This window comes from Maribacter sp., from assembly GCF_039974175.1.
GTDB lineage: Bacteria > Bacteroidota > Bacteroidia > Flavobacteriales > Flavobacteriaceae > Maribacter_C.
In genome coordinates this window covers 57,672-115,342 of record NZ_JBDWJN010000001.1, presented here as the reverse complement: position 1 = coordinate 115,342, position 57,671 = coordinate 57,672, and the positions used below count along the sequence as shown (strand labels likewise).

Sequence of the window (57,671 nt, the reverse complement as noted above, 5' to 3'; positions counted from 1 at the left end):
TTTAGATAAAGCTGCGAACCGGGCAAATCTCTAAATTCCTCGCGTAAAGATTCATACTCAGGATTTATTGCATGATCACCCCATATACCTAACATGAGTTTTAAGCCTTCCTTATTTTCAGGGTATTGCCCCTGGTCATCAGTTGCAATAGTCCATTCTTGTAAAATGGATGCATATTTAGTTCGCGTTTCAACATAGTTAGGATCTTCCGCTAAATTGTTGATTTCAAAAGGGTCTTTTTTTAGGTAATACAATTCTTCAGCCGGTCGTTCTTTCGAAAAAAACTGACTTTGTACCGGATTTAATTTTCCATCAACATATAATTGTTTCATTGTCGTTACAAATTCCACCTCATCGACATCCATATAAGTAGGTTGCATATAAGGCCTATCGGTCATAAAATTGCGGATATATTTGAATTCTTTAGAACGCACCGAACGAATTCTATCAATAGTAAAATCACAACGGTCTCGTGTTGAAATGACAAAGGTTCTTGAAGCGATGGAATCATCAAAAATATTTCTCCCTTCCATGTAATCCGGAATAGGAATATTGGCCAAGGCCAGAGCACTGGTGCCGAGGTCTAATCCGCTAACCAAATCATCATTGACGAACCCTTGCAAAATCGCTTTTTCCTTTCTAAAATCTGCTATAATAAGGGGCACATGCAAACCACCGTCGTACAAAAATTGCTTATGACGGATCAGTCGCATACCGTGATCTGAGAAAAAGAAAACAATGGTATTATCGAGTAACTCATGACTCGAGAGTTCTTTCATAAGTGCTCCTACCTTTTCATCAGTAATTTGAATAGCATCTAAGTGATTGGCATATTCCTCTATAATTTTGGGATGGTTTGGGAGATACGGTGGTAATTCAATTTTTGACCTATCAATTGGGGTTTTAACTTTCGACTTAAAATTGGGAGAAAAAATTTCCTTCCCCCCAGCCAATTGTATTTGTCCAAAGAAAGGTTGACTACCGGCGATTACACTAAATTCTAGCTGCTCACCCTTTTTACCGTACAAAGGATGTTGCGAATACTCCTGATTATAGAGGTCTTTTCGATTGTATTCAAAGTTATAATCGTCTTTACCATTGTTAAAAGTGAAATAGCCTGCCATTCTAAATACTTCAGGAATTGTTTTGATATGTTGGGGCAAAAGAATCGCAGATTCGGGGGTACGCGAACTGTGATGATTGTGCGTTCCCGTAGTAGTCGACATGAGACCGGTAATAATACTCGAACGACTTGCCGAACAAACCGGAGCTGGCATAAAGGCATTGCTATAAACTGTACCCTGGTCCGCTAACTTGTCAATATTTGGAGTTTGAACAAGCGTGTTGCCATAGCTGTTCAAGAGTGGTGACGTGTCCTCGAGATAAATCCATAGAATATTAGGTGGTGCATTTTCGAGATTTGGTGATTCCTTACAGCCTACTAAAATGCAAGCCATTATAAGTAATCCCAATACCATTCTTTTAAAACAATACATACCCCTTGTTTAATCTATCATTGCAACTTCAAAAAATCCGTGGCATTCTGGTAATAGATTTTTTTTAAGACCCCCTCTGGAAGTGCCAAACCCTTATTTCTTTGCCCTCGTATTGCTACTGAGTCTGAAGTGCTTAAATACGTCCATAAGCGCTGATAGCTTGCATCAAGGTTTTGTTCCTCAGATTTAAGCGCGTCTAGTGACTTATCAATTTGCGAATTTGAAGTACCGTAGTCCGTTCCGAATAGAATTCGGTCTTGGTACTTTTCAAAGAAGGCCTTCACCTTATCCGAATCTTGACCTACCAAATCTCCGAAACGTGCTGCTGGTTCTACATAGATATTCGGAAATTTTTCTAGTCGTTCCGCCACCAAGTCTACATCATGCGACATACTCCCTAGGTGAGCGCATAATATCTTTAATTTCGGATTTTTCGCTATCCAATTATCCCTAGCCTCCAAAATGGTTTCATAAGTAGGTATTTCAGGGTGTTGGTAAGCATGATATTCTGGGTGTTCCATGTAATAACCATAATGTGGATTATTTGGATCATCAAGAGGTCGCCAAGCTTGAACAGGTTCTCCAATATGCGCCATAACCGGAATATTTCTTTCTTTAAGAAAATCCCAAATGGGCTGCAAACGGGCATCATCTATTTGTATAAATTTCCCTGAAGCATCTTGAGTGACCATGCCAAAGTTCTTCCATACCTTGACCATTCGTGCACCCGAAAAGATCTCATGTTTTAATCTAGTGATAGCGTTTTCAGCAAAATCAGGTTTATCGATATCAACACCTATCAGCGAAGAACATAAAAAGAATAAATCTGGTTGGGCTTTGGTGTGCCCCAGATATTCATTCCAACTACGCTTAACGCCAACAGAATCTGCTATTGCAACATCGACCAACACCCCTTGCATATTCCATTTTTTAAAGAGGTCTGATAAGTAGTCACGTTCATATTTGTAATGAACATGGACATCTATTTTTTTTATAGAATGCTGTTCCAGAACAATCCTTGGGGAATCTCCATCGGTTTTACTTTTTGTCTCTGACTTACAAGCAACCAAACCAACAATAGCGGTTAACAAATATATTTTACCTCTCATAAATTCTAAAGCATTGATGACAAACCACTTAAAGATACTTAATCCTTAGAAAACTATATCACGATCCGCCGACTTAAACCAAGGATTCTTGAGTTGATTCGGAAATCAATGCATCAACCACCTTATCTAATACGTCTTGTACATTAGGATTAGTACTATTGATTAGAATAGCAAAAACCATCCGCTGTTTTGGATAAACATAGAAGTTGGAATACCCCCCTACTCCATTACCTACATGTCCATAGTACTGCCTCCCCTTATTGTCTTCACTAACTTGCCAACCGAGTCCGTAGTAAGTTTTCTTTCCATTGACCTTTTCAGAAGTCATAAATGGGGAAAGTACTTCCTTATTTAAAATTTTATTTTCTAAATAGGCTTGCCCAAAATTGGCAATATCTTCGGAACTAGAAAGGTAACCGCCCCCTGCCAATTTGAAATAATTGTTCACAGGTATTGCTTTTCGGAAGCCCAGACGATTTTTAGAGTAGAAACTTGCAAGCTGTTTATAATCAGAATTTTCAGGAAAAGTACTTTCCATTCCCAACGGATTCAAAACTTTCTTTTGCACATATTCTTCGAAAGGAATACCGCTAGCTTCTTGCATTGCTAATGAAATCAACACCCAATCATAGCTAGTATAGAAATAATCCGTTCCTGGTTCGAACAGTAGTGCATCGTCTGCAAAGATTTCAATACTTTCTTTGATGGTATAGCATTTGTTGAGTCCGTATTCGGTACCGCGATACCCTCTTATGCCAGCGGTATGACTTGCCAATTGGCGAATAGTAAAGTCGTATTTCTTTACAGGAAAATAAGGTACATAATCATAAAAAGAAGCTTCCAAATCAATTGTACCTTCAGATACCATATGGGCCAAAGCAGTAGCTGCAATGTTCTTGGATACGCTGGCAATTCGGAAAATGGTTTTTCTCGGGTTTATAGCAGTCTTGTCTTCCATGTCAGCGTATCCATACCCTTTTTGAAGATGTATTTTGCCATCTTTTACAACGGTAATCGCCAAACCGGGGACCTTCTTTTTATTTACCAAATCATTTAGAAGTGCATCTGCTTTAACGACACCTTGCAATTGAACATTATCGCCTATAAGGCGCTTTTTGGCGAAGAGGTTTTTTAAGTATGTCGTTATTGGGTTCGGCATTGGTGGGTAAAGTTAAAACAAAGTAGACTTTCTCAAAGCGAACATTAGTGGCAATCGTCAGAAATAGATCCTTTGTTTCGACACAAACCTTAGCGCATTTACAGCTCGATAGTCAATCGAGAATTTTTCGCCAAGCCACTTTAAAAAAAGTAGAATGCATTCCTTATTTGATGGAAGAAGGCGGTATATGAAATCTTATTCTTTGTTTTCTTATCTCGACTAGGTTCGTACTACGCTTAAATTCAATCTCTACCATAGTAGGTCAGACTAGTTGAATCACTCTTGATACAAAGACAGGCACTTTTTAGAAGTACTAATCCGTAAAAATTAACCTCCCCTTGAACAACTCTTCTATGGCTATAAGATTAGGGGTATTAAAACTAATTACGTCGCCAGTGCCTCTAATTTCGCCCTTTATACCTTGCTGAGGATTTACCAGGATATCATTTGACCCACGATGATCAACATCTACCAAATTCGCCCTCAAGTTCTGGGCTTCAATTCGAGAATCTCCAGCGGCTACTGTAGCACCAAAAAATTCAGTTCTTCCACGAAGTCTGAAATAGGCAATTCCATTTACGAGAACGGTGACATCGTCGGTATCTAATTCAAGGTCAAACTCACCATCTGTAGTTTCACTTTCTGAATTATTAAAACTTTCCGATATGAGTCTTAGAATCGGATAAGCTAGTACACCGTCACTTTCTATTTTCAATCCCGTACTAGCTCGAATCTCACCAATATTTGGGGCTGTAACATAGATTGTTGTTAATCCGTACTCTCGAAAAAAATTGCAATCGTTTGTGTCTCTTAGCAGCAGGCGACCATCCACCACGTTTACCTCAACTTCATTTCGCAAATATTCACCTGTTTCTACTTCTACTTTTATTTCCGGGCCCTGCTTCAAGACCAGTCCTACGTTTTCGAATACCGTTATTTTGGTAAAATCGGCAACTGCAACTTCCTCCCGAATAAGATCACCCGCACTTTGAAAGCAGTCTGGAGCGGTATCTGAAGAGCAGGCAACAAAAAAAGTAGATAGTAGTATAAAAAACATTTGACTACTATGGTAGTATACCCTAAAAGGGGGATTCACTATTTTAAAAACTCCCAACGTATTACTCATATCTTTGAATTCATAACTTTACAACCTTATACCGACTCCAAATTCTACGGCTTCGGCTGCTGCTCCATGTGATTTTAAAGAAACCGTACCGAACCATTTGTCACCAAAGTAACGCTTAAGTCCCATGCGGTTATATACCTTTCCCTCAAAATCGAAGGGGTAATATATATAATATCCTAATTGACTAATGATACTGAGTTTATTGATAAAAAGCTCATGCCCAATAAACAACCCAACACGTCTATAATCAGTATCTGCCGCTACTTCATTCTCAGGAAATGAGATAGATTGGAATCGAATTAAATCCTTAAGAAAGTTGCTAAAAAACAGGTCGGTCCCCAATTGAATCGCACTTTTTCTACCCAAACGCTTATCGGCATAAGCCGAAATTATATAAAACGGAAACTGACCTGAGCCAATCACATCACTTTCATTAATACCAGATCTAAAAACTAAGTTGTATTTAAAAGGTTCGGTAATTTTAGTTTTTTCTCTTACGATATAGTCGGGTTCATCATGCTTTAAGGTATAGGTCAATCCTGCATTTAAAGCCAAGGTATTTGTAGATGTATTAGGAGCTTTTACATTTGCATTGGAATAGTGTACTACAGAGAATCCTGCTTTAAACCCTAAGCCTTCAAAAATATTCTCCTTGTGATAGTTCAACATCAAAAAGGTGGAGCTCAACATTCTTGTACCGTAGGCATTATTCCGAAAATTTTTAATCTTATCATACGGGTTCGTAGCATATGACACACCCTGCCCAATTCGCAGTTGGACATTGCGTTTTAAAAAATAGAAATTGAAATGGGCATATAAGCCTAAATTATCTCCTAAAGTGGGGTTGTTTGATCTTTGAAAAATAAAGGAAGCCCCTAAATCAGGATAGTTGTACCATTGTTCCCAGTCTTCTGATCCGTAGGTTTTTCGATTATAACTAAAAATCAGACCTTCAGGGTGTTTGGTAATCAAATGATTGATATCTGGATTATGTAAAATGATCGAACCGTAAAATGCATTCGCTTCGAAAGTGTAGTTGGTTCGTTTTCCTTGATCTTGTGCAAAGCAAGATCCTGAGAAGCATATGATTAGTAGGAGTACCCTTAAGCTCATGGGGTGTAAAAATAGGCATTATTTGCTTGTCAGCGGCCTAAAATAGTGCGCTGGCAATTGCCTGAATATTATCAGATTTTCCCATAGAATAATAATGTAAAACCGGAACCCCTGCAGCCAACAGCTCTTTAGATTGTTGAATTGCCCATTCCACTCCCACTTGGCGCACGGCCTTATTATCTTTACAGTCAACAACTGATTCTACCAAGTCTTCTGGCAAATCAATTTTGAAAACCTGTGGCAAAAGATTCAGATGTCGCTTTACGGCAATCGGCTTGATTCCAGGAATAATAGGAACATGTATTTCCATTTCTCTCGCTGCATTTACAAACTCAAAGTACTTTTGGTTGTCGAAGAACATTTGCGTTACCACATAATCTGCACCAGCATCTACTTTTTCCTTTAATCGTTTTAAATCTGATTGAAGTGAAGGGGCTTCGAGGTGCTTTTCAGGGTATCCAGCAACTCCAATACAGAAATCTGAACAATCATCGGTTTCAACGACCTCATGCAGGTATTTTCCACAATTCAAATTCTGAATCTGTTCCACTAGGTTAATAGCAAATGGATGTCCTCCCTTAGTTGGTTCAAAATACTTTTCTTCCCGCATGGCATCACCCCGCAATGCCATCACATTTTCTATTCCTAAATAGTGACAGTCGACCAACAAATATTCAGTTTCCTCCTTGGTAAAACCCCCACAAAGTACATGCGGAACAGTATCAACATCGTATTTGTGTTTTATCGACGCACAGATACCAACGGTACCTGGTCGCATACGCGTCAATTTTTTGTCTAAAAGTCCCGAACGGTCTATATAGATATACTCCTCACGTGAAGTCGTAACATCAATAAAAGGAGGTTTAAACTCCATCAAAGGGTCTATATTATCATACAGTTCCTGAATTTTATGCCCTTTTACTGGGGGTATGATTTCAAAGGAAAACAGTGTTTTTCCTTTGGCATCCTTTATGTGGTCTGTTATTTTCATGTTTTTTTACTTGTCAATTGACGGTTATCGGCCGGTTGCTGTCTTTTGGCATCGATGCTATAACCATCAACTATTTTAATCATCGGCAATATTAGGGGCTAACCATTTTGTTGCCTCTTCAATCGATATTCCCTTTCTGTTTGCGAAATCTGCTACTTGGTCTTCTTTTATTTTCCCAAGCCCGAAATAGCGAGCTTCAGGGTTGGCAAAATAGTACCCACTAACCGAGGCTGCTGGCCACATGGCCAAACTCTCTGTTAGTTTTACTCCTATTTTTTCCTCTACCTCAAGCATTTGCCAAATGGTCAATTTTTCTAAATGATCTGGACATGCCGGGTAACCCGGTGCCGGGCGAATTCCCTTGTAAGATTCGTTAATCAAATCGTTATTACTCAAATCCTCATCCGCGGCATAACCCCAATGTTTGGTTCGTACTTCTTTGTGCAAATACTCGGCGAAAGCTTCGGCCAATCGATCGGCCAATGCTTTGATCAAAATCGCGCTATAATCATCTAGACTCTTCTCATAGGCCGCTGCCAATTCTGCCGTACCAAATCCGGTGGAAACACAAAAACATCCTATATAGTCTTGTTTGCCACTTTCTTTGGGAGCGATGAAGTCTGCCAAAGCATAATCTGGAACTCCTTCTCTTCTTTGCAGTTGCTGGCGTAGACTCCGAAAAATACTTTTCCCACTAGGTTCCGTGTTCTCGTCTACGCTAGAACTGTCCGAAAACAAATCAACTTCCATATCATCGTCATTGATTGTATTTGCAGGAAATAATCCGAAAACGGCTTTTGCCTTTAGTTTCTTTTCTGCCAAAACCTCTTTCAACATTTTTTGGGCGTCTGAGAACAAATCGGTGGCCTGAGCACCCACAACATTGTCCGTTAAAATATCTGGGTATTTGCCATGGAGTTCCCAGCTTCTAAAAAAGGGGGTCCAGTCAATAAATGGAATTAGTTTTTCTAAATCCATATCGTCAATGACTTGGATGCCTAATACATTCGGCTTTATAATTTCGGTAGTACTCCAATCTATTTTAAACTTATTTTCCCTGGCATTTTCTATGGATTTGTATTCCTTTTGAACAGAACGTTTCAAGAACTTCTGTCGAAAGACATCATAATCTTCTTTAATTGATTTTTTATAGTTATCGGAAGTTTCTTTTTGGAGCAAATCGCCTACCACTGTTACGGCCCTAGAAGCATCATTCACGTGTACCACCGCCTGACTGTACTGCGGGTCAATCTTTACAGCCGTATGTGCTTTACTGGTCGTAGCGCCACCAATCAATAAAGGTACCGTAAAGTTTTTGCGCTGCATTTCTTTCGCCAAATGCACCATTTCATCCAAAGACGGTGTTATCAAACCGCTGAGTCCAATCACATCAACCTTATGCGCAATAGCTTCGGCGATTATCTTTTCTGGGGGTACCATCACACCTAAATCTACAATTTCGTAATTGTTACAAGCCAGGACCACACTTACAATGTTCTTCCCGATATCGTGAACGTCTCCCTTAACGGTGGCCATTAATATTTTTCCAACCCCAGCAGAGTCTCCTGCTGAAGGATTCAATAACTTTTCTTCTTCAATGTACGGAAGTAAATACGCAACGGCTTTTTTCATTACACGCGCAGATTTTACCACCTGTGGTAAAAACATTTTTCCACTGCCGAAAAGGTCACCCACCACGTTCATACCGGCCATTAAGTTTCCTTCAATAACTTCGATAGGTTTGTCAGCGGTTTTTCTAGCTTCCTCTACATCTTCCGTTATATATTGGTCAATTCCCTTAACCAATGCCCTTGTAATTCTATCTTGAAGTGGTTCTTCACGCCAAGACAAATCTGCCTTGCTTTCTTTGGCCTTACCTACCACAGATTCTGCAAATTCCAATAATCTTTCTGTTGCATCATCTCTCCTGTTGAGCATTACATCTTCAACATGCTCAAGCAAGTCTTTGGGAATATCATCATACACCTCCAGCATCGTCGGATTCACAATACCCATATTCAAGCCGGCTTTGATCGCATGATAAAGAAAGACAGAATGCATTGCCTCACGTACGGGGTTATTCCCTCGAAATGAAAAGGAAACATTACTCACACCGCCACTAACACTACAATAAGGCAAGTTTTCACGTACCCATTTCGTAGCATTTATAAAATCGAGTGCATTTAACTTGTGCTCATCCATTCCTGTAGCCACAGGAAAAATATTTAAATCGAAAATGATGTCTTCAGGGGGAAATCCTACACGGTTGACAAGGATGTCATAGGAGCGTTTTGAGATCTCGATACGACGTTCATAATTATCGGCCTGCCCAACTTCATCAAAAGCCATGACAATTACCGCAGCCCCGTATCGCTTGATCAGTTTGGCATGGTGTATAAATTCCTTTTCACCTTCTTTTAAACTAATAGAATTCACAACACATTTACCTTGAACAACTTGCAAACCTGCCTCTATAATTTCCCACTTGGAGCTATCAATCATTATGGGCACTCGGGCAATATCAGGTTCGGCAATGACGAGGTTCAAGAACTTCACCATGGCTTCTTTACCATCGATAAGTCCGTCATCCATATTAATATCGATGATTTGGGCTCCGCCTTCAACCTGATGACGAGCCACATCCAAAGCTTCTTCAAACTTCTCTTCTTTGATAAGTCTTAAGAATTTTTTTGACCCAGCCACATTGGTTCGCTCTCCCACATTAATGAAATTGCTTTCGGGAGTAACTACCAAAGGCTCTAAGCCTGACAATTTTAGATATCTTGGTTTCGTGACTGTCATTTATATTTTTTCAACCATCAAATTTCTAGGTTCATACTGCTTGACCAATTCGGCGATTGCCGTAATATGATCGGGAGTGGTGCCACAACAGCCGCCGACAATATTCACCAGACCCTTTTCGACATATTCCTTTATCTGCGCTGCCATTTGCGCTGGAGATTCATCATATTCTCCAAAAGCATTGGGTAATCCTGCATTGGGGTGAGCTGAAACCGCATGTTCTGTTCGACTCGATAATACTTCCAAATGCGGAACCAATTGGTTTGCTCCTAATGCACAATTAAAGCCTACAGATAAAATAGGAATGTGCGAAATAGAAATTAAAAATGCTTCTGCAGTTTGGCCCGATAAGGTTCTACCAGATGCATCTGTTATTGTTCCACTGACCATAATAGGGACCTCGATATTGCGTTCTTCCTTTACTTCTTCAATGGCAAAAAGTGCGGCCTTGGCATTCAAGGTATCGAATATGGTTTCTACAAGTAATATATCAGCCCCTCCGTCTAACAAAGCTTCCACTTGCTGTTTGTAGGCGATTCGCAACTCCTCAAATGATACGGCGCGATACCCAGGGTCATTTACATCAGGTGACATACTAGCGGTCTTATTGGTCGGGCCAATACTGCCGGCTACAAATCTCGGTTTATCTGGTTCATTGACTGTGAATTCATCAGCAACCTTTCTAGCGATTCTTGCAGATTCGTAGTTTAGTTCATAAACTAGGTCTTCCATATGGTAATCTGCCATTGCTATCGTTGTGCCAGAGAAGGTATTGGTTTCTACAATATCTGCACCTGCGGCAAAGTATTTGCGATGTACCTCCGCTATAGCTTCTGGTTGCGTTAGGGACAATAAATCATTGTTTCCTTGCAAAGGGTGTTTCCAATCTTTGAAACGCTCAGCTCGAAAATCTTCTTCCTGAAACTTATAGCGCTGAAGCATCGTACCCATGGCACCATCTAACACCAGAATTCGTTCTTGTAATATGTCTTTTATCCTCGTCATTTCCCTGATTTTGATTGCGTTCGAAATAGCAGCGATAGCTTTTTTATTTATCAAAGACCCTCAGGCAGTAGCAAGAGCGACAAATTAAAAAACATCGCGAATAGCCCGACCTTCATTTTCACAAAGGAAACGCCCAAATTAATTGTATCAAGTAAGGTAAAGGTTTAGGCAATAGCCTGTCTCTAGTTATCTGTCCGTTAACTTGCGGATAGAACGTAGCACCTTCTTAGGTCCTGATAGGCATCAGGATAGACCAAGGGTTGCTAAGGCTTCATAGGGTCTAATCCCTCCACCTTTCTTGATAACAACTTCAATTTTTTAATGAACTAAATACAAAGTAAAGCCACTGTTCAATCAAAACCAAGTTATTCGGGCAAAAATTGACCTTCAAATCACAATAAACCTTTGGCCTTTATTTCTAGGTATTTGTTTATGGTATCAATGGTAAGACTACTAGGGGACGTTAAAATGGTTTGTATTCCGTATTTATTCAACTCTGCGGCAATAAGTTTTTTATCATAGCTAAACTTTTCAGCTATGGTTTTATCAAAGATCTCTTGAATGGTACTGGCCTCTTGGTTTTTAAGCAGTTCCAATTCTGTGTTTTTAAAAAATACGACCACCAGCAAATGACTTTTGTTCATTGCCCGCAAATAGCTTAATTGCCTGTTCACTGCGTCTAAACTGGCAAAATTGGTGTATAGCAATAATAAGCTCCTTGTGGTGACCTTCCGTTTAAGAAGGCCGTACAAATTTCCAAAGTCAGATTCACTATAATCGGTGTTTATATTATAAAGCGATTCCTGAATTAAATTCATCTGCGCATTTCTGCGTTCGGCTACCACAAAGTTCTCTGGCTTTTTTGAAAATGAGAAAACACCTGCTTTGTCATGTCTACGCACTACAACACTACTAATAACAAGTGCGGAATTTATAGCATAATCTAGCAAACTGAGTCCTTCAAAAGGCATTTTCATTACCCTGCCTTTATCGATAACCGAATATACTTGTTGTGATTTTTCGTCTTGAAACTGATTTACCATCAATTGATTGCGTTTGGCGGTAGCCTTCCAGTTGATGTCTTTAATATTGTCTCCCTGAACATAGTCTTTAATCTGTTCAAATTCAAAGGAATTGCCAATCCTTCGCATCTTCTTTATCCCAAACTGAAGATTGAATTGATTCAATGAAATTAGATCGTACTTCTTGAGCTGTAGGAAACTCGGATAGGTTTTTACAATTTTTGAAGCTTCAAAAGAAAATTTCCGCATTGCAAAGCCTATTCTGCTCGAAGTAAATACATGCAAGCCACCAAACTCGTATTCTCCCCTTTCTTTTGGGGTAATTTCATACGAAATAGATTCTTTACGATTTGCAGCAATGGCTCTACTTAAGTAAAAATCACGCTGCTGAAATTGAAAGGGCAGCTCGTCTATTATTGTGCAAAACATCTTTAGGGTAAAGTCATTGGAAATTTCAATCCAAACTTTATTGGCGTCGCCATTGGAAAATTTTTCTGGCAGAACTCTTTTTGCACTAATTCCTTTTTTAGTTCCAAAAAGAATTAAGACATCGACCACTACAACCACAAGAAAAACAAGACCCGAAAGTTTGGCGATTTCCAATACGGGTGAAAAGACAAAACTCAGCACAAAAAGCAGTATGATACCGAACATCGCATAGAAAAACCGATTGTTTAAGAATAAATCTTTAAAAAATCGTATTACAGGGAGTGATTTCGTAGTTGCTGAGGTTTTGTTTTCCGACATTACATCAATTTATTTAGGAATTTCAACACTCTGAAGAATATCGTTAATTATCTGTGTTGAAGTTATTCCCTCCATTTCCCTTTCAGGAGTTACAATAACACGGTGTTGTAATACGGGTACAGCAATCTGTTTTATATCTTCTGGAGTTACAAAATCTCTTCCATTTATTGCGGCAAAAGCCTTACTGGCTTTTAAAACAGCTATCGAAGCTCTTGGAGAGGCACCTAAATACAAAAAAGGATTTGTACGTGTATTCAATACAATTTCGGCGATGTACTTGATAAGATGAGGCTCTACAACTATTTGAGAGATCAACCCCTGAAAAGCTATTATTTTTTCTCGACTTAAACTACTGGTAATTTGAGCCAACTTCGTTGTTTTCAACTTATGCTCTCTGGTAATAATCTCTACCTCTTCTTCCAAATTTGGATAGTCAATGGTAATTTTTAAAAGGAAGCGGTCTAATTGAGCTTCGGGCAATCTATAAGTTCCTTCTTGCTCAATAGGGTTCTGAGTAGCCAATATGATATAGGGTGCATCGAGCAAATATTTTTCCCCATCCATAGTCACTTGTCTTTCTTCCATTACCTCGAACAAGGCTGCTTGGGTTTTTGCAGGAGCCCTATTGATTTCATCTGCCAAAACAATATTTGAAAATATAGGCCCCTTCTTAAACTCAAATTCAGATTTCTTCAGGTTAAATATTGCGGTACCTAAAACATCAGAAGGCATCAGGTCTGGCGTAAATTGTATTCTACTAAAGTCGACATCAAGTGATTTCGCCAAAAGTTTCGCAGTTATGGTTTTGGCAACGCCAGGAGCACCTTCCAATAATACATGACCTTCAGCAAGTAAGGCTGTCAACAATAGATTGACCAGTTGTTTTTGCCCAACGATCACTTTTGCCAATTCCATTTTAATCTGGGTTACGCTTGCCTGTAATTCTTTAAGATCTAACCGATTATCAAATTCAATATCATTGTTTTCCATAGGTTATTTTTTATCTTTTTTATAGAATTTTTCTATCTCTTTGTTGAGGGTTATTAGTGGTTCCTTAGTCATAAAATTATGTGATTTCATATTTAAAATCAGTGTTACCAACTGTTGTACTTGCTCCACTGAATTGCCTGATTTTAATGCTAGCTTCTTAACAAAGTTTGCATCGAGGCGCTCTGTAGACAACTGGTATTTGCTTCTAATAGACTCTAAAAAATGAATGATCTTTTTTTGAATAATGCCATTGTAGTCGGCCGCTTCATAATGCAAATTACTAACCGTATGAACAAACTCTGTAGTAGTGTTTTTTAATGGTTCTATTACGGGAATAACTCTTTGTCTACGTTTCGCATTGAACAAAATAAACAGTGCTATGGCCAACAATAACAAATACCAACTCCATTTCAAGGGCTCTTTGGAGGTAATGTATCTCAATCTACTTTGACTGAACTCTGGATCAACTTTTATCGCTTTATCTAATAATAGAGGTACTTGCGGTAAATAGGAAATAGCCGTACTCAAGTAATTCGTATTTGGGGCTTCCAACATTTGATAGTTTGTAAAAATCTCTGGGGTAGTGTGAATGTAGAAAATACCGTCATAATATGGTATGCCCACAAAATTGGTACGTCGCTCTCCTTTGTCGGAAACCAAATACCCCAGCTTTTTTACTGTGACCGTATCCTTAACATAGGCTATCCCGTATGGAATCTTTGCCGTGTATGTCAATGAATCTTTAGCAAATTCAAAATGCAAGGTATTCCTTATCTCCTTGATTTCAGTATCCTCATAGGCCGTATTAAAGCCCAAGGTATCCTTCACGAAGTACGGAAAACTATGGGCAGAAATAAAAGCATCATTACCGTAGGCAACATATTCTAGCAATGCTTCGAAAGAAGTAATATCGATATCATAGGTTCGCGAAATGCTAATGTAATTTTTGGTAGAGTCAACCGGTTGATCTCGTAAGTATTGATCATATTCATAAAAAGTAGTGTGTATTTTTTTAACAGACTTACCCTGAAACCAAAAGGGCAATTGGTCAAAAAACACTTTGGTATCCATCGGCTTAGTTTCAAACTCATTAAAGGTCGGAGTCCAATCTACAGTATGACTTCTATTGGCGACAACGACTACAATCATTACGATTACGAAACTGAGTACAAGGATTCCTTTTCTACTCATTATTTAAACTGTTTTAATAATTCATCGTATACGTAAGATGTTTTCTTGTACTCACTTTCATCTATACGAAATTCGCCATACCAGATATAGGTGTAGTAATAGGTAGCCTTACTGAAACCAAGGGCGTATTTTGATCCCTCTACTTCTGTCTGATAATCAAAAGTGGTCTTTTGCACATCATAGTCTATGACGTCGAACTGGTCTAATTTCTTTAATAAAAAAAGATAGTAATAGCGAATGGCAGACCTATAATCGCTCTTGGAAACAGCTTCAGAAATTAGACTTTTAAAATCTACCTCACGAATGTTCTCGCCAATATCGAAGTTGAGATTCTTCGCTTCCTCTTTATTCCTTTTAAATATCCACCTGATTTCTTTGTTTAGTACAATTCTAACAATAAGGTATGTGACCAATAAAATAACTGCAATCCAAAACAGATATTGAAAGACCTTAAAGATATTGCCGGCACTTTCACTTTCTAAGCTAAACCAACTTGACATCAAATCGATAAGCCAGTTTCTAAAGCGCGCTAATGAGGAAGTTGTTTCTACATAATCATAGGCTTTTCCCGTGTAGTTTTCTTTAAATGTATTGGGGAGCACCCGAACCTCCTCTGGTAGCTCAGGCACCTCCTTCTCTTGGGCACTGGATACCATTATGCCCAAGAAAAACCATAACACAAAAAGTAAGTAGTTGTTACTCCTCAAAGCTTTTACTTGTTATTTTTTTATTTACTCGAAAAGGGTAGATCAGGTAATAATAGGAAATGATACAAAGGGTTCCCAAAATAATCAGCAAAGCCAAAAAGTTAGGCAACACATCTGAATATCTGGTGACATAACCTTCCAAGAAACCCGCTGCAATTGTAAATGGAAATGTGCTTATGACAATTTTTATTCCATCACGCATTCCCCTTTTAAAAGAAACGATTCTAGAAAAGGTTTTCGGAAACAAGATACTGGCACCTAAGATAAAACCCGCCGCACCTTCTATAACAATTCCAAAAATTTCCATCGCCCCATGAATCCAAATGCCTTTGGCACTTTTCCATAATACATCTTGCTGCTCAAAGAAATACTGAAAAGCACCCAACATTATTCCATTTTGCAGCAGTACATACGCCGTACCTATTCCCCCTGTCACTCCATAAACAAATCCTGTTAATCCTACCTTTAAATTATTAAAGGTTATACCAATAAAACTTCCCCAATTACTTCCGCTTTTATAAATGGCCACAGGATCGCCATTTTCAATATTCTGAAGTGTTTGGTTCACATAATCATTGCCCAATATCAAGCGAACAAAAGAATCGTCGTTTGCGGCAGAAACTACCCCAATAAGTATGGCGGTGAAAAAAAATAAAAATGAGTATAGTAGGTATCTTCTATAACGGTATAATAACACCGGAACATCTATCGTAAAAAAATAGACCAACAGATTCGATTCCTCTCTTTTGGTCAAGTAGATTTTTTGATAGACATTTACGGCCAAATTATTTAGATAAACGACTAGTTTACTCTTTTTGTAGTATGTTTGAGCGTATGCTAAATCATTGATTAAATGCAAGTATAGATCGGAAAGATGGTCTGGATTTTCAATCTTCTTTTGAGAAATTGCTTTTTCAAATTGCAACCATTTTTCTTTATTTTGTCGGATAAAAGCCACTTCCCTCATACGTTGCAAATAAAATTATATAATGGCAGAAATACAAATTACTACTACTCAGAACGTAACCATAAATTTCAAAGCCGCTGAAGTAGGAGAACGTATTCTAGCCTATATTATTGACCTAGTTATAAAATTAGCCTACCTTTTTTTCATATCCTTCTTATTTGCCCTAGCAGCAAAGCCCCTTGACAGATTAATTGAAGATGATTTTGCCGAGGATCCTTGGAGTGTAATGGCCATTATTATTGTTATCGGTTCTCCGATAATTTTTTATACTCTGGTTTCAGAAACGCTACTTATGGGTCAAACATTGGGAAAAAAATTAGTAAACATAAGGGTTGTAAAAATAGATGGCTATCGGGCTACATTTTTAGACTATTTTATTCGCTGGGCGATGCGTCTTGTAGAAATTAGCCTTTTTTGGGGCATTCCGGCCCTTGTCGCCATGGGAAGTTCAAAAAACAATCAACGTCTAGGCGGCATGGCTTCAGGTACAGCAGTAATTACCCTGAAAAACAAAATTGGTATTAATCACACCATTTTGCAGGAAATCAGGGAAGACTATAAACCATCCTATTCCTCCGTCATTAAATTATCTGACAATGATGTGAGAATCATTAAGGAAAACTTTCTTAGGGCAAGAAAAAATAAGGACAACAAAACCATGTTGGTGCTTAAGGAAAAAATTATCAATGTAATAGAAGAAAGACCTGATGCTGATGTTACTACAGAAAACTTCATCAAGACGATCATAAATGACTATAACCATTTTACAAAAGACATGTAAAACTAAAAAAGAGCGAAATAGGAAATTCGCTCTTTTTTTCTAACACGTTTATATGGTAAAGCTTAAGCTTCTGCTACCCCGATATCATCTAATTCGGTGTTTGGGTTTTTTGGGTTTGACCCCCATTTGTTATCACCTTCCTCACTATCAGTGCAAGCCAAAACTAAATTGTAAATAGGAATAAGTAAAAACCATCCACTCTTTCCAGCGTCGTGCATTCTGCGTACGCCGACCGCAAAACTTGGAATGAGAACCCCGAAAGAATAAATAGTATAAAGAATTGAAAGCTCAGGTACTTCTATAATTAATGGGATAAAAGCCAAGCTATAAGAGAAAATCATATTGAATAGTACAAACATCCAATATTCCTTTCTTCTCGCCCTGCCGTTGAAATCTGCGTATTGTTTTAATACTTTTAAATACCAATTCATAGTTTAAGGTTTTAAGATTTGGGTAATGATAGACTAACGAAAAAAAGATCAAATTATTGGCACATCTCGATTTAAGTCAATGCCATATTGCTAGTCAAGAGTTTTAAACTTCGGTAACCCCTATATCGTTTATTTCGGTATTGGGGTTTTTAGGGTCAGGACCATACTGATTAGGACCAGAATCTCCTTCGGTGCACATTAATACAAGTAACCAAATTCCTCCAATAAAAGGTATAAATGTTACCAGATAGTACCATCCACTTTTGTTTTGATCATGTAATCTTCTAACTGCAACAGCAATTGACGGAATAATTATTACCAAATAGTATAATAAAACAGGAAGAGACATCAAATCTTCAGAATTTGTTGCGCTACCAAGCATTCCAGATAAAAATGCTAGGGCTATTATAATTACAATATTAAATAACGCAAACATCCAATATTCCTGTCGTCTTGCCCTACCGTTAAAGTCTGCGTATTGTTTTAGTACTTTTAAATACCACTTCATTGCGTATTGGTTTTTAATGTGTTTAAAGATGATAATCTAACGCAAAATAACTGTTAAAAGTATACTTTGAAATTTTACAATAACGGTTTTCCATAAACTATAAAACCTTCCTAGTCGTTCTAGGAAGGTCTTTAGAATGAATAAACTCCAAAGGTTATGCAATACTTTGCACTACCTCCTTTTTCGCTTCTTTTTTAGTGCCGTCAAAGCCTTCTACTCCACCTACTGTTGTATATTTCATTACATAACGCTTACCAGGATTTATAAGTTGATAAGCATATTGACACATTACCGCAGCCTCATGAAAACCAGATAGAATTAATTTCAATTTACCTTCATAGGTATTCACATCGCCTATAGCGAACACCCCTGGAATATTCGTCTGATAGTCTTTAGCATTATTGACTTTTATAGCATTTTTCTCTATTTCCAATCCCCAATTTCCAATAGGGCCTAATTTAGGAGATAGTCCGAATAAGGGAATAAAGTTGTCTACTTCTAAATATGTTTCTCCTTTGTTGGAATCGTTATGTTTGATAACCACGGCCTCCAATTGTTCATCACCATAAAGTTTCTTCACCTCAGCTTCGGTAAATAGTTTGATTTTTCCCAATTTGGCTAATTCAGATGCCTTTTCCACAGAATCCAAGGCCCCACGAAATTCATTTCTTCGATGAACCAAGGAAACTTCTGAAGCCACATCGGAAAGATAAATTGCCCAGTCTAAGGCAGAATCACCACCACCAGCGATTACCACTTTTTTATTGCGATACACCTCAGGGTCTTTGATGATGTAGGCGACACCCTTATCTTCAAAATCTTGAATATTTTCAATTGGCGGTTTTCTAGGCTCGAAAGAACCAAGCCCGCCAGCGATAACCACTACAGGTGCCTGGTGTTGGGTTCCTTTATTGGTAGTAACTACAAAAGAACCATCTTCTTGCTTGGCCAGGGTTTCGGCTCTTTCACCTAATGTGAAACCTGCTTCGAAAGGTTTTATTTGTTCCATGAGATTTTCTACCAAATCACCAGCCAATATCTCTGGAAATGCAGGAATATCGTAAATAGGTTTCTTCGGATAAATTTCAGAGCACTGTCCACCAGGTTGTGGTAAGGCATCTATCAAATGGCATTTTAATTTCAACAAACCGGCCTCAAATACGGTGAAAAGTCCGGTTGGACCTGCTCCTATTATTAAAATATCTGTTTTTATCATAAATAGCTTATTTAATTTTCATTCCCTCCCTTTGCTAAACGCTTAGTTGCGAAGTCGGGAAGCTTCTTAAATTCAATTTTCGGTATGTCTAGCCTTCTATTGGGCTCAGAACGTCTTTTCGTCTTTTTTACGCTTTTTAAACTTTTTCGACCAATTTTTGAGTTATTTCGTTCATTTTGTCCACTTTTTGCTCAAAATCACCCTTTATGGTTTTTCTATAATCATTCAAATTTTGAACCATCTTGCTAATATCCTCTGGAATAACTTCCTCAAAGAACTGTCGCAACCGCTTTGCGGTGGTTGGAGATTTTCCATTGGTTGAAATGGCAACTTTCACATTGCCTTTCGTAACTATTCCACCCATATAAAAATCACAATATGGGGGGTTATCGGCTACATTTACGAGTTTGTCAAAAGACCTACAATCAGTATACACCTGAATGTTTACTACAGGGTCGTCGGTTGTAGCTATAACCATGTGCTTTCCCATCAAATATTTGGCGTGGTATAGGTCGGTTATCAACTCAACATCGAATTCTAAGGCCAATTGCTTTGTTGCCTTTCGGAACATCGGTGCGACCATTGTAACTTTCGCATCGGGACTCGATTTGGTTAAGAAGGTCAATTTTTCTTCGGCTACCTTACCACCCCCCACGATCAGAATGTGCAGCTTAGCCGTTTTTAGAAATATAGGATACAGGTTATTCCGTTGCATAATCAATAGGCTAATTCGGTTGCAGTATATTTTTCTTGAATTTCTAAGATTCGGTCGCGATGACGAACCACCTCGCCGATGATAATGATTGCCGGATTCGCTAATTGTTTCCTTTCTACCTCAACTTCGATTGTTGCTATGGTGCCCACCCCTACTTTTTCATCTGCTCTCGTACCATTTTGTATAATGGCTATGGGTGTTTCTGATTTTTCTTCCTGTTTGAACAGTGCCACAATCTGTGAGAGTTTAGACATGCCCATAAGGATAACGACTGTAGCACTTGACTTTGCCGCCAGGCGAATATCACTTGAGAGTTTGTGTTCTCTAGTGGTACCGGTAATGACCCAAAAACTCTCTGCAGAACCACGTTTGGTTACTGGTATATTTTGTGTCGCTGGAACGGAAAGACAAGAAGAAATGCCGGGTACTAATGCCACTTCCAAGCCATGTTTAGCAGCATATTCCATCTCCTCAGCCCCTCTACCGAAAACAAAAGGGTCTCCGCCTTTTAAACGCACCACATGCCCATGGCGGTTTGCCTGACTAACTATCAGTTCATTGATTTGTTCTTGCTGGTAGCTATAGCAACCCCGGCGTTTCCCCACAAATACATGATCAGCATGCGGTGCATATTGCAATAGTGTGGAATCTATCAACGCATCGTATAAAACTACATCTGCATTATGCAAAGCGTTTATAGCCTTGAGCGTAATAAGCTCTACATCACCCGGACCAGCTCCGACCACTGTTAATTTGCGCTCTTTATGCATATTCCAACTCGGATTTTCTAAAAGATTCTATGCTGCTTAAGAATCCTTTAGCATCTGCCAAATACCTTGCAGCAAATTCTTTTGAAGGCTCATTTTTATTCAATTGCAATACCAATTCCTCAAATGATTTGGACAATGAAACTCTGCCTGATTGGATGAATTTTTCATCAAAATCTCTAATTATACTGGCATGTGTATTTGTTTTGGTCTTTTCGGCGGTTAGCAAGGCCTTCGCCGTATTGACCATAGAGGAATAGGAATAATAAATACTTGCAGCCCATTTTCGCTCTCTTAAGGCTTCTTCTGCATTTTGAATTTTTTCCTTGCTTTCAAAAAGCAGTGTGGCGATGAGGTCAATTACCACCCCTGCACATTCGCCAATGCCGATTTCCTTTTTATATTTTTCGGTATTTCCCCAATCGACAAAATCTTCTTCAGTCAGATTGTCGATATCGGTTAAAGGTTTTAGAAAATCGTAGAAATAATGCTCTCCTTTTTGCTTGTAATAATCAGCAAATGGGTCCCCATTTCCGTTGCGTTCAAAATCATTTAAAATTAACCGCAATGCCTCCGGACCTCTCCTGCTCGGTACCTTTACAACTTTGTCAGCAAAACGACCATTTCCATTACCATCATTACTGCCTCCCAAAAGTACTTGTAGCGCTGGGGCTACTAATTTGTCTTTGGTTCTAATGCTCATACCTTGAAATCCGATATGGGCCATATTGTGTTGTCCGCAAGCATTCATACAGCCACTAATTTTGATGACCACATCTGGGTTGTTGATATACCTCGGATATTCCGTTTTTATTACGCGTTCCAACTCTTCTGCGATTCCAGTACTGCTGGCAATTCCCAAATTGCAGGTATCAGTGCCTGGGCAGGCCGTGATATCGAGCGCTTTGTTGTAACCCGCTTCAGTGAAGCCTAATTTTTTAAGCTGGGTGTAGAAAAAGGGAACTTGTTCTACGCGAACAAACGGAATCAAAATATTCTGTCTTAGCGATAAACGAAGCTCCCCAGCGGCATATTTTTCAACCAAATCGGCTAACAACCTTGCTTTATCTGTATAGAAATCACCCAATAGTACTTTAATGCCTATGGCAACGAAACCGCCTTGCTTTTGGGGAACCAAATTGGTGGATTTCCAATTCTCAAAAGCAGGAACATCTTCAATTTCTACTTTGGGTACTATCGCTTTTGAAGTTTTTATTTTAGGATAGGCTAAGGCATCAATAGGGATAGTCTTTTGAGGAATTGCTTTTTGTTCTTGGTCTAACAACCTTTTAAATCCGTCAAGGCCAACATCTTTCAACAAAAATTTCATTCTGGCTTTGGCTCTACTTTTTCGTTCACCGTAGCGATCGAAAACGCGAATCACACCATCCATCAAGGGAATGATTTTATCTGCAGCCAGAAATTCGAACAACACATCGGCCTGTCTAGGTTGCGAACCTAAACCACCCCCGAGCATTACTTTGAAACCTTTTATGCCTCCTTGAATTTTGGCTATAAACCCTAGGTCATGCATGTAAGACAGTCCAGTATCGGCCTCACTCGCAGAAAAGGAAACCTTGAACTTTCTTCCCATTTCTTGACTGATAGGGTTACGAAGAAAATATCTAAATAATGCATCAGCATAAGGAGAAACATCAAAGGGTTCATCAAGGTCGATGCCTGCAGTTTCACTTGCGGTCACATTTCTAACGGTATTTCCACAAGCTTCTCGAAGCGTAACCTCATCTTTTTCAAGCTCTGCCCAAAGTTCTGGGGTTCTATCCAAATCAACATAATGTATTTGAATATCTTGTCGCGTAGTAATATGGAGGCGACCCGTAGAATATTCATCAGAAACATCGCAAATTCTATTAAGTTGCCTTGAGCTGAGCTTGCCGTAGGGTAGTTTTATACGAATCATTTGAACCCCTTGTTGACGTTGGCCGTATACCCCACGGGCCAGACGTAGACTTCGAAATTTTTCTTCGTCTAGCTTTCCCTCTTTGAACTGATGAATTTTTCTTTCAAGTTCAAGAATGTCTCTTTCCACAATCGGGTTCTCTATTTCTGTTCTAAAACTTTGCATCTCATTTGTTTTAAACTCTAGACGTTAGACGCTAGAATAAATTTTATCCTATTTTTCCTATAGATTTAATATGTTAAATGAGAATAGTAGCGAAAGAGTTACCTTATCTCACTAAGCCCCGTCAAAGCGGGATTCTAGTTTTCAACTTATAAACCCTGCTCCCACCGTATTATTTGATTGCGTATCTATCATTATGAACGAGCCATTGGTGCGGTGGTTCTTAAACGCATCGTAAAAAATAGGTTTGTTTAATTTAAAGTTTACCTGGGCAATATCATTCATTCCCAAAACACGTACCTCTTTATCAATACCAGAATAATCAGGATTAATTTTATGGTGAATGCTTTCTACCTTAGCAAGTACTTTATTGATGCCGTGCTGTACAATATATTTGTTGCCGGCAGTCAATTGTTGTGAATCCATCCAAGAAATGGTAGCTGTAAATTGTTTTCCAATAGTTGGTAAATCATTAATTTTGACCAACATATCTCCCCTGCTCACATTTATTTCATCTTCTAAAGTGATGGTTACTGAGGAACGCCTCGAAGCCGTTTCGAATTTCTTGTCGTAGAAATAAATATCTTTTATTTTAGATTTTGTTTGCGAAGGAAGGGCTACTACCTCATCTCCCACACTCAATTCTCCACCGTAAACCTTACCAGCAAAGCCTCTGAAATCATGAAAATCTTCCGTCTTTGGGCGCACCACATACTGCACCGGAAATCTTGGTGTTCCTACGTTAGATACCGCTGCCATATCTAGGCTTTCTAAATGTTCTAAAAGTGTTTCACCTTTGTACCAAGGTGTATTCAAAGATTGATTCACTACATTATCTCCTTTCAATGCACTTACTGGAATAAAGGTTATTCGTTGCCCTTGATAATCTCGTTTACCCATCAACTGCTCAAAATCAGCTTTGATAGCATTGTATTTTGCTTCTGAAAAATCAACCAAGTCCATTTTGTTGATAGCTACAATAACATCTTTGACACGCAACAGATTATTGATAAAAAAATGACGATTCGTTTGTTCAATAACTCCTTTTCGTGCATCAATCAAAATGATAGCTGCCTGAGAAGTCGAAGCACCTGTTACCATATTGCGAGTATACTCAACGTGACCTGGGGTATCGGCTATGATATAGCTTTTGGTGTCTGTTGAAAAATATATGTGAGCCACATCAATGGTGATGCCTTGTTCTCGTTCAGCTACTAGCCCGTCAGTAGCCAAAGAGAAATCTAGATAATCATATCCTTTTTGTTTGCTTGTCTTTTCAATGGCTTCCAACTTATCAGTAGTCAATGATTTCGTATCATATAAAAGTCTACCAATCAAGGTACTCTTACCATCATCTACACTTCCTGCTGTTGCTATTTTTAGTACTTCCATTTTTTTCTTGTAATACGTAAAAAGTTATGCGTAACGCGTAACAGCCTTTAACTATTCGCTTTATGCTGCTTACTTTTTATTAAAAATATCCTTGTTGTTTTCTTTTTTCCATTGCCGCTTCAGAGCGTTTGTCATCGATTCTAGCCCCTCTTTCCGATATGGTTGAATCTCTAATTTCCTGCACTACAGATTCAATATCTGCAGCTTCCGAAAATACGGCAGCGGTACAGCTCATGTCTCCCACGGTTCGAAACCGAACCATTCTTTCCAGCACCTCTTCATCTTCCTCTTGAAATACAAAGTCAGAATGAGACCAAATCAATCCATCTCGTAGAAAAACTTTGCGTTTGTGCGCAAAATAGATGGATGGAATTTCTATTTCTTCTTTTGCAATGTAGGACCAGACGTCTAATTCAGTCCAATTCGAAATTGGAAAGACCCGAACGTTTTGTCCCAATTCAATTTGCCCATTCAACATATCAAAAAGTTCGGGTCTTTGATTCCTTTCATCCCATTGTCCAAAATCATCTCGCACAGAAAAGATACGTTCTTTGGCCCGAGCCTTTTCCTCATCTCTTCGAGCTCCACCAATACAAGCGTCGAATTTGAATTCTTCGATTGCATCTAAGAGTGTTGTGGTTTGAAGCGAATTTCGACTTGAATATTTACCCGATTCTTCCTTTACCTTTCCTGCATCGATAGAATCTTGTACGTTTCTGACTATGAGTTCTAGGCCCAACTCTTCAACAAGTCTATCTCTGAACTCAATGGTCTCCGGAAAATTGTGCCCTGTATCAATGTGCATCAATGGAAATGGAATCTTCGCTGGCCAAAATGCCTTTTGTGCCAATCGCACTAAGGTTATAGAATCTTTCCCACCAGAAAACAAGAGTACTGGCTTTTCGAATTGAGCCGCTACTTCTCTAAAAATATAGATGGCTTCGTTTTCTAAAGGGTTAATATGTGAGGTATCTTTCATAATAAAATTCAAATGTCAAAATCAAATACAATTTCAAAACGCAAAAATCTTCAGTGTTTGTTTTTACTTTTTGCCTTCGGATTTTTTATGTGTGCAAACCACATTCTCGATTTTCTAAAACCTTAGTGGGGTCAAAATAATTATGTTCATTGGGCAAGTTTCTTTCCTCTAGGTAGGCATCGAGTTGTACATCGTTCCAATGGTAAAACGGACTTACCTTTAAAACGCCGTCTTTACCAAGATTTAAGATATTTAATGAATCTCTTAAGGCGGTTTGTCCTTTACGCAAATTGGTAAACCACACATCAGGTTGATGTGCGACCATGGCCCTTCTAAAAGGTTCCAATTTAACTTGATCTGTAAATTGCGCGTGTCTTGGGTCATTTATTTGTGGAATCCCCAATAGAGCGTCTCTATATGCTGACGTCTGTTTCGGAACATACAGATCTATATTCAAACCCAAATTGGTGGTTAGTTCTTCGGCATGCTTATAGGTATTTGGTGTATTGTAACCCGTATCACACCATATAACAGGTATGTCGTGCTTAACACTAACCACTGCATGAAGAATGGCCACTTCATAAGGTCGAAAATTCGTAGTCACCACCGCTCTCTTAGCCTGTTTAACGGCCCAAGAAATGATTTCAGCCGGCGGAATGCCTTTGAATTGAATATTTAGTTTATCTATTTGTTCTTGTGTAAAAGCCATGTCTAACTATTTATTTACCCCAGTTAATTTTATTCCAAAGTCTTTCGTGAAAGAAATACAAGAACATTTTAGTGACAAAGTCGATAGAAGCGATTGACGCTGCCAAGACTACTTTACCCGTAAGCAAGTATGAAATTAATAAGGTGTCTAAGGTTCCAATAACCCGCCAACTAATTGCTTTGGCAACACTTCGAATCGGTTTTTCAGAGCTTTTATCTTCTGAATACTTCTTTTTCTTTACGGTTCTTTGCTGTAAAATTTGGTCTACAATCATTCTTTTTAGCAAACTTTAATTACCCTATAGATTTAATAGGCAATTCAAAAATAGAACTATTTATGAATGGATAACGTTAAAAAGAACACAAAATTACTATTTGCCTATAGATTTAGTAGATTAATAAAAAAATCAAAGTAATTTTAGAAGATATGCAACGAAAACAAACATATAATTGACGAATTAAGCGATCAAGTCTGCCAACGTATTGTTGCGGTAGACTTCCAAAGCACTATCTCGCACCTTAAGCATTAACATATGTACTGAACATTCTTCTTCACTTGGGCAGTCATCACACTTTTCGTAGAAATTCAAGCTAACGCATGGCACCATAGCTATAGGCCCTTCCAAAACACGCATCACATCGGTCATCAAAACTTCTTTGGGATCTTTAATGAGGTAGTAGCCCCCACCCTTCCCTTTTTTAGAACCCAAAAAACCGGTCTTTCGCAGCGATAGCAAAATGCTTTCTAAAAACTTTTGCGAGATATTTTCCTGTTTTGCAATCTCTGCAATCTGTACGGGTTGCTTTCCGTTGCGTGAAGCTAAATAAGCTAAGGCCTTTAGTCCGTATTTTGTCTTTTTAGAGAGCATAGGGCTAAGATAGGGAAATTTGGTAAAGAGGTTGGCCAATCGGCATCCTCGAAAATATGGCATCAGTTCTTTATAATACCAACAAAAATAAATTCAATCAACTGCTTTTCGATTTCTATTGGGTTGACTATTGACTCAGAATGGAGACATTTATTATAAAGCCAACGCAAGGTGGCCAAAATCGTTTGTGTTGCCATTTCAATATCTAAAGCCCTGAACTGACCCTGTTTTACCCCAGCTTCAACGATGGCCTGCAACTTTCGTTCATACCCCCTTCTTCGCTCAACAAATTCTTGAAGCCTGGGTTCCTTTAAATTACGCCACTCATTTACAAGCAATGCCTGTTCATATGGCCTTTTAGTCGTAATTTGAATATAAGATGAAATTGCCTGTTGTAACTTTTTATCGGCTGTATGAGTGGAGGCTAGCACATGGTCAATAGCTGTATGAAATTCGTCTTGAATATCAAAAAGATATTCCTCAAGTAAGGACTGTTTCGAATCGATATAATTATAAACATTTGCAACTTCAAAATTTAGCTCTTGGGCAATATCACGCATTGTCGTAGCCTTAAAACCCTTCTTATGAATTAGTTTTAATACCACCTCTAAAAACCGTTCTTTCTTGCTGCTTTTATTCATTTGTCTAAATCGATGCTATTTGAAGTACTACAAAAGAAAGAAAAGTTTGCGAATTATTAACAATTATATATATTTACATGAACATACGTTCACCTACGAAATAATAACATGACACCTTCTAAAACTATATTTCCTGAAAACCTATTCGCCTGCTGGCATCCTGTTGCATATAGCTACGAAATCGAAATAGACAAACCCTTTGGAACTTTTCTGTTGGACGAACCTGTAGTTGTTTGGAGAACTTCCGATAGCGCAGTGCACGCCATGCGCGATGTTTGTATTCACAGGGGTACCGCCTTGTCTTTAGGGTGGATTAAAGACGATTGCCTCGTTTGTCCGTATCACGCATGGCAATTTGATTCGAAAGGAAATTGCGTTAAGATTCCGCAAGACCCAGAAGTCGCAATTCCACCCAAAGCAAAAACTCCGGCCTATCATTGCAAAGAAAAATTCGGTTTGGTTTGGGTTGCACTGGCAGCACCAAAATATGAGCTTCCAGATATACCAGAATTTGAAAGTACCGATTGGAAATTAGTCAAAACGGGACCTTTTGACTGGAAGAGCGACAGTTCAAGACAGCTAGAAAATTTTACCGACTTCGGACATTTCCCATGGGTACACCCAGGCTTATTAGGTGACCCTGAGAGACCCAAAGTACCAGAATGCAAAGTGACAGTTAGAGATGCTGTTTTGCATTATTCTGTAGTTCGACCCGAAGCTACCAACAGTGATGACTTTCCCATTTTTGCCAATGATGATGTTGTAAAACCAGAACGAAGAAGTGTGTATGAACTTCACCTTCCCTACACTATTGTATTAAGATTAGGATGGGGTGGTGAAAAAGGTATGGTGTACTTTTTTACTTCGCAACCCATATCAAATAAAAAATGCCGTGGCTTCTGCATTATTGGACGCAATTACGACCATGACGAGCCCGATACTGTTTTACAAGATTTTGAACAGCTAATTTTTGACCAAGATAAGCGCATCGTAGAGTCGCAACGGCCTGAGCAAGTTCCTTTTGATTTTACTGAAGAATTACATTTAAAATTTGATGCTGTGGCGATGAATTATAGAAGGGCGATGAAAAAGCAGAAGTTAAGCTATTAATCTAAATGAGTATCTTTCTTTGATAAATTTCAAAATACGAATTACAACCACCAACCTATGAGAACCTCATCTTTCTTTTTACTTTTTTTAGTTTTCAGCTTCGCTGTATTTTCTCAAAATAATATTCTTATCAAAAACGTAAATGTTTGGGATGGAACTAGTGACAGGCTCAACAACAATGTTAGCGTTCTCATTGAGGGAAACCTCATCAAAATGGTATCTAAGAATATTTCTGAACCCGATGGCGCTACCATATTGGATGGAAAAGGCAGAACGTTGATCCCTGGACTATCAGATGCCCATGTTCATTTATCAGCAACAATGAGCGATAGAGAAACTCGAAATGAAGCCCATTGGATGTACACCTCTATTCGAACTGCTAAAGCCGCTGAGAATTTTTTGATGTTGGGTTTTACAACGGTACGTGATTTGGGAGGGCCGGTCTTCGGAATTAAAAGGGCTGTTGATGAAGGCTTGATAGTTGGTCCTCGAATTTACCCTTCAGGGGCGTATATCAGCCAAACCTCCGGACACGGTGATTTTCGAAGTGCCAATGAACCAAGTGTTCAACTATCTGGGGGTCAATTGCACCCTGCAGATTTACTAGGTTGGTCTTATGTTGTTGACGGAGTTCCTGAAGTGCTAAAAGCTTCACGTGAAAATTTAAGAAAAGGAGCTACCCAACTTAAAGTGATGGCAGGTGGTGGTATCGCTTCTGATTTCGACCCCATACATTCGGTACAATTCACCATTGAAGAACTCCAAGCCGCCGTTCAGGCGGCAGCCGATTGGGATACCTATGTAGCGGTTCATATTTACGAATCAAAAGGCGCTATACGCGCTTTGAATGCTGGTGTAAAATGTTTGGACCACGGTCATCTGCTTAACGAGGAAACGATAAAATTGATAAAAGAAAAAGACGCCTGGTTGGTGCCTCAAGCTTTCTGGACAGATACTCCTGCAAGTTTTTGGGTGCCCGGAAGCAATGTAATTCCTGAGGCTTTGAATAAGAAAATAAAACCCGTTTTAGAAGGAACCGATACCGTTTTCAAACTAGCCAAAAAATATGATATCAATGTGGGTTTTGGTTCAGACGCTTACGGAGATTTAGGTTATGAGTCATATGCCCTTACCGAATTTACTTCACGAGCCAAATGGTATACTCCTATAGAAATTTTAAAACAGGCTACCTCTGAAAATGCACGTTTGCTTTCTTTATCGGGAAAAATCAATCCGTATACCAAAGGAAAATTAGGGGTCATCGAAAAAGGTGCTTACGCAGATTTATTGATTTATGACGGCAATCCTCTAGAGAATATAGCCGTAGTAGCAAACCCTCAGCAGTATCTCAAATTGATTATGAAAGATGGAAAGGTCTATAAGAATGATTTATAAAATACACCTTAAAATCAATTCATTGATCGAAATTTCTGCGGAGCGCGTCCAACTTTTTTCCTAAAAAGACGGCTAAAGTGCTGCGGATACGTAAAGCCAAGCTCGAAAGCAATCTCACTAACCGACTTATTAAGGTCAAAAACCTTTTCCTTCGCTACCGCTATAAGTTTGTTTTGAATATATTCTTGAGCCGACCTCCCAGTTTCCTTTTTAATTAGATCTCCAAAATAATTAGACGATAAATGCAATTGGTCAGCAAAGTAACTTACCGAGGGTAAGCCTTGTTTTTGGGGTTTTTCCGATGTAAAATAATCGTTCAACAACATATCGAATTTAGCCAAAGAACGCTGGTGCGAAGTCTCCCGAGTAAGAAATTGTCGGTCATAGAAACGCATACAATAGTCTAAAAAAAGTTCGATATTGGCCATAATCAATTTCTTACTATGCTTGTCTATCGTCTGCTCTAACTCAAACTGAATCTTATCTAACAAACTCAAAATCACTTTACGCTCTTTTGTTGAAATATGCAGGGCCTCTTTTACGGAATAGGCGAAATAGTTGTAGGTATGAATTTTACGTCCCAAATCAGTACGTATCAATACATCAGGGAGAAAAAGAAGCGCATATCCTTTCGGAACATAATTGGGTTCGTTTTTGGTCAATTCATTGAAGTGACATTGGAATTTACTCCAAAGCTTGACGAATATCGCTGATAATATCATCAATATGCTCCAAGCCAACAGAAACCCGAACCATGCCATCTGTAATACCCGTCTCAGCTCGTTCTTCAGTAGTCAGCTTACTATGAGTTGTTGATGCTGGGTGTGTAATGATACTTCGCGAATCGCCCAAATTGGCAGAGAGCGATAACATCTTAATGGCATCAAAGAATTTTTGTCCAGCCGGCAAACCGCCTTTGACTTCAAAAGCGACCACACAGCCCCCTGCTTTCATCTGCTTTTTCGCAATCTTATATTTTGGATGCGATTTCAAAAAAGGATAACGTACCCAATTGATTTTCTCATGCCCTTCTAAAAACTCCGCCAATTTCAAAGCATTTTCGCAATGGCGATCAACACGAATGGCCAAGGTCTCTAAACTTTTCGATAGTACCCAGGCATTGAAAGGTGACAATGCCGGACCCGTTATTCTTGAAAAGCGGTATATTTTGTCAATCAAATCTGCACGTCCTACCGTTACTCCAGCTAAAACCCGCCCTTGTCCGTCCATCAGTTTGGTACCAGAATGTATCACCAGATCAGCACCAAATTGGATGGGTTGCTGTAAATAGGGCGAAGCAAAACAATTGTCAATGACCAAAATCAAATTGTGTTTCTTAGTGATGGTACCCAAGGCTTCCAAGTCCAAAATATCAACCCCGGGGTTGGTAGGAGATTCGGCATAAATGATTTTTGTTTGAGGTGTTATCAAGTTTTCAATCGACTCGAGTTCATCAATCTTGAAATACGAATGGGAGATATTCCATTTCGGAAAAAAATTGTTGAATAGCGAATGTGTAGAACCAAAAATACTTCTAGCCGAAAGGATGTGGTCGCCACTTTCTAATAAGGCTGCAAAAGTCGAGAATACGGCCGCCATGCCTGAGGCAAAAGCGAATCCCGCCTCGGCGCCTTCCATTTGACATACCTTATCAACAAACTCAGTAGAATTCGGATTCGAATATCTCGAATAGATATTGCGCTCTTTCTCCTCTGCAAAAGATGCGCGCATATCTTCAGCATCCTCAAAGACAAAACTAGAGGTCAAGTACATAGGTACTGAATGCTCCAAATTTTGCGAACGTTCTAGTTGTGTTCGTATAGCGTTTGTTTCGAATTTGTTTTCCATTAGCCTTTTTCTGCAATTCGTAAAATATCTCCGAAAACGCCTCTAGCTGTTACTGCTGCACCGGCGCCGGCACCTTGAATGACCAAGGGTTTTTCTCCATAAGAGGCGGTGTAAATCTCAATTATAGAATCGGAGCCCTTTACCTGCCCCAAAGCACTTTCCTTGGGTACAGAAATCAGGTTTACATCTAGAAGTCCTTTTTCTTTTTGAAGGTTACCATGTAGATTTCCCACATAGCGTAGTACATGGCCTTCCTTTTGATTCTTTTTGATCTCGTTGAATTTATCGTCCAACATATTCAGATGTTTTAGAAAGTGGTCCACCTTGCCTTTTTGCAATTGTTCGGGAATCAAATTCTGTATTTTGATGTCAGAGAACTCGTTGCTTAAATCCAATTCACGAGCCAAAATCAATAATTTTCTACCCACATCATTTCCCGAAAGGTCTTCCCTCGGATCTGGTTCGGTGAAACCCTGGTGTATGGCATCTTTCAGAATCTGTGAAAAGGGGGCATTGACCTCCGAAAATGTGTTGAAAATGTAGCTTAAAGAACCCGAGAAAACGCCTTTAATTCTAGTGATATTCTCCCCAGAAAGATGCAGTAATTTTATGGTATCAATTAATGGCAAACCTGCGCCCACATTGGTCTCGTACAAATACTGCTTTTGATTTTTAACCAACTCTTCGCGCAATAATTGGTAATAATCAAAGCCTAATGTATTTGCAATTTTGTTTGAGGAAACCAAATCGAAACCGTTCTCTACAAAATCAAAATAATTCGCCACAAAGTCTTCGCTGGCCGTATTGTCGACAACGATTAGGTTTTCTAAGTGATGCGCTCTTGCATATTCAAAAATGTCTTCTACTTTGTACTTTTTACCTTTAGAATCGATAGCTGATTTCCATGATTTCGGAATTCCCTTTTTGTTGATCAAAAGCTTCTTCGAATTTGCAATCGCAAATACATTCAAATCAATTCCCTTTCGTTTTGCTATCGTTTCCGAAGACTTTAAAATTTGGTCAATCAGGGTTCCTCCAACATTTCCGTGGCCGAATATTGCCAGGTTCACTTTCTTGCTGATTCCAAAGATTTGACCGTGCATAACATTCAAGGCCTTATGTAAATCAGACTTTTTCACTACCAAACTCACGTTTTTCCCTGAAATCGTATTGTTGAACAATAAGGGGGTGATTTGATTCTTGATCAGAGCATTATAGGGTTTATGAAAGGTGCTCAAATCTTGCCCAACAATGGAGACCACCGAAACATCATTGACAACCGTAATCATGTTGATGTCTTTCGATTTAAAGTCTTTGGAAAACTCTTTTTCCAAAGCCAGCTTAGCCTTTAGGGCATTGCCTTCATTTACCACAAGGCCTATTCCACGTTCGGAAGAACCTTGTGATATGATACTTACATTGATATTTTTTTCTTCCAGCGCTTTGAAAATTCGGGCATCGATACCTACTTTTCCTAATAGTCCCCTACCCTCTAAGTTGACTAAGGCAACATCTTCGATAATCGAAAGCGATTTGATGCCTTCCTTACTAGATTTAGCACTGATAAGCGTTCCCGCTGCATCACCATTAAAGGTGTTCAAAATCCGTAACGGAATGTTCTTTTCAATTAAGGGAATAATGGTTTTGGCATGCAAAATGGTCGCTCCGAAGTTGGCCAGCTCATTTGCTTCTTCATAGGAGAGATTCGATAAGCGTTTGGCCTCAGGAACGAAATCAGGATTAGCCGTAAAAATTCCATCTACATGGGTATAGTTCTGCAATTCTTCGGCATCTAAAAAGTTGGCTAGTAAGGCTGCAGAATAGTTACTTCCGTTTCTTCCTAAAGTAGTTGTTTCGCCTTGCACGGTAGAGGCAATAAATCCTGTAAAAACAGGGACCGAGTCAGCGGGCAATTCTGCAAACTTGAGCAATACGTTTTCCTTAGAGATATTCTCCAACAGCTTGCCATCACCAAAGGTATCGTCTGTTTTAAAAAGGTCTCGAGCATCTATAAATTTGGCATTTACTTTTTTGCCAATCAATAATTTGGTCATTAGCTTTCCGGAAATCAACTCGCCATAAGCCAATACCTCATCTTTGATTTTCGGACTGTAATCGCCCAACAAGGAAACACCTTCAAAAAGCTTAGCCAAATTTTTGAATTCCTTAGACAGATTTACATTTCCGAAGGTATGTTGTTGGTATTTTTCAAAAGCCTCAAAATCTTTGATATAGTCCTTACCGGCTGCAGCTTTATCAAGCATTGCTTCCAATTGGTCTGTTGCCTTTTCACGAGCAGAAAGTACGACTACAATGTTCTCTCCGGCCTTAACCTTAGAGGAAACAATATCTAAAACCCGACCGATTCCTACCCCATTACTTAAAGACTTACCCCCAAATTTGAGCACCTTTACTTTTTCAGACTTACCGTTGGAATTGAAAATTCCATTGAGCAGTTTTTGTAACTGTTCAAACTCGATCAAAAAGGCATCATGACCATGTAACGATTGTATCTCACCATAGGTAACATTGCTATTGGCCTGTGCAATTTGTTTAAAAGTCTCCTTGTTCTCTTTCGCTGTAAAAAACAAATCAGAATCAACGCCTACAATATGAATTTTGGTTTCACTATTTTGAAGGTTTATGAAATTGGCGTCACCATCTCTAGCTACATCAATCGTCTTAAGCAACTGATTCATGAGTTTATAGGCAGAAAGCTGAAATCGCTCTTGGAGCTTTTCGCCATGGTGCATCAACCAACTTTCAACATTAAAAATTTGAAGCTCTTCGTTCGTACTGCGCTTAAAACGCTCCTTAAAGGACTCAGGGGTACGATAACATAGCATGGCATGCATTCTAGCATCGTGCACAGGTTGCTTCGAATTCACTAAGAACTGCTCCTGAATCTGGCAGTTGGCAATAAGCCAATCTGTTGATTTCCAATCTGACGCAACGGGAATCAAATGCTCAATCAACTGAGGATTCAGAGCTGCCATTTCCCAAGCAATACCACCTCCTAGCGAACCTCCAATGACAGCAAAAAGCTGATCGATTTCTAGCTGACGTAGCCCTTTTAAAAAAATATGAGCTATATCTCCCGCAACAAAATCCTTGTAGTTCTCAATTACAAACTTATCATATCCGTTACCCGGAATATTGAACGATAAGATGGTGTACTTATTCGTATCAATACACTTTCCATCACCGATCAATGCAGACCACCAGCCCTCTTTTCCGGTAACATTTGAATTACCGGTCAAGGCATGATTCACTAAAACGATCGGAGCCGAATATAGTTTTTTACCAAAAAGTTGATAGGATAACTCGATGTCTTGAGTTATACCACTTATGGTTTTGTAGTTTTTTATTTTGAGTTGGTGGAGCATTTGACTCATCAATTACAATTATGCCTCGACTAGGCTCAGCCAACCCATTGGGTCACTGAGCGTAGCCGAAGTGATAGCTAAAGTTTTAGGCCAGTACAGACTTGTCAATAGCCGCAAAAGCTTGTTCTAAATCTGTCTTTAAATCAGCGATATCCTCTAGACCTACTGACAGGCGTATCAAATCTTGCGACACTCCCGCTGCGAGTTGTTGCTCCTCGGTTAATTGTTGGTGGGTTGTACTAGAAGGGTGAATGATTAAAGACTTGGTATCGCCAATGTTCGCCAACAAAGAAAATACTTTAGTCGCATCGGTCAACTGTTTTGCCGCCTCAAAACCTCCTTTTACGCCAAAAGTCACCAATCCACTTTGTCCTTTCGGCAGGTATTCTTGTGCAAGATCATAATATTTGTTGCCTTTAAGTCCTGGATAATTCACCCAGCTTACCTCTTCGCGATCTTGCAACCATTCTGCTATTGCCAATGCACTTTCACTATGTTGTTTGATACGTACCGATAGCGTTTCCAACCCTTGAATGATTTGAAAGGCATTAAACGGACTCAAAGCACCGCCAAAATCTCGTAGTCCTTCAAGAATCAGTTTAAAGGTAAATGCAGCTGCTCCAAGAGCTTCGCTGTATACCAAACCGTGATATCCCGCTGAGGGTTCTGTGAATTCAGGGAATTTACCATTGGTCCAGTCAAAAGTTCCTGCATCTATGATTGCTCCCCCAAGAGCAGTACCGTTTCCGTTAATATATTTGGTCAGGGAGTGAATGACCAGATTTGCCCCATGCTCAATTGGGTTTAAAAGTCCGGGAGTAGCCACAGTATTGTCTACAATAAATGGCACTTTGGCAGCTTTCGCTTCGGATGCAATCGCCTTTAGATCGAGTACGTCTAATTTTGGATTTCCAAGAGATTCTACAAAAATTGCCCTGGTATTTTCTTGAACAGCTTTTCCAAAATTGGTTGGATCAGCTGGGTCTACAAAGGTAGTTGTAATTCCTAGTCTCGGTAAGGTTACATTCAATAAATTGAAGGTGCCACCATATAAACTATTGGACGCCACAATATGGTCTCCTGCCTTTAACAAGGTCATTAAACCTGTTGAAATGGCTGCCGTACCTGACGAGAATACTACTGCACCGACGCCACCTTCAATGGCTGCCAAACGGTCTTGTAAAATTTGATTGGTGGGGTTGTTTAATCTTGTATAGATAAAACCCAATTCCGCTAATGAAAACAAATTTGCTGCATGGTCTGTGTTGTTGAACACATACGATGTTGACTGAAAGATTGGTACTGCTCGTGTTCCACTTGTTTGTGTTGTGTCATGCCCAGCATGCAATGCATTTGTTGAAAATTTTTGATCACTCATGATTTTTCGATTTTTAATTGTTAAACAAATAATTAAAAGTCAAACCCATCTCCACCGACGAGGGAAGTGGTAAAATCAAAAAGTTATAAGAAAGCGAAAAATTACTTATTAGTAATTTGTTTTTCGTTATCTGTCTCCAGTATAAGAGATAGAATGTAGCACCTTCTTGATTCCGATAGCTATGGGAAGACTCAAGGGTTGCTAAGGCTTCATAGGGTCTAATCCCTCCACCTTTCTTGATAACTATTCAATACGTGTTTGAACTTTGAAGCAACAAATAAAAGTCAGAATTATTTTAAAACCTAATTATTTAGAAAAATTTCACAAAATCCTACCTTTTTAATGGGATAGCACGCTGAATTCTATGCTTGAATCGGTGTACACAGTATGGGTCTGGGTTTTGAAATCTTCTTCATCAGCCTTAAAAATATTCGCTACATAGGTCTGCGGGTTTAAGTCAATCAACGGAAACCAAGTGCTTTGCACCTGAACCTGTAATTTATGTCCCTTTTTTATGGTATGAAAAACATCTTGAAGTTTGATGTTTACCGCTGTTTTCTTGTTCGGCACAAAGGGTTCAGGATTGGTAAAACTATTTCTAAATCGACCTCGCATAACTTCGCTACGTACCATCAGATGATAATTGCTCATTTTCAAATGGTCTTGCATTTCTTCGTTGGTCTCTGTAGTGGCAGGGTGAACATCAATGACTTTTACAATCCAGTCTGCGGCATCACCTGAAGTTGAAACTTGAAGCTTGGCTAGAATATCACCAGCCAAGGTGTAATCTTCTTCCATAACTTCGGTTTCAAAAACCAAAACATCAGAACGGCGGGCCGCAAATCTTTGGTCATCGGTCATATATTTTCTAGGTGTAAAAACAGATTTTACGTCTTCAGAATATGGTACTGGTTTTTTGACGTCACTTATAAATTGAATGGCTGTTGTACTTTTCAATTCAGCGGTCAATTCTTGGTTTTCCGATAAAAACAGATCTTGTTTTACCACTCCTTTGGGCGGCCATGTGTCGTATTGTTGCCACTCTTTTCGACCAGAATCAAAAACATAGGCTTCGGGCAAACCACTATTATGATCACCCTTTCCTTTAAGGAAATGATTAAAGAACTTTGTCTCTATGTTTTCCTGAAAATATTCCGAAATCTCATCGCCAAAATAATAATTCCCCACAACCGTTCGGCCGTCTCTTCTTGCCCATCTGCCGTGGTCCCAAGGACCAAAAACCATGGTATTGTAGTTATCCTTATTGTAGTTTTCTATGTTCTTGTAGGTTTCCAACGGACCGTACAAGTCTTCAGCATCGAACCATCCTCCAACGACCATTGTGGCTACATGTGACTTTACATCTTTTAAGTGTTGAATGAGTCCTTTGCTTTGCCATAATTCGTCATAATTTGGATGCTCTTTCAGTTCATTCCAGAAAAAATCGTCAGTCTCATCATCTGGTGCCAATGAAATTTCATCATTTATGTCGTATTCAAAAAATGAATTGAGGTTCTTAAGCGGCCCTACGTCTAAAAAGAACTGATATTGGTCTTCAGTCTTTAAATCGGGTAAACTATACCATGCTGTATCAATTGGCATATCGCCACTAGGTCTTGGTGTACCAAAAAGAGAAGTTGCTCTAAAATAACTTAGCAAATACGCCCCATTATGATGGAAATCGTCAAAAAAGAAATCACCGATACTGGCCTGCGGCGATGCAGCTTTTAGCGCTGGGTGTGCGTCAACCGTAGCGTAGGTAGCATAAAAACCCGGATAAGATATTCCCCAAATACCAACATTTCCATTGTTGTTGTTCACATTGTTTACCAACCATTCAATGGTGTCGTAGGTATCGGAGCTTTCATCGACATCTTTTTCAGAAGTTTTGTTCGGTATATACGCCCGCATATTTTCATAATGCCCTTCACTTAACCACCTACCTCGAACATCTTGATAAACTACAATATTTCCCTCTTTCATGAGGTGAATATTTGGTCCGATTTTTTCCTTATACTGCCCTTCGCCATAGGGCCTTGAGCTATAAGGAGTGCGTTGCAAAAGAATGGGATACTTTTTAGAGGTATCTATAGGGGAGTATATCGTGGTATGCAGTTTTATACCGTCTCGCATTTCAATAGCTACCTCTTGTTTCGTATAGTTATCGGCAACATAGGTATCAGCAACCTCATCTTGGGTAGTTTTGGTGTTTTTTTTGCAAGAACTTAGTACAAACACCAAGGTAATAACAAAAATTGAGAAGATTTTGAATCGTCTAGACATAGCTTTATGAGTTAGGAGGTTAAAGCTACTAAAAGAATGTGAATTTTTGGAAACACGAGGAATCAAAAAGGAGCAAAGCATTTCTACAAGTTCAATTGAACGACCTGCTTTACTTCAAGCTCGCGGCGATAAATATTTATAGGATTATAGTCCAAATGCCGATTTCACAGCTTCGACCATATCCAATTTTTCCCAAGTGAAAAGCTCCACTTCTTTCTCTATTCTTCCATTGTAAGGAGATTCAAATACTTTGGTAAGCGTTCGAGGTTCTTTACCCATATGACCATAGGCGGCAGTTTCCAAATAAATCGGATTCCTCAACTTCAAACGATCTTCAATTGCAAAGGGTCTCATATCAAAAAGCGCTGCTACTTTCTCAGCAATTGCGCCATCGGTTAAATCAACATTTGCAGTGCCATAAGTATCCACAAAAATCGAAGTAGGCTCTACCACTCCAATAGCATAACTTACCTGCACCAAAATTTCGTCCGAAACCCCGGCTGCTACTAAATTTTTCGCTACATGACGAGAGGCATAGGCAGCACTTCGGTCTACCTTACTTGGATCTTTTCCGCTAAACGCCCCACCTCCATGAGCCCCTTTTCCGCCATAGGTATCAACAATAATTTTTCTTCCTGTAAGACCCGTATCGCCATGAGGGCCACCGATTACAAACTTTCCGGTGGGATTGATATGAAATACGATTTGGTCATCGAACAATTCTTGAATTTTGGAGGGCAATTGAGATTTCACTCTTGGAATTAAAATCGAAATGATATCTGACTTTATCTTTGCCAACATTTTTTCATCATCTACGTCAAACGCATCATGTTGCGTTGAAACTACAATGGTATCGATTCGTTGTGGTACATTCGCATCAGAATATTCTATGGTAACCTGTGATTTGGCATCGGGCCTTAGGTAGTCGATTTCGTTTCCTTCCCTTCTTAATTCGGCCAATACCTGCAAAATCTTATGAGAAATATCTAAGGCCAAGGGCATGTAGTTCTCCGTTTCCTTGGTCGCATAACCGAACATCATGCCTTGATCACCAGCCCCTTGATCTTCTTTTAAACCACGATCAACTCCTTGGTTGATATCTTGAGATTGCTCATGAATCAAAGAAATTACGCCACAAGAATCGCCACTAAATTGATACTCCCCTTTCGTATAGCCAATTTTATTTATGACATCTCTAGCTATATTTTGAACATCAAGGTATGTATTGCTTTTCACTTCACCTGCCAATACAACCTGACCCGTAGTAACCAAGGTTTCACACGCCACTTTACTTTCAGGATCAAAAGCTAAAAAGTTATCTAGCAAGGCATCGCTAACCTGATCTGCAACTTTATCTGGGTGCCCTTCACTAACGGACTCTGATGTAAATAAATACGACATATGATTCTTTGTTTTATAAAGAGCGGACTGACGCAAAAGCCTTGAGAAGTATAACTATGATTGATCATAATCAACTGCTTTAGCATTTTTCAAACTGAGCGTGGTTCAGTTTCTAATTCCCTTTCATGAGAACTAGATCCTGAAATGAATTCAAGGTTTTGAGGTTGCAATCAGTCAAATCCTTCCTCTTATTTATGCTTGCAAAAATATGAAATAGTTTCATTAAGAAAGTTATTCTCAGCAGATTTGTACAAAACTAGTTGGTGAAAATTTATTTTGTACAAATCTTGTTGGTGAGTACTCAATTTAAAGCGGATAGCTAAAGAATCTACATTGTCTTATTTCTTGGTATTTCAACAACGATTTCTTTCGCCAACCCAAGATCATTCGTATATTGTATGCCCAACTAATTTTTGATTTATAACCAACCAACCCCTTAAAAAATAGGTATGCACATTGCTGTTGCGGGAAACATCGGAGCCGGTAAAACTACTTTGACAAAATTACTTTCAAAACATTATAAGTGGGAAGCTCACTTCGAAGATGTTGTAGATAATCCGTATTTGGATGATTTTTACACACAAATGGAACGGTGGAGTTTTAACTTGCAAATCTATTTTTTAAATCACCGATATCGCCAAATTCTGAAAATACGTGAATCGGGCAAAAGCATTATTCAAGATCGTACGATTTACGAAGATGCTTACATCTTTGCTCCCAACTTGCACGCCATGGGTTTGATGACCAACCGAGATTTCAACAACTATTCAAGCTTATTTGAATTGATGGAAAGTTTGGTTCAACCACCTGATTTGCTCATCTATTTGCGTAGCTCGATTCCCAATTTGGTAAAACAGATCCATAAAAGAGGCCGCGAATATGAAAATACCATTTCTATCGATTATCTAAGTCGTTTGAATGAGCGTTATGAAGCTTGGGTACATGGTTACGAAAAGGGAAATCTGTTGGTTATCGATGTTGACGATCTCGATTTTGTTGATGAACCAGAAGATTTGGGTTCCATTATTAATAAAATCGACGCTGAAATCAACGGGTTGTTCTAAGAGCCAAATTCGAAATGGTCAACTGCATTCTTGCTAGCACTTCAACCATTTATGGTGGCGAATATTTAGACTATCTATTTGATGAGCTTCAAGAAATATTTCGTTTTACAGATGAAGTTGTCTTCATACCCTATGCAAGACCAAGCGGAATTTCTTATGATGAATATACGAGTATAGCCGAAATTGCATTTCAAAAAATCAATACCCATATTCGTGGAATACACACTTATGAAAACCCCGTTGAAGCTATTCAAAATGCCAAGGGTATTTTTACCGGAGGAGGAAATTCCTTTATTTTAGTCGATGAACTTTACAAGCACAATTTAATTCAGCCGCTTCAAGAAGCCATCCAAAATGGAACTCCTTATTTGGGAACCAGCGCCGGAAGCAACATTGCAGGACCAAGTGTTAAAACTACGAATGATATGCCCATTGTATATCTACCCAGCTTTGATACCTTGGGTATAGTGCCTTTTAATATCAATCCGCATTATTTAGACCCAGACCCCACTTCAAAACACAAGGGAGAAACCCGTGAAACTCGTATTAAAGAGTTTCATAAATTCAATGATATTCCAGTGGTCGGCTTACGCGAAGGTAGCTGGATACAGGTAGCGCACCATCAAACTACCTTAGCGGGAGAAGGACTCACAGCTCGTATTTTTGAAAAGGATAAAAACCCCTACGAAGTCGAAGCCAAATCTTCTTTGGCGTTCCTGAGGTAGCAAATGTATTAATAGCTAAAATTCTTCCCTTTTTGAGAAAGGCCTTTCGCTAATTGAAAACTAGCTTTCACTCATTCTTCATTTCTTAGGCATCTTTCTTGTGCTAGGTTTAAGCAAACAACAACAAACCTAAAAACGAGCTATATCAATTCCGGATAATGATATGGTACATGTGAAAAGAATGTAAAACCTTTCCACCAGCCGGTGGAAGAAAACCTTAAATGATGGAAGTAAAAAAGAATCCAAAAAAAGATCTGAACAAAAGCAGCGGTATTTTTTTTGCCGCTGGCATGGCCATGGTTTTGGCTCTGACCTATGTTGCCGTAGAATGGAAAACATTTTATGACATTGGGCATGTCGATATTGTACAAAGTATTGAACCTCAAATCGATGAAGAAGTTCCCGTGGTAGAATGGAAAACCCCACCGCCACCTCCACCTCCGATTGCACCTCCAATTATTGAAGTGGTACCAGATGACGATGACATTAAGGAAACGGTTATTGAATCATCGGAAATTGATGAAAACACCGAAGTTGTTGAAGTCGAGGAAGTAGAATACGCCGAAGTCGAAGAGGAAGTTAAGGTTAACTGGGTGACCATTGAACAAGTACCTATTTTTCCTGGTTGTGAAAATGCCGAAGACAAAAGGGCGTGCTTTCAGGATAAAATGAATACGCATATCAGAAAAGTCTTTCGCTATCCTGTAATTGCTCAAGAAATGGGTGTAGAAGGAAAGGTGTTTACGCAATTTACCATTGCGAAAGATGGTAGCATTGCGAATATTCTACTGAGGGGTCCTGACAAAAACCTTGAAAAGGAAGCAAAACGCATTATAGGTAAACTACCTAAAATGACCCCAGGCAAACAAAGAGATCAAAATGTAAAAGTTGCATTCTCGATTCCAATACTATTTCAGTTAAACTAATTAGGAATAGTTTTTGAAACACCAAAACCATCCTGCTATCCGAAGGATGGTTTTAGCATTTCTTAAATTAATTGATATGAGACCAAAAAAGAATCCAGGAAAAGATTTGAATGGCATAAGGGTACTCTACTTTGTATTGGGGCTCCTAATTATATTGGTACTAATCTATATCGCTTTGGAATGGAGAACTCCTCATGACACCAAGGGTTTTGATCTAGGTAGTTTGCTAGTGTATAACCGTATTTAAAATTTTGAAAATACATCACCATGATATATTGATCGGTGAGATACTGTTATTTAAACAAAAAAACCATCCGATAGCGGTTGCTGTCGGATGGTTTTATACTGTGATCTGAAGAAAAGAAGTCTTATTTTTTAACTTCCTTTTTGATTACAATCGCTGTTTTATCGCTATTGGTTTTCACCTTAGCATTTTCTAAAGTTTCCAACTCCGCTTTTATATCGGCTTCTGTTCCTTTTAAAATTTTCTCTTCTACAACTTCTTCTCCATTTACAATTGAAGTACTTACGATAGTAGCTTGTGCCATATCAGCACTTTCAACATTCATGGTAATTTCGACGCTTGCCTTTTCTTTATCGTTAACATAGTTGGCAACTCCTGTTGCGTTCAATGCAATACTAGGTGCAATTACCAAGGCAACAACAGACATTAATTTCAAAAGAATGTTCAAAGAGGGCCCTGAAGTATCTTTAAATGGATCTCCAACCGTATCTCCAACAACCGCTGCTTTGTGGGCATCGGTTCCTTTTCTACCTTGCTCTTCAATCATTTTCTTAGCGTTATCCCAAGCACCACCAGCGTTCGACTGGAAGATAGCCATCAAAACACCACAGGTGGTTACTCCGGCCAGAAGTCCGCCCAACATTTCGGCTCCTCCAATAAATCCAACGGCTACGGGAACTGCAATGGCCAAAAGACCTGGCAGTACCATTTCACGGATTGAGGCTTTGGTAGAAATTGCTACACACTTATCATACTCGGCAACACCATCAGCCGCATCAAAAATAGCTCGCTGTGCTTCGGTCGCTTTCGACATATCAGAATCAACAGCACGCATCACTTCCAAGGCTGCTTTCAACTGAGGAATATCTCTAAACTGGCGTCTCACTTCTTCAATCATCGCCATAGCCGCACGGCCAACAGCATTCATCGACAAAGCAGAGAATACAAAAGGAAGCATACCTCCCACTAATAACCCTGCCATTACCGTCGGTTTTGAAACATCAATTGCGGTTACATTAGCCGTTTGCATAAAAGCTGCAAACAATGCCAAAGCTGTCAAGGCAGCGGAAGCGATTGCAAATCCTTTACCGATAGCAGCAGTTGTATTACCCACTGCGTCTAATTTATCAGTTCTTTCACGAACCTCACTTGGTAATTCTGCCATTTCGGCAATTCCCCCAGCATTATCAGAAATTGGTCCGTACGCATCAACAGCCAATTGAATTCCTGTATTTGCTAACATTCCTACAGCAGCAATTGCAATTCCGTATAATCCTGCAAAATGATGAGAAACCAAAATAGCAGCAGCAATTAATAAGATGGGAATCATGGTTGACATCATACCCACTCCTAAACCAGCTATGATCGTAGTAGCCGCACCTGTTTCAGATTGACGTACAATTGAATTCACAGGCTTTGTGCCGGTACCTGTATAATATTCCGTTACTTTTCCTACGGCTAAGCCTGCAACCAGACCTGCGCATACAGCCCAAAAGACACCCATCGCGCCATACTCAACACCACCGAAAGACCAGCTAGCAGGTAACATATTGGTAATGATAAAAAAGGAAGCAACTAGCATCAAAGCAGCAGAACCAAATTCTCCAATATTCAAGGCAGTTTGTGGATTTCCACCATCTTTAACTCTTACAAAGAAAGTACCTATTATAGACATGATAATACCAATAGCAGCCAGTACCAAAGGCAAGTAAACTGCACCTAAGCCGTCAAAAGCCGCAGCAAAATCAGGAATTTGTGCAAATGCAGCTCCCAAAACCATGGTACCAATAATAGAACCTACATATGATTCAAAAAGATCAGCTCCCATACCAGCAACATCACCAACATTGTCACCAACATTATCTGCAATAGTAGCCGGATTTAATGGGTGGTCTTCAGGAATACCAGCCTCTACCTTACCTACCAAATCTGCACCAACATCTGCGGCCTTGGTATATATACCGCCACCAACACGCGCGAACAATGCTATGGAGGAAGCTCCAAGAGAAAAACCGGATAGCACATTTAGTACTTCACCTATTTCCCAACCTTGCCCACTATATATCATAAACAAGCCACTTAGTCCTAAAACACCAAGACCAACAACACCAAGACCCATTACAGCGCCACCGGCAAAAGCTACTTCGAGTGCTTTACCCAAAGAGGTTCTTGCAGCATTAGTAGTTCTAACATTTGCTTTAGTTGCGACCTTCATTCCTATAAAACCAGCAAGTGCGGAGCAGATGGCTCCCACGATGAATGATACCGCAACCATACCGTTCGAGCCTACTTCATTACTTCCCTTAAAGAATAAAAGAACGGCTACCGCTACCACAAAAATCGATAGTATTTTGTACTCTGCCTTTAAGAAAGACATTGCTCCATCAGCAATATTTTTGGCAATTCTTGCCATTTTTTCATCACCGACTTCTTGCTTACCTACCCATACATTCTTCCAAGCCACATAAAGTAGGGCCAACACTCCAAATGCGGGTAAAAATTTTACGATTAAATCCATTGTTGTTGAGTTATTTTTAGTTTTTTTTAACGGCTGCTAAAGTACTAAAATCAAATAGAATAAAAAAAGCCATTTTTACTGGTAAAAATGGCTTTTAACAAGGTAAAATTTAACTATATCGTAAAAGTGCGTTTCTTTTTGTGTTCACTTTCATCATAACGCTTAACACACTCTTGGTATATCTTTCGAGCTTCCTCGGCGTTGCCCCAGCCACCAACATCAACTTTCTTTTTTTCCAAGTCTTTGTACACTTGAAAGAAGTGTTCAATTTCCTTTTTCCTATGAGGATTTATGTCTGACAAGTCATTCTTCTGATTCCATATGGGATCTGAAACCGGGACGCATATTATCTTCTCATCAGGTCCTTTTTCATCTGCCATATGAAAAACACCAATAGGCTTTACCTCAACTACCACCATGGGATATGTTGGTTCAGTACACAGCACCAAGACATCTAAAGGATCTTTATCAAGTGCTAAGGTCTCAGGAACAAAGCCGTAATCACCTGGGTACATCATAGATGAGAAAAGGGTGCGGTCGAATCTGATCTTATTTAATGTAAAGTCATATTCATATTTATTTCTACTCCCTTTAGGGATTTCTATTAACACATCGAAGGTGATTTCTCTTTTAGTCATTTCTAATTTTTTAAGCGTGCGAAGATAGTCTAACGGTTAAGTTACAACATTAGTATTAGTATTAAGTCTAGGTTAATAATAGGGGCACTGCACTTTACGATGCAAGACCACTTGGTAGCTAGGCCTAAGACCAAAATCTTTTTTATTGCTCTTTTTCACTATCTAAAATTGAGCAAAGATTTTTGCCGTTAGTTATTCACCAGCAGCTTCATAGAAATAATTAAAAACTAAATCCGAAAGTTCCGGTTACACCAAAAGGTCTCGCATTTGGGCTATCTAAATAATTCCCCCTAAAATTAAAATCGATGCGCAATATTCTAAATATGTTGCCTACGCCCACAGAATATTCGTAGTATATTTTATCAGAAGGTGCCTGCAAAGGTGTATTTACAGCTGCCGGCGCACTCAAAGCAATATTAGAATCGGACAACTGACCCCATACTCCACGTAGCGCAACGACCTCTCGGAGATTCAACTTACGCAAGAATGGAATTCTTGAAAATAGGCGGCCATTAAAATTGTGTTGTAAATGCAGCGATGCATAGGTATCACTTACGAATTCATAGAAATCAAGATTGGTAAAGGTTCCGTAATTCGAGAAAATCGTTTGATTCCCCGGTATCACATTGAGCAACCCTAAGGGCACGTCACCAAAGGTTTTTCCAACTTCAAGGGTGCTATAAAGTCTTCCAAATCCACCTACCTGCCATGGTTGGCCATAGGAAAACTGCAATTTGCTATAGTTGAAGTCACTTTCCCAAATTCCTTCAATTCCCTTAGTATATTTTAACAATAGCGTACTGTAATTATCATTGATTCCTCTTCGCTCAACGCCATACCCGATTGTTTTTTTGCCTGGGGTGTAAATTAATAAGGCATTAAAATCAAACTGACGGATTTCAGATGAAATTCCGTTTGGAGCATTCGCATCGATATAATCTAAACTAAAATCATCTGGAAGCGCGGAGCTTAAGGTTCGAAAAGTACCCCCTACACCAATTCTTAAATTGGTTATAGGTTCTATTTCAAGACTGGCCGCACTTAGGTTGATATTCGTTAGTCTATTGTTAGCACCCACCGTTAACAGTGAGGAAGATGCGATACTTCTACCCAAAACATCGTTGGTGGCCGTTAGGCTAACTCCCAATTGTTCTATATCTCTTCGATTTCCTCCAGATAGGATCAATCTGCTTTTTCTATCCAACAAAAATTTACCCGATAGACCGTGTTTAAACTTATGATCTCTAAAGCCATAGGCAGCATAACCTTCTAAGCGCCATAGGTCATTTTCACCTCTGTACGTTCTTGCACCTAGTCGAATGCGGTGTCCTTCTGCCTGATTAAATCCGTAGACATCATATACAGAACCGATATCCATATCCCATTTATCAATTTCAACATAGCCCGATCCTAAAATACTGACCAAATTGTAATACGATTTAAATTTAGGAACAGTTTTCAACGTATCTAAGAGTTTGTAAATACCCGCTTCATCTTTGTTTAAGCCCTCTAATCGATTCTTTTCCCAAAAGGCATCTTGCTGTACAACTGCATTTGGGTCAAAAGGGTTTTTATCGGCCTTATAAAATTCCTTGGGCTTCTCTTCATCAAAGATATAATTGTCAAAAACGGTTGTTCTTTTTCCGTAAACCCCCCTTGATTTTTCCTTTTTTTGAAAACTGAAATCACTCAGCATATAGTCACGCTTTAAAAGGAAAACAGAATCGTTGACCACATCAAATTCTTGCTCAATATAAATTTCCTTTACCCAGTTGATATTGGCACTTTTAGTAACCTCTAAATTGATATTTTTGATCGCGTAGGTAGAATCGTTTACCCAAAAATCTCCTTTGAAGGTCAATTCGTTTTTTCGGCGAGGATAATACACAATATTGTAACACCATTTATTATCAATATACGCGCTATCGCGCAAGGCATAGTTATAGGTATCTACCCCTGTTCTAGATAATGGGCTGGTAAAACTCTTATCAAAAAACTTCAGGTAATTATCATAGATATCGTATTCTTGATATAAATCGGCTACAAAAGCAATGATGGCCTGATTGTTATCAAAACCTGAATTTTTATTTCCTAATATGTCTTCCTTTTCTGCATTAAGGATATTATCACCATGTACCTTTGAAAATGTTTCATTTAAGAAAATAGGGAGATACGTTTTTCCCGTAATCCGTGAGGTATCTAAGTCTTGAAATATGAATTCCAAGCCTTTGAAAATCTTGCGCTTCATCAAGGCACTATCTATGGTATTTAGGTCAAATTCAACCTTCTCATACTTGTCATAGGCATACTGATCAAATCTTCGCAGGCCATTAATGCGTTTTTTGGCCCAAATTTTCTTTAAAATATCAACGGCAGGATTGTTCTTTTTAGATTGCTTCCCTGAAATTACGGTAACGCCCTGCAACTGCTCTGTTGCCTCGACCATCGTAATTTTCATATTATAAGTCACCTTCGAAGTCAAGGCAATTTCTTGATCCTCATAACCGATAAAAGAAATGACGAGGGTTTGGTATGAACTGTCTGATTCCATATAGAATCGACCATTGTCATTGGTAATCGTTCCTTCATTAGAATCTTTGAATATGACATTTGCAAAAGCGACGGGTTCACCGACTTGGTCTACGATCATACCGCCCACTTTGGTTTGCGCCTGGGTGATTATAGCAAAGAATACCGCTAGGCTAAAAAGAAAATACTTCATGTGGTTTTTCATGTTCTCCATACTGCTTTAACAAATAACGTACCACTATTTACTACTTAAATACAGTAGGTTTTAAAAACAGTTGCATGGAGAGCCCTTATACTTTAAAATTAAAAAGCTTCGCCTACCCTTGGTCGACGAAGCAAATGTATCGTTACAAAACTTGTTGTCTTATTTATATAACACTTTATTAACAGCGTTTATGACATCTTTATGATTTGGCAACCATTCCGCAAGCAAAACAGGAGAGTACGGAGCGGGCGTATCGGCTGTGTTTATTTTCTGTATGGGTGCATCTAAATAATCAAAAGCATGTTGTTGAACGTGATAGGTTATCTCGGTAGCTACATTGCCGAAGGGCCAGGCCTCTTCTAAGATCACCAATCTGTTTGTTTTCTTTACAGAGTTTAGTATTGCCTCATAGTCCATCGGCTTAACCGTACGTAAATCGATAATTTCACAGCTAATGCCTTCTTTTTCTAATTCATCGGCAGCCTTATCAGCTTCCTTTATAATTTTACCAAAGGAAACAATAGTAACATCACTTCCCGCTCTTCGGATATCTGCTACCCCAAGAGGAATTGTATATTCCCCCTCAGGAACCTCCCCTTTATCGCCATACATCTGTTCAGATTCCATAAAAATTACTGGATCGTCATCGCGTATAGCCGATTTTAATAAGCCTTTGGCATCCGCAGGATTTGATGGCACTACAACCTTCAATCCGGGGCAGTTAGCGTACCAGCTTTCAAAAGCCTGTGAATGGGTCGCCGCCAATTGACCAGCTGAAGCAGTTGGCCCTCTAAATACAATCGGGCAAGGAAATTGTCCGCCAGACATTTGGCGAATTTTAGCAGCATTGTTAATTATCTGGTCGATTCCTACCAACGCAAAGTTGAAGGTCATGAATTCTATGATGGGTCGGTTGCCTGTCATAGTAGAACCTACGCCGATACCAGCAAAACCGAGCTCAGATATTGGAGTATCTATTACTCTTTTGGCCCCGAACTCATCTAACATACCCTTTGAAGCTTTGTAAGCCCCATTGTATTCGGCAACTTCCTCACCCATTAAATAAATGGACTCGTCTCTTCTCATTTCTTCTGACATTGCCTCACAAACGGCCTCACGGAATTGTAGTGTCTTCATATAAGCTGTTTCTTGTTTGTACTAAAAACGCATGCAAAAATAGGAAATTATATCTCAAAAATCTGCTAGTAGAAATCAAAAAAAGTTACAAAAAATACTATGCATGCATAGTAAATTCAGAAATTAATACCTATCTTAGCGCGGTCATTTAAAAGATGAAAAACGAACGAATTGAGCTATGGTAAATTTAGGTGTTTGCCTAAAAAGAAACAGCGAACTTCAATTATCCTTTTCGAATAAAATAAACAAGCATTAAATGAAGATATTAGTATGCATAAGTAATGTGCCAGATACCACATCGAAAATAAATTTTACCGACGGTGATACAAAGTTCGACACCAATGGGGTACAATTTGTAATCAATCCGAATGATGAATTCGGTTTAACCAGAGCCATGTGGTTCAAGGAAAAACAAGGTGCAACCGTACACGTTGCCAACGTTGGAGGGCCTTCTACAGAACCTACCATCAGAAAAGCTTTAGCAATCGGTGCTGATGAAGCTATTCGTGTAAATGCAGAACCGACTGACGGATTCTTCGTTGCCCAACAACTGGCTGAAGTTGTAAAAAGCGGAGGGTATGATTTGGTGATAGCGGGTCGTGAATCTATTGATTACAATGGCGGAATGGTACCAGGTATTTTGGCTACCTTACTCGATATGAACTTTGTAAACACTTGTATCAGTCTAGAAGTTGATGGAAACAATGCAACCGCCATGCGAGAAATTGATGGAGGAAAGGAAAAAATTGCAACCGGTTTGCCCCTGGTTATCGGCGGACAAAAAGGTTTGGTTGAGGAAAGTGATCTTAGAATACCTAATATGCGCGGTATTATGATGGCCAGAAAGAAAACTTTAAATGTAATTGAACCAGTTGATGCCGTAAAAGGTACCCAAGACACCAAGTTTGAAAAGCCAGCTGCCAAAGGAGCTGTGAAATTGGTCGATAACGTAGATGATTTAGTTAACCTTCTTCATAACGAAGCAAAAGCAATCTAACAAAGAATTATGTCAGTACTAGTATATACAGAATCGGAAAACGGAAAATTCAAAAAGAACGCTTTTGAAGTTGCTTCCTATGCAAAAGCAGTGGCAGACCAATTAGGTACTTCGGTAACCGCGATTTCATTCAATGCTTCAGAGAATGAAAGCCTTGGAAATTATGGGGTTACCAAGGTTTTGAATGTTTCTAATGATCGATTAAATACCTTCAACGCCAAGGCATTTGCAAATGCCATTAGCGAAGCCGTTGTACAAGAAAGTGCGACCACAATAATCGTAAGTTCAAGTACCGATACTAAATTTCTTGCTCCATTGGTAGCCGGGAAATTAAAAGCTGGTTACGTACCAAATGTAGTGGCGGCACCAGAAAGTACGAGTCCGTTTATGGTTAAGAGAACTGCTTTTAGCAACAAGGGTTTCGCCCACACTGAAATCAGTACGGATATTAAAATTATCGGTGTTTCCAACAACGCCTTTGGAGCACATGAAAATGCGGCCGCTGCGGCCGTAACAGATTATAGCCCTACGCTAAGTGATTCAGATTTTTCTACACAATCAGTGGAAGTTGACAAAGTAGTTGGAAAAGCTACTATTGCCGATGCCGATATCGTTGTTTCTGGAGGAAGGGGTCTTAAAGGTCCTGAAAACTGGGGAATGATAGAAGAATTAGCAGATGTACTAGGTGCAGCTACTGCATGTTCTAAACCCGTTTCAGATTTAGGATGGAGGCCGCATGGAGAGCATGTAGGGCAAACCGGAAAACCAGTAGCCAGCAACTTGTATATCGCTATCGGAATTTCCGGTGCGATACAACATTTGGCTGGCGTTAGCTCTTCGAAAACAAAAGTGGTCATCAATACTGATCCGGAGGCTCCCTTCTTTAAAGCAGCCGATTATGGTATTGTTGGTGATGCTTTCGAAGTTATACCACAGCTTATCGAAAAATTAAAGGAATTTAAAGCACAAAACGCTTAAATTTTGTTAATTTGCCCTTATCAAAGAAGGGCTGTTCAAACTAATTGGTCATCCCTTTTTGTTTGAACAGCCCTTCTTAGTTTGAAACATTTATGAGTTTAGTACGGTTAAAAATAAAAGGAATATCCTATAGCCAAACACAGAATGGGGCTTACGCCCTTATTTTGAATGAAGTCGATGGAGATCGAAAACTTCCCATTGTGATTGGCGCTTTTGAGGCACAGTCTATTGCAATCGCCTTGGAAAAGGAAATCAAGCCCCCACGACCATTAACCCATGATTTGTTCAAAAACTTTTCTGACCGATTTGATATTGTCATTAAACAAGTTATTATTCACAAATTGGTTGATGGGGTTTTTTATTCGAGCATAATTTGCGAGCGTGATAAAATTGAAGAAATAATCGATGCGCGTACAAGTGACGCCATAGCACTAGCTTTACGTTTTAACGCTCCCATTTTCACCTATAAGACCATTTTAGACAAGGCGGGCATTTTCTTGAAGTTCTCGTCTAAGGAGAAGGATAAAGACGAAAGTGATGACAGTATTATGGTCGATGAAATTTTGCAAGAGGGCGAAACGGTCGAAATCGAGCAGGGTGCAACAGATGGCTATACTGAACTAACTATTGATGAACTCAATAAAGAGCTCGATAAAGCCGTGGCAAACGAAGACTACGAAAAAGCAGCTAAACTCAGAGACGAGATCTCCAAAAGAAACTAAACTAACCACCAAGCAAGTATTTTATGAAAACCCGATTATGGATTCTTCTGCTTGCCTTATGCGTTTGTTTTCCGGCTATTGCCCAAGATAGTATTCCCCTTGAGGTAGTACCCCAATTAGAAACTACAGTCATCAATGATGTTGAAGAGATAATTCCGAATGAGGGGTTTTCAATAAGTAGCCTTTGGCGCGGTGTTTTGGGAATGGGAGTGCTTATTCTCATTGCTTTTCTCTTTAGTTCAAATCGAAAAGCTATTAATTGGAAAACCGTTGGAATTGGTCTTGGAATTCAATTGTTAATTGCTATAGGAGTTTTAAAAGTTCCATTTATCCAGGCAATTTTTGAAGGTATAGGAAAAGTATTTGTAAGTATTCTAGATTTTACTAGAGCGGGAAGTCAATTCCTTTTCGAGGGTTTAGTAGCCGACATGAATACCTTCGGATACATCTTTGCTTTTCAGGTGCTTCCTACCATCGTTTTTTTCTCAGCTTTGACCTCGGTACTTTTTTATTTAGGTATTATTCAAAAAGTAGTTAGGGCACTGGCATGGCTTCTTTCGAAAGCCCTTCAGATCTCCGGTGCAGAAAGTCTGAGTATCGCTGGAAATATCTTTCTCGGTCAGACAGAAGCCCCTCTTTTAATAAAACCGTATCTAGAAAAAATGAACAGGTCTGAGATATTACTTGTTATGGTGGGTGGAATGGCTACAGTTGCAGGGGCTGTACTTGCGGCCTACATCGGTTTTCTTGGTGGAGATGACCCGGTATTGCGTTTGCAATTTGCAAAACACTTGTTAGCAGCTTCGGTGATGGCCGCTCCAGGAGCCATTGTAGTTACCAAAATATTATATCCACAAACGGAATCAATAGAAACAGATGTGAAGGTTGCCTCAGAAAAAATTGGAGCAAACTTTCTTGATGCTATCGCAAAAGGAACTACAGAAGGATTAAAATTAGCCGTGAATGTAGGCGCGATGCTGTTGGTATTCGTTGCATTTATCGCCATGTTTAATGGAATTTTTGGTTGGATTGGTGACTTGTCAGGTCTAAATGAGATGATCGCGGCGAACAGTATGTATGACAAGCTTTCCTTAGAGGCCATTTTGGGCACTATTTTTGCCCCCTTGATGTGGCTTATTGGTGTAGCTAACGAAGACGTCATGCTTATGGGGCAGTTACTAGGAATTAAACTAGCGGCGAGTGAATTTGTAGGCTATATTCAATTGGCGGAATTAAAGAACATTACAAGTGCTGCGCATTTTACCTATAACAAATCTGTAATCATGGCCACCTATATGCTCTGCGGGTTTGCAAACTTTGCTTCCATCGGGATTCAAATAGGAGGTATTGGCTCACTCGCACCGGGCCAGCGCAAAACCCTCTCCGAATTTGGTATGAAAGCTGTTTTAGGTGGTTCGCTAGCATCACTACTCTCGGCGACTATAGCCGGAATGATTCTAGGATAAAATAGGGTAGAAATTAGGTGGTTAATAAAATATAATAACTCAAAGCAAATGACCTTTGACCTTTTCCCATTTACCTTTTACCTTTATCCCCTATGAAACAATACCATGACCTTCTTAAACACGTATTAGCCAACGGAAATCAAAAAGGCGACCGTACAGGAACAGGAACCATGAGCGTTTTCGGTCACCAAATGCGTTTTGACCTAAGTGAAGGATTCCCAATGGTGACCACTAAAAAGTTGCATTTGAAATCTATCGTCTATGAACTATTGTGGTTTCTAAAAGGAGATACCAATGTCAAATATCTTCAGGAAAACGGCGTACGTATATGGAATGAATGGGCGGATGAAAATGGAGATTTGGGCCCTGTATACGGACATCAATGGCGCAACTGGAACAATGATGAAATCGACCAGATCAAAGATGTTATACAGGCGTTAAAGAATAACCCCAATAGTAGACGCATTATGGTATCTGCCTGGAACCCAAGCGTATTGCCCGACACTTCAAAATCTTTCGCCGAAAACATCGCAAACGGGAAGGTAGCTTTACCCCCCTGTCATGCTTTTTTCCAATTTTATGTTGCCGATGGCAAACTATCTTGTCAGCTGTATCAACGCAGTGCTGATATCTTTTTGGGTGTTCCTTTTAATATTGCTTCGTACGCTTTGTTTACCATGATGATAGCCCAAGTTTGTGGTTATGAGGCAGGTGAATTCATTCATACTTTCGGTGATGCCCATATCTATAACAATCATATGGAGCAGGTGGAACTCCAATTGAGTCGTGAATGTAGACCGCTACCAAAAATGGTTATCAATCCTGAAGTAAAAGACATCTTTGATTTTAAATTTGAAGATTTTAAGTTGATGAATTATGACCCTCACCCTCATATTAAAGGTGTTGTAGCGGTTTAGCCTATGTTCATGAAATTCATTCTACCCCTGTTATTACTTCTTTTCCAGATTGGATATTCCCAACAGAAAGAAGAATCTATGTATTTTCCTCAAGAACAAGTTATTCATCCAGATTGCAAAAACACAGCTGACCCAAACAGTTGCTTAAGGCAAAACATATCATTAAAACTTGTATCATTACTCAATGAGGCAATTGCACAAAATAAATTCTCGAAAGATACCTTAATAGCCCAAGTGGTTTTTGAAGTTGACAAAAAAGGGAAGCTCTTAGAGGGAAGAGATTTTACCTACATCAACGATTCACTCTTACGAAATGACTATGAAGGCCAACTAAGAGCTATTACCAAAGGTCTTCCACAAATGGAAGTACTATACAAAAAGCCAAAACCCTATGTATCATCACATAAGTTGTTATTTTACTTCTTGGTCGATAAATCAACAACTGCTATTCAGCTTACCCCAATAGAAAAACCAGATACAGCATATACCGGAGGTATCATTGCAGAAGTACCACAATTTCCAGGTTGTAAAAGAGGAGATGATAGCAAAGCCAGAGCATGCTTTCAAAAACTTATGCAAAAGCATATCGCCACAAACTTTAGATACCCTCAAGAAGCGCATGAACGAGAATTGCAAGGTCGCGTCAGTATTATGTTTAAAATAAACGAAGAAGGTAATATTGAAAACATTCGAACCAGAGGTCCACATAAATTGCTCGAAGAAGAGGCTATTCGCATCATTAAATTACTTCCAAAATTTGGTCCTGCATTGTCAAATGGCGAACCTGTTAAGATTCCTTTTGCCATTCCTATTACCTTTAGGTTACAATAAAATTAAGTTAAGATTTATCAGAATTAAAAGCTCAGGAATCAATTTCCGTATCTTAGAGGAAAATTGTTTTTTATGATTCTTACCGATTCCCTCTTGGACTTCTTCCTTGAGACTAGAAAACAGACCGAAGACATTTGCACCCCTTTAGAAATTGAAGATTATGTGGTTCAGCCCGTCGTTGATGTTTCTCCGCCCAAATGGCATTTGGGACATACCACCTGGTTTTTTGAGGAATTTATCCTTAAGCCTTATGCAGAAGACTATCAGATTTTCGATGAAGATTTTTCCTTTGTTTTTAATAGCTACTACGAAACTGTAGGCAAACGCGTGGTGCGATCTGACCGTGGCAATCTTTCTAGGCCTTCCGTTCAGAAGGTATATGACTACCGGTATTATGTGACTTCGGCAATGAAGATTTTGTTCTCAGAAAATCAAAATCAAGAATTACTTGATTTACTTGAAATCGGCATTCACCATGAAAAGCAACATCAAGAACTATTACTTACTGATATCAAATATATTTTAGGAAACAACCCTTTGCTTCCGGCCTATTCTGCAACCATTGAAGAACATCCTATAGAAGAACATGATCAGGAATGGATAGCTCTAGAAGAGGGTATTTACGAAATTGGACATGATTCCAGTGACTTCTGCTATGATAATGAATTGGGAAGGCATAAAGTCTATTTACATCCCTTTGCAATATCGAACAAACTAATTACCAATAACGAATATTTAGATTTCATTTCAGCAGGCGGTTACGCAAAATTCAACCTTTGGCATGCGGAGGGTTGGGATTGGGTTTTGACCCATAAAGTTGTAGCCCCACAATATTGGCATAACATTGACGGAGAATGGTATTATTACTCCTTTGGGGGACTCCAAAAAGTAGATTTAAATGCGCCTGTGACCCACATTTCTTATTTTGAAGCCTTTGCTTTCGCCCAATGGAAAGGCTGCAGACTACCAACGGAGTTTGAGTGGGAAGCAGCCCAAAACTATTTTCCTTGGGGCAAACGCTGGGAATGGACAGAAAGTGCTTATCTGCCCTACCCAAACTACCAAAAAGCGGAAGGTGCCTTGGGTGAATACAATGGCAAATTCATGGTCAATCAAAAGGTACTTCGCGGGGGCTCGGTTGCAACTCCGACCAAACATACACGACCTAGCTATCGCAATTTTTTCCAAACCGATTTACGCTGGCAGTTTACCGGACTAAGATTGGTAAAATAAATTTCATTTCACAACGTATAGTTTCACCCCAAAGAACGACATATTCTTTATGCAAGAACAAACAGAGACCTTATTTGATACACAGTTCGAAGAAGAAGTGCATATTGGACTGACTGATTATCCAAAACACCTCTCTTCCAAGTACTTTTATGATGAAAAGGGAGATAAACTTTTTCAGGATATCATGAACATGCCTGAATATTATCTTACCGATGCTGAATTTGA

The 57,671-nt window shown here is 39.2% G+C and carries 50 protein-coding genes and 2 riboswitches (2 of these 52 cut by a window edge); of the genes, 15 read left to right on the top strand and 35 right to left on the bottom strand.

The window, feature by feature from the left end:
* From ABJN95_RS00510 to ABJN95_RS00450, 13 genes are all read right to left on the bottom strand, one after another.
* On the bottom strand, positions 1–1,472 hold the 5' portion of the coding sequence (locus tag ABJN95_RS00510) for a sulfatase (protein WP_348368022.1). The gene continues 31 nt to the left of window position 1, outside the view; only the first 1,472 of its 1,503 coding nucleotides appear in the window; the start codon lies at positions 1,470–1,472; its stop codon lies beyond the left edge, outside the window.
* A 41-nt stretch (positions 1,473–1,513) separates the two neighbouring features.
* Positions 1,514–2,605 carry an amidohydrolase family protein gene (locus ABJN95_RS00505; RefSeq protein ID WP_348368021.1) on the bottom strand — a complete coding sequence of 364 codons (1,092 nt, stop codon included), beginning with the start codon at positions 2,603–2,605 and terminating at the stop codon, positions 1,514–1,516.
* Between the two features lie 73 nt (positions 2,606–2,678).
* Positions 2,679–3,764 carry a serine hydrolase domain-containing protein gene (locus ABJN95_RS00500; protein WP_348368020.1) on the bottom strand — a complete coding sequence of 362 codons (1,086 nt, stop codon included), beginning with the start codon at positions 3,762–3,764 and terminating at the stop codon, positions 2,679–2,681.
* Positions 3,765–4,077: 313 nt separating this feature from the next.
* Positions 4,078–4,890 (bottom strand): head GIN domain-containing protein, encoded by an 813-nt coding sequence (locus ABJN95_RS00495; protein ID WP_348368019.1) that lies wholly within the window; start codon positions 4,888–4,890, stop codon positions 4,078–4,080.
* Positions 4,891–4,908: 18 nt separating this feature from the next.
* A complete protein-coding gene (locus ABJN95_RS00490) occupies positions 4,909–6,003 on the bottom strand; it encodes an acyloxyacyl hydrolase (RefSeq protein WP_348368018.1) in 1,095 nt (364 codons plus the stop codon).
* Between the two features lie 37 nt (positions 6,004–6,040).
* Positions 6,041–6,994 carry a methylenetetrahydrofolate reductase [NAD(P)H] gene (gene metF, locus ABJN95_RS00485; protein WP_348368017.1) on the bottom strand — a complete coding sequence of 318 codons (954 nt, stop codon included), beginning with the start codon at positions 6,992–6,994 and terminating at the stop codon, positions 6,041–6,043.
* A 75-nt stretch (positions 6,995–7,069) separates the two neighbouring features.
* Positions 7,070–9,796 carry a methionine synthase gene (gene metH, locus ABJN95_RS00480; protein ID WP_348368016.1) on the bottom strand — a complete coding sequence of 909 codons (2,727 nt, stop codon included), beginning with the start codon at positions 9,794–9,796 and terminating at the stop codon, positions 7,070–7,072.
* On the bottom strand, positions 9,797–10,801 hold the full coding sequence (locus ABJN95_RS00475; protein WP_348368015.1) for a homocysteine S-methyltransferase family protein: 1,005 nt from the start codon (positions 10,799–10,801) through the stop codon (positions 9,797–9,799).
* A gap of 183 nt (positions 10,802–10,984) precedes the next feature.
* Positions 10,985–11,109, bottom strand: a riboswitch (SAM riboswitch).
* 84 nt (positions 11,110–11,193) lie between these two features.
* Entirely contained in the window at positions 11,194–12,570 is a 1,377-nt protein-coding gene (locus tag ABJN95_RS00470) for a DUF58 domain-containing protein (RefSeq protein WP_348368014.1), read from the bottom strand.
* Between the two features lie 9 nt (positions 12,571–12,579).
* Positions 12,580–13,560, bottom strand: coding sequence for a MoxR family ATPase (locus ABJN95_RS00465; protein WP_348368013.1), 981 nt, complete (start codon positions 13,558–13,560; stop codon positions 12,580–12,582).
* 3 nt (positions 13,561–13,563) lie between these two features.
* Positions 13,564–14,751, bottom strand: a complete 1,188-nt coding sequence (locus ABJN95_RS00460; RefSeq protein ID WP_348368012.1) for a hypothetical protein — start codon at positions 14,749–14,751, stop codon at positions 13,564–13,566.
* On the bottom strand, positions 14,751–15,407 hold the full coding sequence (locus ABJN95_RS00455) for a hypothetical protein (RefSeq protein ID WP_348368011.1): 657 nt from the start codon (positions 15,405–15,407) through the stop codon (positions 14,751–14,753). Before ABJN95_RS00455 ends, ABJN95_RS00460 begins: the two co-directional genes overlap by 1 nt.
* Before the next feature lie 40 nt (positions 15,408–15,447).
* A complete protein-coding gene (locus ABJN95_RS00450) occupies positions 15,448–16,425 on the bottom strand; it encodes a stage II sporulation protein M (protein ID WP_348368010.1) in 978 nt (325 codons plus the stop codon).
* Between the two features lie 22 nt (positions 16,426–16,447).
* On the opposite strand from ABJN95_RS00450, the gene ABJN95_RS00445 reads away from it, so the two are divergent.
* Positions 16,448–17,206 (top strand): RDD family protein, encoded by a 759-nt coding sequence (locus ABJN95_RS00445; protein WP_348368009.1) that lies wholly within the window; start codon positions 16,448–16,450, stop codon positions 17,204–17,206.
* 62 nt (positions 17,207–17,268) lie between these two features.
* Here ABJN95_RS00445 and ABJN95_RS00440 read toward each other — a convergent pair whose 3' ends face one another.
* The 12 genes from ABJN95_RS00440 to ABJN95_RS00385 form a co-directional block, all read right to left on the bottom strand.
* A complete protein-coding gene (locus ABJN95_RS00440) occupies positions 17,269–17,637 on the bottom strand; it encodes a DUF805 domain-containing protein (protein WP_348368008.1) in 369 nt (122 codons plus the stop codon).
* A 103-nt stretch (positions 17,638–17,740) separates the two neighbouring features.
* Positions 17,741–18,145: a DUF805 domain-containing protein gene (locus ABJN95_RS00435; protein WP_348368007.1), complete on the bottom strand. Its 405-nt coding sequence runs from the start codon at positions 18,143–18,145 to the stop codon at positions 17,741–17,743.
* Positions 18,146–18,299: 154 nt separating this feature from the next.
* Positions 18,300–19,361, bottom strand: coding sequence for an NAD(P)/FAD-dependent oxidoreductase (locus tag ABJN95_RS00430; protein WP_348368006.1), 1,062 nt, complete (start codon positions 19,359–19,361; stop codon positions 18,300–18,302).
* Between the two features lie 136 nt (positions 19,362–19,497).
* A complete protein-coding gene (locus ABJN95_RS00425; protein ID WP_348368005.1) occupies positions 19,498–20,076 on the bottom strand; it encodes a bifunctional precorrin-2 dehydrogenase/sirohydrochlorin ferrochelatase in 579 nt (192 codons plus the stop codon).
* A gap of 2 nt (positions 20,077–20,078) precedes the next feature.
* Entirely contained in the window at positions 20,079–20,846 is a 768-nt protein-coding gene (gene cobA / locus ABJN95_RS00420; protein ID WP_348368004.1) for a uroporphyrinogen-III C-methyltransferase, read from the bottom strand.
* A complete protein-coding gene (locus ABJN95_RS00415) occupies positions 20,839–22,929 on the bottom strand; it encodes a nitrite/sulfite reductase (protein WP_348368003.1) in 2,091 nt (696 codons plus the stop codon). Before ABJN95_RS00415 ends, cobA begins: the two co-directional genes overlap by 8 nt.
* 141 nt (positions 22,930–23,070) lie before the next feature.
* Complete coding sequence (locus ABJN95_RS00410; protein ID WP_348368002.1) at positions 23,071–24,318, bottom strand: GTP-binding protein; 1,248 nt, start codon at positions 24,316–24,318, stop codon at positions 23,071–23,073.
* Between the two features lie 79 nt (positions 24,319–24,397).
* Positions 24,398–25,297: a sulfate adenylyltransferase subunit CysD gene (cysD, locus tag ABJN95_RS00405; protein WP_348368001.1), complete on the bottom strand. Its 900-nt coding sequence runs from the start codon at positions 25,295–25,297 to the stop codon at positions 24,398–24,400.
* Between the two features lie 85 nt (positions 25,298–25,382).
* Positions 25,383–26,006 (bottom strand): phosphoadenosine phosphosulfate reductase family protein, encoded by a 624-nt coding sequence (locus tag ABJN95_RS00400; protein WP_348368000.1) that lies wholly within the window; start codon positions 26,004–26,006, stop codon positions 25,383–25,385.
* 10 nt (positions 26,007–26,016) lie between these two features.
* The gene (locus tag ABJN95_RS00395) at positions 26,017–26,280 is read right to left on the bottom strand and encodes a DUF2061 domain-containing protein (protein WP_348367999.1); all 264 of its coding nucleotides are present in this window, start codon (positions 26,278–26,280) and stop codon (positions 26,017–26,019) included.
* A gap of 183 nt (positions 26,281–26,463) precedes the next feature.
* Positions 26,464–26,874 (bottom strand): Rrf2 family transcriptional regulator, encoded by a 411-nt coding sequence (locus ABJN95_RS00390; protein WP_348368132.1) that lies wholly within the window; start codon positions 26,872–26,874, stop codon positions 26,464–26,466.
* A 62-nt stretch (positions 26,875–26,936) separates the two neighbouring features.
* Positions 26,937–27,515 (bottom strand): TetR/AcrR family transcriptional regulator, encoded by a 579-nt coding sequence (locus ABJN95_RS00385; RefSeq protein ID WP_348367998.1) that lies wholly within the window; start codon positions 27,513–27,515, stop codon positions 26,937–26,939.
* A 108-nt stretch (positions 27,516–27,623) separates the two neighbouring features.
* On the opposite strand from ABJN95_RS00385, the gene ABJN95_RS00380 reads away from it, so the two are divergent.
* Together ABJN95_RS00380 and ABJN95_RS00375 are read left to right on the top strand one after the other, a co-directional pair.
* A complete protein-coding gene (locus ABJN95_RS00380; RefSeq protein WP_348367997.1) occupies positions 27,624–28,625 on the top strand; it encodes an aromatic ring-hydroxylating dioxygenase subunit alpha in 1,002 nt (333 codons plus the stop codon).
* A gap of 57 nt (positions 28,626–28,682) precedes the next feature.
* Positions 28,683–30,020 (top strand): amidohydrolase family protein, encoded by a 1,338-nt coding sequence (locus ABJN95_RS00375; protein WP_348367996.1) that lies wholly within the window; start codon positions 28,683–28,685, stop codon positions 30,018–30,020.
* 14 nt (positions 30,021–30,034) lie between these two features.
* Here ABJN95_RS00375 and ABJN95_RS00370 read toward each other — a convergent pair whose 3' ends face one another.
* From ABJN95_RS00370 to metK, 6 genes are all read right to left on the bottom strand, one after another.
* On the bottom strand, positions 30,035–30,682 hold the full coding sequence (locus tag ABJN95_RS00370) for a helix-turn-helix transcriptional regulator (RefSeq protein ID WP_348367995.1): 648 nt from the start codon (positions 30,680–30,682) through the stop codon (positions 30,035–30,037).
* 22 nt (positions 30,683–30,704) lie between these two features.
* The gene (locus ABJN95_RS00365) at positions 30,705–31,868 is read right to left on the bottom strand and encodes an aminotransferase class I/II-fold pyridoxal phosphate-dependent enzyme (RefSeq protein ID WP_348367994.1); all 1,164 of its coding nucleotides are present in this window, start codon (positions 31,866–31,868) and stop codon (positions 30,705–30,707) included.
* Positions 31,868–35,254 carry a bifunctional aspartate kinase/homoserine dehydrogenase I gene (gene thrA / locus ABJN95_RS00360; protein ID WP_348368131.1) on the bottom strand — a complete coding sequence of 1,129 codons (3,387 nt, stop codon included), beginning with the start codon at positions 35,252–35,254 and terminating at the stop codon, positions 31,868–31,870. Before thrA ends, ABJN95_RS00365 begins: the two co-directional genes overlap by 1 nt.
* 85 nt (positions 35,255–35,339) lie before the next feature.
* On the bottom strand, positions 35,340–36,632 hold the full coding sequence (locus ABJN95_RS00355; RefSeq protein ID WP_348367993.1) for an O-acetylhomoserine aminocarboxypropyltransferase/cysteine synthase family protein: 1,293 nt from the start codon (positions 36,630–36,632) through the stop codon (positions 35,340–35,342).
* 123 nt (positions 36,633–36,755) lie between these two features.
* Positions 36,756–36,878: riboswitch (SAM riboswitch) on the bottom strand.
* A 93-nt stretch (positions 36,879–36,971) separates the two neighbouring features.
* Positions 36,972–38,915, bottom strand: coding sequence for a CocE/NonD family hydrolase (locus ABJN95_RS00350; RefSeq protein ID WP_348367992.1), 1,944 nt, complete (start codon positions 38,913–38,915; stop codon positions 36,972–36,974).
* Positions 38,916–39,059: 144 nt separating this feature from the next.
* Complete coding sequence (metK, locus tag ABJN95_RS00345) at positions 39,060–40,316, bottom strand: methionine adenosyltransferase (RefSeq protein ID WP_348367991.1); 1,257 nt, start codon at positions 40,314–40,316, stop codon at positions 39,060–39,062.
* Positions 40,317–40,765: 449 nt separating this feature from the next.
* Between metK and ABJN95_RS00340 the strand changes: the two genes are divergently transcribed.
* The 4 genes from ABJN95_RS00340 to ABJN95_RS00325 all read left to right on the top strand — a co-directional run bounded on the left by ABJN95_RS00340 (position 40,766) and on the right by ABJN95_RS00325 (position 43,278).
* A complete protein-coding gene (locus tag ABJN95_RS00340; protein WP_348367990.1) occupies positions 40,766–41,380 on the top strand; it encodes a deoxynucleoside kinase in 615 nt (204 codons plus the stop codon).
* A 14-nt stretch (positions 41,381–41,394) separates the two neighbouring features.
* Complete coding sequence (pepE, locus tag ABJN95_RS00335) at positions 41,395–42,105, top strand: dipeptidase PepE (protein ID WP_348367989.1); 711 nt, start codon at positions 41,395–41,397, stop codon at positions 42,103–42,105.
* A 221-nt stretch (positions 42,106–42,326) separates the two neighbouring features.
* Positions 42,327–43,031: an energy transducer TonB gene (locus ABJN95_RS00330; RefSeq protein WP_348367988.1), complete on the top strand. Its 705-nt coding sequence runs from the start codon at positions 42,327–42,329 to the stop codon at positions 43,029–43,031.
* A 76-nt stretch (positions 43,032–43,107) separates the two neighbouring features.
* Positions 43,108–43,278 carry a hypothetical protein gene (locus tag ABJN95_RS00325; protein ID WP_348367987.1) on the top strand — a complete coding sequence of 57 codons (171 nt, stop codon included), beginning with the start codon at positions 43,108–43,110 and terminating at the stop codon, positions 43,276–43,278.
* 121 nt (positions 43,279–43,399) lie between these two features.
* On the opposite strand, the gene ABJN95_RS00320 is transcribed toward ABJN95_RS00325, so the two are convergent.
* The 4 genes from ABJN95_RS00320 to ABJN95_RS00305 all read right to left on the bottom strand — a co-directional run bounded on the left by ABJN95_RS00320 (position 43,400) and on the right by ABJN95_RS00305 (position 50,302).
* Complete coding sequence (locus ABJN95_RS00320; RefSeq protein ID WP_348367986.1) at positions 43,400–45,793, bottom strand: sodium-translocating pyrophosphatase; 2,394 nt, start codon at positions 45,791–45,793, stop codon at positions 43,400–43,402.
* A 113-nt stretch (positions 45,794–45,906) separates the two neighbouring features.
* The gene (locus ABJN95_RS00315) at positions 45,907–46,431 is read right to left on the bottom strand and encodes an inorganic diphosphatase (RefSeq protein WP_348367985.1); all 525 of its coding nucleotides are present in this window, start codon (positions 46,429–46,431) and stop codon (positions 45,907–45,909) included.
* Between the two features lie 220 nt (positions 46,432–46,651).
* Positions 46,652–49,153, bottom strand: a complete 2,502-nt coding sequence (locus tag ABJN95_RS00310; RefSeq protein ID WP_348367984.1) for a DUF5686 family protein — start codon at positions 49,151–49,153, stop codon at positions 46,652–46,654.
* A 171-nt stretch (positions 49,154–49,324) separates the two neighbouring features.
* Positions 49,325–50,302, bottom strand: a complete 978-nt coding sequence (locus ABJN95_RS00305; protein WP_348367983.1) for a pyruvate dehydrogenase complex E1 component subunit beta — start codon at positions 50,300–50,302, stop codon at positions 49,325–49,327.
* Positions 50,303–50,558: 256 nt separating this feature from the next.
* Between ABJN95_RS00305 and ABJN95_RS00300 the strand changes: the two genes are divergently transcribed.
* The 8 genes from ABJN95_RS00300 to ABJN95_RS00265 all read left to right on the top strand — a co-directional run.
* Complete coding sequence (locus ABJN95_RS00300; RefSeq protein WP_348367982.1) at positions 50,559–51,299, top strand: electron transfer flavoprotein subunit beta/FixA family protein; 741 nt, start codon at positions 50,559–50,561, stop codon at positions 51,297–51,299.
* Positions 51,300–51,308: 9 nt separating this feature from the next.
* Complete coding sequence (locus ABJN95_RS00295; RefSeq protein WP_348367981.1) at positions 51,309–52,277, top strand: electron transfer flavoprotein subunit alpha/FixB family protein; 969 nt, start codon at positions 51,309–51,311, stop codon at positions 52,275–52,277.
* 92 nt (positions 52,278–52,369) lie between these two features.
* A complete protein-coding gene (locus tag ABJN95_RS00290; RefSeq protein WP_348367980.1) occupies positions 52,370–52,999 on the top strand; it encodes a bifunctional nuclease family protein in 630 nt (209 codons plus the stop codon).
* A gap of 23 nt (positions 53,000–53,022) precedes the next feature.
* Positions 53,023–54,465, top strand: a complete 1,443-nt coding sequence (locus ABJN95_RS00285) for a nucleoside transporter C-terminal domain-containing protein (RefSeq protein ID WP_348367979.1) — start codon at positions 53,023–53,025, stop codon at positions 54,463–54,465.
* A 92-nt stretch (positions 54,466–54,557) separates the two neighbouring features.
* On the top strand, positions 54,558–55,382 hold the full coding sequence (locus ABJN95_RS00280) for a thymidylate synthase (RefSeq protein WP_348367978.1): 825 nt from the start codon (positions 54,558–54,560) through the stop codon (positions 55,380–55,382).
* 9 nt (positions 55,383–55,391) lie between these two features.
* Entirely contained in the window at positions 55,392–56,213 is an 822-nt protein-coding gene (locus ABJN95_RS00275; protein ID WP_348367977.1) for an energy transducer TonB, read from the top strand.
* 72 nt (positions 56,214–56,285) lie between these two features.
* Positions 56,286–57,446 (top strand): ergothioneine biosynthesis protein EgtB, encoded by a 1,161-nt coding sequence (gene egtB / locus ABJN95_RS00270; RefSeq protein ID WP_348367976.1) that lies wholly within the window; start codon positions 56,286–56,288, stop codon positions 57,444–57,446.
* 49 nt (positions 57,447–57,495) lie between these two features.
* A protein-coding gene (locus ABJN95_RS00265; RefSeq protein WP_348367975.1) for an L-histidine N(alpha)-methyltransferase crosses the window boundary here: on the top strand, positions 57,496–57,671 show its start. Its footprint extends 796 nt past the window's final position; only the first 176 of its 972 coding nucleotides appear in the window; its start codon is at positions 57,496–57,498; its stop codon lies off the right edge, out of view.

Bases quoted from the DNA above. Each gene is read 5' to 3' on its own strand.
- ABJN95_RS00505 (WP_348368021.1), bottom strand. From the start codon at position 2,605: ATGAGAGGTAAAATATATTTGTTAACCGCTATTGTTGGTTTGGTTGCT.
- ABJN95_RS00500 (WP_348368020.1), bottom strand. From the start codon at position 3,764: ATGCCGAACCCAATAACGACATACTTAAAAAACCTCTTCGCCAAAAAG.
- ABJN95_RS00495 (WP_348368019.1), bottom strand. From the start codon at position 4,890: ATGAGTAATACGTTGGGAGTTTTTAAAATAGTGAATCCCCCTTTTAGG.
- ABJN95_RS00490 (WP_348368018.1), bottom strand. From the start codon at position 6,003: ATGAGCTTAAGGGTACTCCTACTAATCATATGCTTCTCAGGATCTTGC.
- metF (WP_348368017.1), bottom strand. From the start codon at position 6,994: ATGAAAATAACAGACCACATAAAGGATGCCAAAGGAAAAACACTGTTT.
- metH (WP_348368016.1), bottom strand. From the start codon at position 9,796: ATGACAGTCACGAAACCAAGATATCTAAAATTGTCAGGCTTAGAGCCT.
- ABJN95_RS00475 (WP_348368015.1), bottom strand. From the start codon at position 10,801: ATGACGAGGATAAAAGACATATTACAAGAACGAATTCTGGTGTTAGAT.
- ABJN95_RS00470 (WP_348368014.1), bottom strand. From the start codon at position 12,570: ATGTCGGAAAACAAAACCTCAGCAACTACGAAATCACTCCCTGTAATA.
- ABJN95_RS00465 (WP_348368013.1), bottom strand. From the start codon at position 13,560: ATGGAAAACAATGATATTGAATTTGATAATCGGTTAGATCTTAAAGAA.
- ABJN95_RS00460 (WP_348368012.1), bottom strand. From the start codon at position 14,751: ATGAGTAGAAAAGGAATCCTTGTACTCAGTTTCGTAATCGTAATGATT.
- ABJN95_RS00455 (WP_348368011.1), bottom strand. From the start codon at position 15,407: ATGGTATCCAGTGCCCAAGAGAAGGAGGTGCCTGAGCTACCAGAGGAG.
- ABJN95_RS00450 (WP_348368010.1), bottom strand. From the start codon at position 16,425: ATGAGGGAAGTGGCTTTTATCCGACAAAATAAAGAAAAATGGTTGCAA.
- ABJN95_RS00445 (WP_348368009.1), top strand. From the start codon at position 16,448: ATGGCAGAAATACAAATTACTACTACTCAGAACGTAACCATAAATTTC.
- ABJN95_RS00440 (WP_348368008.1), bottom strand. From the start codon at position 17,637: ATGAATTGGTATTTAAAAGTATTAAAACAATACGCAGATTTCAACGGC.
- ABJN95_RS00435 (WP_348368007.1), bottom strand. From the start codon at position 18,145: ATGAAGTGGTATTTAAAAGTACTAAAACAATACGCAGACTTTAACGGT.
- ABJN95_RS00430 (WP_348368006.1), bottom strand. From the start codon at position 19,361: ATGATAAAAACAGATATTTTAATAATAGGAGCAGGTCCAACCGGACTT.
- ABJN95_RS00425 (WP_348368005.1), bottom strand. From the start codon at position 20,076: ATGCAACGGAATAACCTGTATCCTATATTTCTAAAAACGGCTAAGCTG.
- cobA (WP_348368004.1), bottom strand. From the start codon at position 20,846: ATGCATAAAGAGCGCAAATTAACAGTGGTCGGAGCTGGTCCGGGTGAT.
- ABJN95_RS00415 (WP_348368003.1), bottom strand. From the start codon at position 22,929: ATGCAAAGTTTTAGAACAGAAATAGAGAACCCGATTGTGGAAAGAGAC.
- ABJN95_RS00410 (WP_348368002.1), bottom strand. From the start codon at position 24,318: ATGGAAGTACTAAAAATAGCAACAGCAGGAAGTGTAGATGATGGTAAG.
- cysD (WP_348368001.1), bottom strand. From the start codon at position 25,297: ATGAAAGATACCTCACATATTAACCCTTTAGAAAACGAAGCCATCTAT.
- ABJN95_RS00400 (WP_348368000.1), bottom strand. From the start codon at position 26,006: ATGGCTTTTACACAAGAACAAATAGATAAACTAAATATTCAATTCAAA.
- ABJN95_RS00395 (WP_348367999.1), bottom strand. From the start codon at position 26,280: ATGATTGTAGACCAAATTTTACAGCAAAGAACCGTAAAGAAAAAGAAG.
- ABJN95_RS00390 (WP_348368132.1), bottom strand. From the start codon at position 26,874: ATGCTCTCTAAAAAGACAAAATACGGACTAAAGGCCTTAGCTTATTTA.
- ABJN95_RS00385 (WP_348367998.1), bottom strand. From the start codon at position 27,515: ATGAATAAAAGCAGCAAGAAAGAACGGTTTTTAGAGGTGGTATTAAAA.
- ABJN95_RS00380 (WP_348367997.1), top strand. From the start codon at position 27,624: ATGACACCTTCTAAAACTATATTTCCTGAAAACCTATTCGCCTGCTGG.
- ABJN95_RS00375 (WP_348367996.1), top strand. From the start codon at position 28,683: ATGAGAACCTCATCTTTCTTTTTACTTTTTTTAGTTTTCAGCTTCGCT.
- ABJN95_RS00365 (WP_348367994.1), bottom strand. From the start codon at position 31,868: ATGGAAAACAAATTCGAAACAAACGCTATACGAACACAACTAGAACGT.
- thrA (WP_348368131.1), bottom strand. From the start codon at position 35,254: ATGCTCCACCAACTCAAAATAAAAAACTACAAAACCATAAGTGGTATA.
- ABJN95_RS00355 (WP_348367993.1), bottom strand. From the start codon at position 36,632: ATGAGTGATCAAAAATTTTCAACAAATGCATTGCATGCTGGGCATGAC.
- ABJN95_RS00350 (WP_348367992.1), bottom strand. From the start codon at position 38,915: ATGTCTAGACGATTCAAAATCTTCTCAATTTTTGTTATTACCTTGGTG.
- metK (WP_348367991.1), bottom strand. From the start codon at position 40,316: ATGTCGTATTTATTTACATCAGAGTCCGTTAGTGAAGGGCACCCAGAT.
- ABJN95_RS00340 (WP_348367990.1), top strand. From the start codon at position 40,766: ATGCACATTGCTGTTGCGGGAAACATCGGAGCCGGTAAAACTACTTTG.
- pepE (WP_348367989.1), top strand. From the start codon at position 41,395: ATGGTCAACTGCATTCTTGCTAGCACTTCAACCATTTATGGTGGCGAA.
- ABJN95_RS00330 (WP_348367988.1), top strand. From the start codon at position 42,327: ATGATGGAAGTAAAAAAGAATCCAAAAAAAGATCTGAACAAAAGCAGC.
- ABJN95_RS00325 (WP_348367987.1), top strand. From the start codon at position 43,108: ATGAGACCAAAAAAGAATCCAGGAAAAGATTTGAATGGCATAAGGGTA.
- ABJN95_RS00320 (WP_348367986.1), bottom strand. From the start codon at position 45,793: ATGGATTTAATCGTAAAATTTTTACCCGCATTTGGAGTGTTGGCCCTA.
- ABJN95_RS00315 (WP_348367985.1), bottom strand. From the start codon at position 46,431: ATGACTAAAAGAGAAATCACCTTCGATGTGTTAATAGAAATCCCTAAA.
- ABJN95_RS00310 (WP_348367984.1), bottom strand. From the start codon at position 49,153: ATGAAGTATTTTCTTTTTAGCCTAGCGGTATTCTTTGCTATAATCACC.
- ABJN95_RS00305 (WP_348367983.1), bottom strand. From the start codon at position 50,302: ATGAAGACACTACAATTCCGTGAGGCCGTTTGTGAGGCAATGTCAGAA.
- ABJN95_RS00300 (WP_348367982.1), top strand. From the start codon at position 50,559: ATGAAGATATTAGTATGCATAAGTAATGTGCCAGATACCACATCGAAA.
- ABJN95_RS00295 (WP_348367981.1), top strand. From the start codon at position 51,309: ATGTCAGTACTAGTATATACAGAATCGGAAAACGGAAAATTCAAAAAG.
- ABJN95_RS00290 (WP_348367980.1), top strand. From the start codon at position 52,370: ATGAGTTTAGTACGGTTAAAAATAAAAGGAATATCCTATAGCCAAACA.
- ABJN95_RS00285 (WP_348367979.1), top strand. From the start codon at position 53,023: ATGAAAACCCGATTATGGATTCTTCTGCTTGCCTTATGCGTTTGTTTT.
- ABJN95_RS00280 (WP_348367978.1), top strand. From the start codon at position 54,558: ATGAAACAATACCATGACCTTCTTAAACACGTATTAGCCAACGGAAAT.
- ABJN95_RS00275 (WP_348367977.1), top strand. From the start codon at position 55,392: ATGAAATTCATTCTACCCCTGTTATTACTTCTTTTCCAGATTGGATAT.
- egtB (WP_348367976.1), top strand. From the start codon at position 56,286: ATGATTCTTACCGATTCCCTCTTGGACTTCTTCCTTGAGACTAGAAAA.